The organism is Nonomuraea sp. NPDC049504, from assembly GCF_040676845.1.
Taxonomy (GTDB): domain Bacteria; phylum Actinomycetota; class Actinomycetes; order Streptosporangiales; family Streptosporangiaceae; genus Nonomuraea; species Nonomuraea salmonea.
Genome location: NZ_JBFAPT010000020.1, coordinates 174717 through 228042 on the forward strand (window position 1 = coordinate 174717; position 53326 = coordinate 228042).

The following is a 53326-nucleotide window of genomic DNA, read 5'->3' on the forward strand; positions in this document are numbered from 1 at the left end:
GATCGGTGATGGAGATGCTGATCGCGGCGCTGCGCTCGCTGCTGCCTCACGACGCGGTGATCACCGATCCCGTACGCCTGCGCACGTACGAGTGCGACGGCCTGACCTACCACCGCGCCACCCCCGGCGTGGTGGTGCTGCCGGAGACCGCCGAGCAGGTCGCCGCCGTGGTGCGCCTGTGCAACGAGCACACCGTGCCCTTCGTGGCCCGCGGCTCGGGCACCGGCCTGTCGGGCGGCGCGCTCCCCCGCGAGGACGGCGTGCTCATCGTCACCTCGAAGATGCGGGCGATCCTGGAGATCGACCTGCGCAACCGCAGGGCCGTGGTGGAGCCGGGCGTGACGAACCTGGCCATCACCGAGGCCGTGCGCGCCCAGGGCTACTACTACGCCCCCGACCCCTCCAGCCAGCAGGTCTGCTCGATCGGCGGCAACGTGGCGGAGAACTCGGGCGGCGCCCACTGCCTCAAGTACGGCTTCACGGTCAACCACGTCGAGGCGTGCGAGATCGTCACCCCCGACGGCGACCTGGTGACGCTCGACCGCATGGACCCCGGCTACGACCTGCTGGGCGCGTTCATCGGCTCGGAGGGCACGCTGGGCATCGCCACCAAGATCACCGTACGGCTGAGCCGCGCGCCGGAGGCGGTGACCACGGTGCTGGCCGCGTTCGAGAGCATCGAGCAGGGCGGCAGGGCGGTGTCGGCGATCATCGGCGCGGGTATCGTGCCCGCCGCGATCGAGATGATGGACGCGCTCGCCATCGAGGCGGCCGAGGCCGCAGTGGCCTGCTCCTATCCCGAGGGCGCGGGCGCGGTGCTCATCGTCGAGCTGGACGGCCCGGCCGCCGAGGTCGAGCGGCAGTTCGCGCGGCTGCGGGAGATCTGCTCCGAGGCGTTCGAGCTGCGGGTCGCGGCCGACCCGGCGGAGCGCGCGGCGATCTGGAAGGGCCGCAAGTCGGCGTTCGCCGCCGTGGGGCGGATCAGCCCGGCGTACATCGTGCAGGACGGCGTGGTGCCGCGCACGTCGCTGCCGGCCGTGCTGGCGGCCATCGACCGGCTGTCGGAGGAGCACGACATCAGGGTGGCCAACGTCTTCCACGCCGGCGACGGCAACCTGCATCCGCTGGTGCTGTTCGACGACGGCGACCCCGGCGCGGGCGAGCGGGCCGAGGTGGTGTCGGGGGCGATCCTCGACCTGTGCATCGAGCACGGCGGCTCGATCACCGGCGAGCACGGGGTGGGGGTGGACAAGTCGCGGTACATGCCGAAGATGTTCAGCGCCGACGACCTCGACACCATGCAGCTGGTCCGCTGCGCGTTCGACCCCGAAGGGCTGGCGAACCCGGGCAAGGTGTTCCCCACCCCGCGCCTGTGCGGCGAGGTGCCGGGCAAGCGCAAGGGCGTGCACCCGCTGGTCGAGTCGGGGAAGGCGGAGCAGTTTTGAGCGACACGATCGGCGGCGTCACGACCCGGCAAGCCGGGCCGGACGACGCGGTGGCCGGGGTGCGGCCCCGCTGGGTGGTGCTGCCGGAGAGCGTCGAGGAGATCGCGGCCACGCTGCGGGCCTGCGCGGAGCGGGACCTCGCGGTGGTGCCCGCCGGCGGCGGCACGAAGCTGCACTGGGCGCCGCCGCCCGAGCGCTGCGACGTGCTGCTCGACCTGTGCTGCATGAACGAGGTGCTGGAGCACGCGGCAGGCGACCTGGTGGTGCGCGCGCAGGCCGGGGTGACGATGGGCGCGCTGGCCGGCGTGCTCGCGAGCGAGGGTCAGGAGCTGGCGCTCGACGTGCCGTTCGCCGAGGACGCCACGGTCGGCGGCACGCTCGCCACCGGAGGGCCGGCGGGCCCGCGCGCGTTCCGCTACGGCACCGCCCGTGACCTGCTCATCGGCATCACGGTCGTGCTGCCCGACGGCACGATCGCCCGCTCGGGCGGCAAGGTCGTCAAGAACGTCGCGGGCTACGACCTGGGCAAGCTGTTCACCGGCTCGTACGGCACGCTCGGCGTCATCGCCGAGGCCACGTTCCGCCTCCACCCGCTGCCGCCCGGCCGCCGCTGGGTGGTCGCCCGCCTGGACGATCCCGCGAAGGCGGCCGGCCTCGCGGCCTCGCAGGCCGAGCCGAGCGCGGTCGAGATCGACAGGCCCGCCCCTGACGCGCCGATCACGCTCGCCGCGCTGGTCGAGGGCACGGCGGCGGCCGGCAGGGCGGCGGCGCTGCGCGATGTGATCGGCGCGGGCGAGGTCACCGAGGAGCCGCCGCCGTGGTGGGGGCGCATCCTCGCCGACGAGGTGCTGATCGAGCTGCGGTTCCCGCCGGCGGCGACGGCGGCCGTGCTGGACGCGGCCGGCCCTACCGGCATGGCGCTGCGCGGCTCGCCGGTGCGCGGGCGGCTGCTGCTGGAGTCGGCGCGGGCGATGGAGGAGGGCGAGCTGGCCGCCGCCGTGGCCCGGCTGCGGGCCGGGGTCGAAGCGGCCGGCGGGCGGGTGCAGGTGCTGGCGGCGCCGTACGCGAAGGTCGACAGGTGGGGGCAGGTGGGTTCGCTGCCGTTGATGCGGCGGGTCAAGGAACGGTTCGATCCCGGTCGCAGGATGTCCCCGGGCCGGTACGTGGGAGGCGTGTGACGTGGACCCGGAGCTGATCAACGACTGCGTGCACTGCGGGTTCTGCCTGCCGACGTGCCCGACGTACGCGCTGTGGGGCGAGGAGATGGACTCGCCGCGCGGCCGCATCCACCTGATGAAGCAGCACGTCGAGGGCACCCCCGTCACGCCCGAGATGGCCGGGCACTTCGACGCCTGCCTGGGCTGCATGGCCTGCGTGACGGCGTGCCCCTCGGGGGTGCGCTACGACCGGCTGATCGAGCAGACCAGGGTGGAGGTGGAGCGGGAGCATGTCCGCGAGCCGCAGGAGCGCGCCGTGCGCGGCATCGTCTTCAACCTGTTCCCCTATCCGCGCAGGCTGCGCATGCTGCGCCCGACGATGGGGCTGGCCAGGCGGATGGCGCCGTTCCTCGAGCGGGCGAACCCGAGCCTGGGCGCCATGGCGGGGCTGGCGCCCCGCGTCGAGCGGCGGCAGCGCCTGCCGCGCCTGGTGAGGGCCAGGGGCGAGCGCCGCGCCACGGTGGGAATGCTCACCGGGTGTGTGCAGCGGGAGTTCTTCCCGCAGGTCAACGCGGCCACCGCGCGGGTGCTCGCGCTGGAGGGCTGCGACGTGGTGGTGCCGCCGGAGCAGGGCTGCTGCGGGGCGCTCAGCGTGCACTCGGGGCTCGACCGGCAGGCGGGGCGGCTGGCGCGCAGGACGGTGGAGGTGTTCGAGCGGGCCGGCGTGGACACGGTCGTGGTCAACGCGGCGGGCTGCGGCTCCACCATGAAGGAGTACGCCGAGCTGCTCGGCCGCGAGCCTGGCTTCCGGGTCATGGACCTGTCGGAATATCTGGCCGAGCTGGGCCCGGTGGCCAAGCGGCACCCGCTGCCGCTCACGGTGGCCTACCACGACGCCTGCCACCTGGCCCACGCCCAGGGCGTGCGGGCGCAGCCGCGCGAGCTGCTGGCCGGCATTCCCGACCTGGAGGTGCGCGAGATCCCCGAGTCGGCGATCTGCTGCGGCTCGGCTGGCACGTACAACCTGCTGCAGCCGCAGGCCGCGCGCGACCTCGGCGACAGGAAGGCGGCCTCGGTCCGCACGACGGGGGCCGAGCTGCTGGTGTCGGCCAACCCGGGGTGCACGATGCAGATCGCCGCGGCGATGAAGCGGGCGGGCGCCGACATCAGGGTCGCCCACACCGCGGAAGTGCTCGACGCCTCCCTGCGCGGGGTCACGCTGTGAGCGTCCAGTCCGTGGAGCGGGCGCTCGACGTGCTGGAGGCGCTGGCCGAGCACGGGGGCGAGGCGGGGCTGTCGGAGATCGCGGCGCGTACGGGCCTGCCGTACGGCACGATCCACCGGCTGCTGCAGACGCTGCTGTCGCGTGGCTACGTCCGGCAGGAGTCCGACCGCCGGTACGCGCTCGGCGGCGGGCTGGTCCGGCTGGGCGGCATCGCGGAGAGCATGGTCGGGGTGTGGGCGCAGCCGTACCTGACGAAGATGGTCGAGCTGTCCGGCGAGACCGCGAACCTGGCCGTGCTGGAAGGCGACTTCGTCGTCTACGTCGCGCAGGTGCCCTCGCCGCGCAGGCTCCGGATGTTCGCCGAGGTGGGCAGGCGGGTGCTGCCGCACAGCACGGCGGTGGGCAAGGTGCTGCTGGCCGGGCGGCCGGCGGCGGAGGCGCTGGCGGTGTTCGAGCGCACCGGCATGCCGCGCCGCACGCCCAACACGATCACCGAGCTGCCCGCGATGCAGGCCGAGCTGGAGGTCGTCAGCAGCCGGGGCTACGCGCTCGACCTGGGCGAGGAGGAGCTGGGCGTGCACTGTCTGGCCGTGCCGGTGCGGGACGGGAGCCGGGTGGTCGCGGCCATGTCCGTCTCGGGCCCCGCCGAGCGGATCGACGCCCTCGACCGCGACGAGCTGGCCGCCGGCATGCGGGAGATCGCATCGCAGTTCGGTGACGAGCTGGGACCGATCGCCGACTGAACGATATTCTGTTGCGCTATGAGCAACAGCACGTCGGTCCAGTCGGTCGATCGTGCCATCGCGATCTTGGAGATCCTCGCCCGCGACGGCGCCAGCCGGGTCACGGACCTGGCGACCGAGCTGGACGTACACAAATCCACCGCCTTCCGCCTGCTATCGGCCCTCGAACAGGGCGGGCTCGTCGAACAGAGCGGCGATCGCGGACGCTACCGGCTCGGGTTCGGCGTCGTGCGGCTGGCCGGCGCGGCCACCGCCCGCCTCGACCTGTCGGGCGAGAGCCGCCCCGTCTGCCTGCGCCTGGCCGAGGAGATCGGCGAGACCGTCAGCGTGGCGGTGCCGCGCAACGGCGACGCGGTCAACATCACGCAGGTGCGCGGCCCCGCCGCCATCAGCGGCCACAACTGGGTCGGCCAGCGCACCCCCTCCCACGCGACCTCCAGCGGCAAGGTGCTGCTCGCCTTCGGCGCGCTGCGGCCGCCCGCCGAGCTGGAACGCTACACGCCCAACACCATCACCTCGGCCGACGAGCTGGGGCTGGAGGAGATCAAGGAGCGCGGCTGGGCCACCGCCGTCGAAGAGCTGGAGGTGGGGCTCAACGCCGTCGCCGCGCCGATCAGGGGCTCCGACGAGTCGGTGGTGGCGGCCGTCAGCGCGTCGGGCCCGTCGTACCGGCTGACGCAGGAACGGCTGCCCGAGGTGGGGGCGACCCTGGTGGCGGGCGCGAACGAGATCAGCCAGCGCATCGGCTATTACGGTTGAGACATGTGTAGAAGCATCAAGACCCTCCGCCCGCCGTACACCGAGAGCGTGACAGAGGAGGACGTGCGGGCGGCCGCGCTGCAGTACGTCAGGAAGATCTCCGGCTTCCGCGCACCCGCGGCGCACAACGCGGAGGCGTTCGACCACGCGGTCGAGGCGATCACCAGGGCGTCGGAGGAGCTGCTCGGCGCGCTGCAGGTCCGCGGGAGCCGTTGACAGGTCCTGCGCACGGGATCAGTGTCCCGGTATGACCCCTTAGCGATCCCAGGAGCTCCCATGATCAGCGGGTTGTACGAGGGACAGGACGGCGACTCGCGGCTGGCGCTCCGCGTCGACGTCGACGGGCCGCGGCCGACCGGGCGGGTGAGCGGTGACCTGTTCACCGTGGCGGGCGCGACCACCTCCTACGCGGGCTCGTTCGTGGTGCACGCCCCCGACGTGCGCGACGGGCTCATCCACGGGCGCGGCGACTTCACCTTCGACGTGCCCGACCGTGACGTGCGGGTCGAGCTCGCCGACGGGGCGGGCAGCGCGGTGGTGGCGGGGCGGGCGTACCCGGTGGTGTTCGCCTCCCCCTACTTCCGCAGCGTGCTGCTCGAACAGGACTCCGTGGTCGGGTCCGTGCCGTTCGCGTCGTACCGGACCGGCACGCTGCCGGGGCCGGCCGCTTCGCCCGACAGGGAGCTGACGGTGGCGGCGGCGTACGCGGAGGCCGGCGTCGAGCTGCGGGTGGCCGGGCCCGAGGTGATCCCGGTCGAGGGGTCGGGCGCCGACCTGGCGTGGGACGACGCCGAGCTGCACCACGCGATGACCCGGCACTTCGGCGCGTTCGGCGACGCGCCCGCCTGGCGGGTGTGGCTGCTGGTCGCCGGCAAGCACGTCGGCGGTTACCGGGGCATCATGTTCGACTATGACGACGCCCACCAGCGGCAGGGCTCCGCGGTCTTCTACGACGCGATCAAGGGGGACACGCCGGAGTCGCGGCGGGCGCAGCTGCGCACGTACGTGCACGAGCTCGGCCACGCCTTCAACCTGCTGCACTCCTGGGAGAAGAACCTCGCCGGCCCGCCCCAGCCGCTCGGCCCCGAAGGCGGCTTCGGCGACCTGTCGTGGATGAACTACGCGTGGAACTACCGTCCCGGCGGCGAGCCGGCGTACTGGGCGGCCTTCCCGTTCCAGTTCACCGACGCCGAACTGGTCCACCTGCGGCACGGCTTCTACCGCGACGTCGCCATGGGCGCGAACGCCTTCGGCCGGGGCGCCGCCGAGATCGACCCCTTCGAACGGCCGGTCGAGGACCACTCCGGGTTACGGCTGGAGCTGCGCGCCAAGGAGTCGTTCGAGCTGGGCGAGCCCGTCGTGGTCGAGCTGAAGCTGTCGTGCGCGGGCGAGCCGGTGACCACGCACGGCCACCTGCACCCCGACACCGAGTTCACCCAGGTCTCGATCACCCGGCCGGACGGCTCGACCGTGCTGTACCGGCCGATGATGCGGCACTGCGTGGACGGCTCGACGGACGTCAGGCTCGATGCGGGCAACCCGGCGATGTACCGCAGCGCGTACGTCGGGCACGGCCGCGACGGGCATTACTTCCAGCAGCCAGGCGAGTACCAGGTGCGGGCCCGGTACATCGCCGCCGACGGCTCCCGCATCGTCTCCCCCGCCTGCCCGGTCAGGGTGCGCCTCCCGGTGAGCCGCGCCGACCACGAGGTGGCCGAGCTGATGCTGGGCGAGCAGCAGGGCAAGCTGTTCTCGCTGCTCGGCTCCGACGCGCCCGAGCTGCGCGCCGGCAACCTGGCGCTGGACGAGCTCATCAACCGGCACGGCGGCCATCCGCTGGCCGTCTACGCCCGGCTGGTCAAGGGGCTCAACGCCGAGCGCGAGTTCAAGGAGCTGACGCCGGGCGGGCTGCGGGTCCGGCCGCCCGACCCCAAGCAGGGCATCGAGCACCTCGGCCAGGTCGTCCGCGCGGGCGGCATCGACAACATCACGCTCAACCTGGCGATGCGCCGCCTGGCCAGGGCCGAGGCGCGGCAGGGCGACCTCGTCAGGGCGAACGCCGTCATGGACGCGATGGTCGCCACGTTCCAGGCGAAGGGCGTCAACCCCATCGTCATGGGACAGATCCGCCGCCAGGCCGAGCTGACGAAGTCGGCGCTCAGCGCCGAGGCGCCCTGACACCGGCGGTCAAGCCGCCCGCAAGGTGATCTCCCTACCGTGGCCGTGTTCCCCGGCTTCTGACCATGGGAGGACCGAGTGATTTCACCTCAGCGGCGTGCCGCCCTCAACGTGCTGCTGCCGTGGCTCTTCGCAAGACAGGTGTTCAAACCCCAGGTCGGCACGGGGAAGAAGGACCGGCTGCTGGACCGGCTCGCGTTCTGGCGGTCGGCGACCGGCCTGGTGATGATCGTGATCGCGACGTCGAACTACCAGCACATCATGTTCGTCTCGGGCAGCCTCGGGCTGAAGGTCGTGCAGAGCGGCGTGGTCGCGCTGCTCCTGCCGCCGCTGGCGTTCGTCGTCCTGCTGCTCGTGACCCGGCCCGGCCTGCGCGGCACGCTCATGCCGGGCGCGCGGCGGCTGCTCGCCCGCGCGGGGCTCGCGGTGGCGGTCGTCGTGCTGCCGTTCGTCACCTGGTCCTTGCTGGTGGCGGCCGGCGACGGCACCGTCGCGATCTCGCTCCCGGACGCCGGGGTGGGGACGTTGTTCCTCATCCTGCTGTCCCCGCTGCTCTTCCTCTGGTTCTGGTGCTTCTGGGGCTGCACGCTCTACTGGGCGGCGCGCACCGGGCTGTGGAGCGCCGAGCTGCACCCGCTGCTCGCGCCGGTCGGCACGACGGCCGTCATGCTGCTGGTCACCGGTCTGGAGCTGAGCGAGGGCGACCCGAAGGGCGTGCCGTTCTGGCTGTGGCTGACACTCAACCTGTGCGGGGTCGCCTCGTCCCTGACGCTGGCCGTGCTGGAGTACCGGCACCTGCGCACGTCCGGTCACCGCTGGCGCGAGGGGCCTGGTCAGTGCTCGCGTACGACGGGGGCGCCGCCCGAGCAGACGATGGTCAGCTCGACCTCCTCGCCCTCGTCCGGCTCGAACTCCACCTTCGCCTCACCCGCAGGCCCCGGCTCGACGCCGTCCACCTTGTAGTCCTGGGCCGGGCTCCACGAGCGCAGCGTGACCAGGCCGCCGTCGCAGGAGGCGATCACCGTGCCGCCCGCGCTGCGGATCAGCCGGCTCTGCCCGGTCTGCGTCGCCGCGGGGGCCGGGGTGGCGGCGCCGCGGGTGGTGGCCGTGGCCAGCTCCGCGCGCACCTCCTCGGGGCCGAGCACGTGGCTGTCGGAGCCGGTCAGTCCGTTGCCGAGCAGGCCGAGCACCGCCACGGCCGCGCCGGTGGCGGCGATCGCGGTGGCGGCCCAGGCCGCGACTAGTCTCTTCATCCTGCTCAGGTTCTCCCCTGTCCGGCTAACGCCAGGTTAAGGCGACGCTAAGGCTGCTCAAGGCAGGGCAGGAAAGCGTCTACGTTCTTCGTATGGCAGACATCCTGCTCATCGAGGACGACGTGGCGATCCGTACGGCGCTGAGCCGGGGGCTGCGGGAGCTCGGCCATGCCGTCTCCTCCTCCCCCACCGCCATGGACGGGCTGCGGCTGGCCGTCCAGGACCGGCCCGACCTGATCGTGCTCGACCTCGGGCTGCCCGACCTCGACGGCGTGGAGCTGCTGCGCATGCTGCGGGCGGTCAGCCGGGTGCCGGTCATCGTGGCCACCGCCCGCGACGGCGACGCCGAGATGGTGCCCGTGCTCGACGCGGGCGCCGACGACTACGTGGTCAAGCCGTACAGCGCGGCGCAGCTCGACGCCCGGGTGCGGGCCGTGCTGCGGCGCGCGGGCGGCTCCGCCCCCGAACCGCTGGCGGTGGGCGCGCTGCGGGTGGATCCGCGAGCCCGTACGGCGACGCTCGACGGCACGCCGCTCGACCTGACGCCGCGCGAGTTCGACGTGCTGCACTACCTCGCGGCCCGGCCCGGCGAGGTGGTCACCAAGCGGGAGCTGCTGACCGAGGTGTGGCAGCTGCCGTACGGGGGCGCCGACAAGACCGTGGACGTGCACCTGTCGTGGCTGCGCAGGAAGCTGGGCGAGACCGCGGCCGAGCCGCGCTTCCTGCACACCGTGCGCGGCGTCGGCGTCAAGCTGGTCGAGCCGTCGTGAGGCGCTGGCTGGCGCTGCTCGTCGCGGCCACCACCTCGCTCGTGCTCATCGCGCTGCTGGTGCCGATGGCGCTGCTGATCCGCGCCGTGGCCGAGAACGGCGCGATGAGCAGGGCCACCGCCGCCGCCGAGTCGGTCGCCGTCGCGGTCGGCGCGCCCGACCTGCCGCTGACGGTCGAGCAGGTGTCGCGTCCCGTGACCGTGTTCCTGCCCGACGGCACCACCGTCGGCTCGCCGGCCCGCCGCTCCGACGCGGTCCGCCTGGCCGCGACCGGCCGCAGCGTCACCGCCGCCGCGCCAGGCGGCAGGGAGGTGCTGGTCTCGGCGCAGTCGCCCGGCGGGACCGCGGTGATCAGGGTGTTCGTGCCCGATGACGAGCTGGGGCGCGGCGTGCGGGAGGCGTGGCTGGCGCTGCTGCTGATCGGGCTCGGTCTGGTGGTGCTCGGCATCGTGCTGGCCGACCGGCTGGCGCTGGCCGTCACCCGGCCCGTGGACGGCCTGGCCGGGGTCTCCCACCGGCTCGCCGGCGGCGACCTGACGGCGCGGGCCGAGCCGGGCGGGCCGCCCGAGGTGCGCTCGGTCGCGCTCGCGCTCAACCACCTCGCAGGACGCATCGACGAGCTGCTGGCCGCCGAGCGGGAGTCCGTCGCCGACCTGTCGCACCGGCTCCGCACGCCCCTGACCGGCCTGCGGCTGGACGCCGAGTCGCTGCGCGACCCGGAGGAGGCGGCCCGCGTCCAGGCCCGCGTGGACGCGCTGGAGCGCGCGGTGAGCGCCGTCATCACCGAGGCCCGCCGCCGCACCGCCGGCCGCGAGTCGTGCGACGCGGCGGCCGTGGTGGGCGAGCGGGTGCGCTTCTGGTCGGTGCTGGCCGAGGACCAGGGACGCGAGGTCACGGTCACGTTGCCGGACGGCCCGCTGCCGGTGGCGGTGGGCGCCGAGGAGTTGGCCGCGTGCGTGGACGCCCTGCTCGGCAACGTCTTCGCCCACACCCCTGAGGGCGTCGCGATGTCCGTACGCCTGCGCCCGCACCCGCCCGGCGCCCTGCTCACCGTCGAGGACACGGGCCCCGGCTTCGAACCGGCCCTCCTTGAGCGCGGCACCAGCGGCGCCGGCTCGACCGGCCTGGGCCTCGACATCGCCCGCCGCACCGCGGAGTCGACGGGCGGCGGCCTGACCGTCGCCACCGGAGATCGCGGCGGCGCCCGCGTCGAGCTGCTCCTCGCCGCCCCCTGAAGTGTCTTCTCGCCGCCTTAACCACCGTTTAGCGCGCGATTACCGGGGGTCGCGGTTTGGTAGGGGCATGCGAATCACAAAGAAGCTTCTCGTGGCCGGTGCCGGTGTCGTCTCCCTGATCGCGTGCGGTGGCGCGGCGTACGCCACCGCCGCGACCGCGGCCGAGGCCGCCGCACCCGCCGCACCCAAGGTCACCGCCGAGCAGGCCATCGAGATCGCGCACCAGCAGGTGCCGGGCGCCTGGGTCAGCGAGCTCGACTTCGACCGCAACGACACCGCCGCCGACGTCTGGGAGCTGGAGCTGGTCAAGGGCTCCCAGCGGCACGAGGTGAAGGTGGACGCCGCCTCGGGCAAGGTCACCAAGTCCCAGGTGGACGACAACGACGACCAGGACGACCAGGACGACAACGACGACGACTGATCCTCCGCACCTTCCTGTGGCGCCGGCTCACCCCCACGGTGGGCCGGCGCGCTCATGCGGTCAGCAGGAGTCCAGGATGCCCTTCATGGCGTCCTTCTCCGCCGAGGTCACCCAGACCCCGTATTTCGCTTTCACGTCGATCTGGCGGGCGATGTAGGCGCACCGGTACGCCTTGCGCGGCGGCAGCCAGGTGGCCGCGTCGGAGTCGCTCTTCTGGCCGTTCAGCGGGCCGTCCACGGCGAGCAGGTTCAGCGGGTCGTTGGCGAACTCCTTGCGCTTGGTCGCCGACCACTGCTGGGCGCCCTTCTGCCAGGCGTCCGACAACGGCACCAGGTGGTCGATCTGGACCATGCTGCTGGTTTTCTGGCCGCGCTCGAACTCGATGGTCTTGCCGCTGTACGGGTCGTTCAGGGTGCCGGTCAGCACGATGCAGTCGTGGGTGCCCGACTTGAACGTCTCGTCCTCCATGTCGCGCTTGAGGATGTCGTTACGGGTGTCGCAGCCGTTGCGGTCGACGTCGGACCAGGCCGGGCCGAACTTGTCGCGGTCGAAGCCGGTCTTGGGCGCGCGGCCCTTGACCTCCAGCTCGCCGAGCTTCTTCTTCGCGTCGGCGACCGCGGCGGAGTCGGGCTTCGCGTCCGAGACCCCGCCGCTCGACCGGGCCTCCAGTCCGCCGCACCCGGCCAGCATCGTCACCGTGGCCAGGCCGGCCATGAACGCCCGTACGCGCACGCTTGCTCCCCAGACTTCGCTCAAAAACCTCGTAAAGTCTAGGTAATTCCCCGGTATGTCGTTATAACGCCTCTACGGCATCGACCAGCCACTCCGCCAGATAGCTGGCGAAAGACGATCTCACGTAGATCCGGTACGTATCGGGCGCCCGCCGTTCCAGGATCACCGGCGCCTTGCCCAGCAGGGTCTGGGCATGCCCGGCGAAGGCCGACGGGTGCAGGTCGATCGGGCAGCCGGTGATCAGCACCTCATCGGCCGCCGGGCCCGCCAGCTCCAGCACCGTACGCTGCCCCGACACCTCCACCCAGGCAGGCCCCGGCGTCGCGTCCCCCGCCACGAGCCACCAGGACGGCCCCAGCCGCAGCCCCGCCCCCGGATCCGCGCCCCTGACCTCCCACATCGGCTCGAACGCCACCTCGCGCAGCCGCACCCGCTCCCCGCTCGCCGCCGCGAAGCGCGCGGCGAAGGCGGCGGCCGGGCTCTCCGCCTGCGCCCCGGTGAGCGGCGTGACCGTCCCGGCCGGCAGCGGCTCGCCGTCGCGGCGGGCGTTGCCGGGGTCGTAGAAGACCGGCTCCACGACCGTCACGGGCAGCGCCGCGCCCCCTGACACCGCGGTCAGCCGGTCGCCCGGCGCCGCCTCCCTGGCCAGCGCCAGGCAGAAGGTACGGCCCAGCGCCTCGCTGTGATAGCTGGAGGTGACGTGACCGAGCATCGGCACCACGCCGTCCGGCGATCGCCCGGCCGCCACGAGCTGCGCGCCCTCGTCCACCCGCGCGGCGGGGTCGTCGGGCAGCAGGCCGACCAGGCGCTTGCGGTCCTGCCGCGCGGTGTCGGGCCTGGCGTGCGAGCGCTTGCCGACGAAGTCGGGCTTGCGCTTGGAGACGATCCACGACATGCCGAGGTCCTGCGGGGTGACCGTGCCGTCGGTCTCCTGGCCGACGATCGCGAAGCCCTTCTCGGCACGCAGCACGTGCATGGTCTCGGTCCCGTACGGCACCGCGCCCAGCTCCAGCACCGCCTCCCACAGCGCCCGCCCGTACGCCCACGGCACGTTCACCTCGTACGCCAGCTCGCCCGAGAAGCTGATCCTGAACACCCGCCCCGGCACGCCCAGCACGTCGACGGCCGCGTACCGCATGAACGCCAGATCCACCGCCCCCGGCGCGACGGCCGCGAGCACCCGCCCGGCGTGCGGCCCGACCACCGCGACCGTCGCCCAGTGGTCGGTGACCGAGGTGAACGACACGTCCAGGTCAGGCCACTCCGTCTGGCGCCACTCCTCCAGCCAGTCGAACACCGCGGCGGCGTTGCCCGTCGTCGTGGTCATCAGGTAGTGGTCGTCGGCGAGCCTGGTCGTGGTGCCGTCGTCGAACACCATGCCGTCCGCCCGGCACATCAGGCCGTAGCGGCAGGCGCCGACCGGGAGGGTCGAGTACATGTTGGTGTAGACGCGGTCGAGGAACGTCCCGGCGTCCGCGCCCCTGATGTCGATCTTGCCGAGCGTGGAGGCGTCCATGGCGGCCACGTCCGTGCGGGCCGCGCGGCACTCGCGCCGCACGGCGTCCTCCATCGACTCGCCGTCGTGGGGGAAGTACCAGGGGCGCTTCCACTGGCCGACGTCCTCGAACACGGCGCCGCGCGCCACGTGCGCGTCGTGCATGGCGGTGGTCCTGACCGGGTCGGACAGCTCGCCCCTGTCGCGTCCCGCGAGCGTGGCGAACGACACCGGCGTGTACGGCGGGCGGAACGTGGTCGTGCCCACCTGGCCCGGCGCGGCGCCGAGCAGCGCCGACATGACGCCCACCACGACCGCGCCCGACGTCTTGCCCTGGTCGGCGCCGGTGCCCGCGGTGGTGTAGCGCTTGACGTGCTCGACCGAGCGCATGCCGGTGCCGGTGGCCCTGGCGAGGTCGGCCACGGTCACGTCGCGGTGCAGGTCCGCGAACGCCGGCTCGCCGCCGTCGCCCTCGACCAGCCACAGAGCGGCCGGCGGCGCGATCGGCCGCTCGTCGCACTCAGGAACCCGCAACTCCTCACGGCCGCCGCCCCGCCTGCCCGCGCCAAGCCTGCCCGCGCGGAGCCCGCCAGCGCCGAGCCCGCCAGCGTCCTGCCCGCGCGCCTCGGTCCGGCTCGCGCCGAACCCGCTCGCGCCGTCGGCGCGGCTGCCGGCGAGTGCCAGTTCCGCCGCTTCCGTGCCCGCCGCGTGGCCGTCGGCGATGGCGTCGCGGGTGCCGTACAGGCCCCTGCACGCCCCCGCCGACCGCTCGGCCTGCGCGGACGTGCCCGGCACGAACGCCTGCAGCTCCTCGTCGAACCTGACCCGCCCCTGCGACTGGCTGAACAGGTGCACGGCCGGGTTCCAGCCGCCGGCCACGGCCAGCAGGTCCGCCTCGACGTGCCGGGAGCCGATCAGCACACCCTTGAGCACGCCTTCCGCGTCGCCGGTCGTGCCGGTCACCACCTGCCCGTCGCGGCGGGGATCGACGACCTCGACGACCTCCACCCCGGCCGCCGCCAGGTCGGCCGCCGCCTCGTGGCCGGAGTCTGCGCAGGCGAAGACGACCGCCCGCCGCCAGGGCGCGACCCCGTACCGGTTGGCGTAGGCGCGGGCCGCCGAGGCGAGCATCACCCCGGGACGGTCGTTGCCGGGGAAGGCGACCGAGCGCTCGTGCGCGCCCGTGGCCAGCACCACCCGGCGGGCCCTGATGTGCCACAGCCGCTCGCCGCGCGCCCGCCGCTCCACCGCCACCACGTAGTTGTGGTCGTAGTAGCCGACGGCGGTCGTCCGCGTGAGCACCCGGCCCGGCAGGTCGAGCCCGGCCACCCAGTCGAGCGCGGGCGCGCCGTCGAGCAGCAGCCGCCCGTTGAGCAGGTCGCCGCCGAGGCGCGGCTGGTCGTCCACCAGGATCACCCGCGCGCCCAGCCGTCCCGCGGCGCTCGCGGCGGCGAGCCCGGCGGGACCGCCGCCCACCACGAGCACGTCGCAGTGCAGGTAGCCCTTGTCGCAGCGGCGTTCGTCCACGGCGTGCGGGTCCACCCGGCCCTTGCCGCGCAGGCTCCACGCCTCCAGGCCGTCGTACAGCTCGACCGTGGTGGCGGCCAGCATCGGGTCGGGGCCGACGCGGACGAGCGCGTTCGGCTCCTCGGGGCCCGCGGTGAAGACGCCGCGCGGCCGGCCGAGGGTCACGCTGCGGCCCACCACGCGTACGCCGTTGCGCAGCAGGGCGGCGGCCAGCGTGTCACCCGGCTCGCCCCGCAGCGGGCGGCCGTCGAACGTGAACCTCATATGGGTTTCCTGATCTCGTGGGTGACGGTGTGCCGCTCGACGTCGAACCAGGTCCGGCAGCCGTGCACGTGGAACCAGCGCTCCCGGAACCAGCCCTTGGGGTTGTCGCGGAAGAAGACGTAGTCGGCCCACTCGGCGTCGGACGTCTCGCCGGCCGGGTGGGCGACGCCGGCCTGGCCGCCGTAGTGGAACTCGGTCTCGTCGCGGGGGCCGCAGTGCGGGCAGTCGATGAGCAGCATCAGTGCGCCACCGCCGCCGCGCCGTGCTCGTCGATGAGCGCCCCCGTCGTGAACCTGTCCAGCGCGAACGGCTCCGCCAGCGGGTGCGGGCGGTCGTTGGCGAGCGTGTCGGCGTAGACCCAGCCGGAGCCGGGGGTGGCCTTGAAGCCGCCGGTGCCCCAGCCGGCGTTGACGTACAGGCCCTCGACGGGCGTGCGGCCGATGATCGGGGAGGCGTCGGGCGAGACGTCCACGATGCCGGCCCAGGTGCGCAGCACGCGCACCCGGCTGAAGATGGGGAACAGCTCCAGGGCCGCCGCCATCTGCGCCTCGATCACATGGACGCCGCCGCGCTGCCCGTACGAGGTGTACGCGTCGATCCCCGCCCCCATGACCAGTTCGCCCTTGTGGGCCTGGCTGACGTACACGTGCACCGCGTTCGACATCACCACGCAGTCGAGCACCGGCTCCAGCAGCTCCGACACGAGCGCCTGGAGCGGATGCGACTGCAGCGGCAGCCGCAGCCCGGCCCGCGCGGCGAGCACCGAGGTGTGCCCGGCGGCGGCCAGCGCGACCTTGCCCGCGGCGATCCTGCCGCGCGAGGTCTCGACGCCGACGACCCGGCCGCCGGTGATCTCGAACCCGGTGACCTCGCAGCCCTGGATCAGGTCCACGCCGTACGCGTCCGCCTTGCGGGCCAGCGCCCATGCCACGTGGTCGTGCTTGGCGATGCCGCCGCGCCGCTGCAGCGTGGCCCCCATGACGGGGTAGCGGGCCCGCTGGGAGACGTTGATGACCGGGCAGAACTTCTTGACCTCGTCGGGGTCGAGCCATTCGGCGTCCACGCCGTTGAGCCGGTTGGCGTTGACCCGGCGCCGGCCCTCGCGCACGTCGCCCTGGTTGTGCGCGAGGTTGAGCACGCCGCGCTGGCTGAACTGCAGGTCGTAGTCCAGCTCCGCGCTCAGCCCCTCCCACAGCTTGAGCGAGTGCTCGTAGATGGCGGCGCTCTCGTCCCACAGGTAGTTGGAGCGGATGATCGTGGTGTTGCGCGCCATGTTGCCGCCGGCCAGCCAGCCGCGCTCCAGGACGGCGACGTTCGTCAGGCCGTGGTTCCTGGCCAGGTAGTACGCGGTGGCCAGGCCGTGGCCGCCGCCGCCGACGATGACGACGTCGTAGGCGGGCTTGGGGTCGGGGTTGCGCCAGAGGAAGTCGGGGTGGGTCAACGTCGGATCTTCTCCATCCCGGGGTCGTACAGGGGCTCGGCGGCGACCTCCGCGGGGACGCGGCGGCCGAAGTAGGAAATTTCCACCTGTGTCCCGGGTTGGGCCAGCTCCGCGGGCAGCCAGGCGTAGGCGATGGGACGCTCGATCGTGTGGCCGTAGGCGGCGCTGGTGACGTAGCCGACCGTGCGGCCGCCGTGCCTGACCGGCTCCTTGCCCATGACGACCTCGGCGCTGAGCAGCGGCACCAGCTTGCGGGTGACGTCGGCGTCGAGCGCGTCGCGGCCGATGAAGTCCTTGTCCTGCTTGACCGCGAAGCCCAGCCCCGCCTCGTACGGGGTGTGCTCGCTCGTCATGTCCACGCCCCACAGCCGGTAGCCCTTCTCCAGCCGCAGGCTGTTGAACGCGGCCCGGCCCCCCGCCACCGCGAGGCCCGGCGCCCACAGCGTGTCCCAGAGCTTCAGCCCCATGTCGGCGCTGGTGTAGAGCTCCCAGCCCAGCTCCCCCACGTACGACACGCGCAGCGCCAGCACCGGCACGTGCCCGATGTGGCCCTGCCGGCAGCCGAAGTAGCGCAGGCCCTCGTGCGAGAGGTCCATGTCGGTCAGCGGCTGCACCAGCTCCCTGGCGCGCGGCCCCCACACGCCGACGCAGCAGGTGCCCGGCGTCAGGTCGCGCACGCGTACACCGCCCGGCGCGTGCCTGGTCAGCCATTCGAGATCGAGGTTGCCGTTGGCGCCGACCTGGAAGGTGTGCTCGTCGAGCCTGGCCACGGTGAGGTCGGAGCGCATGCCGCCCTTGGCGTCGAGCAGCAGCGTGTACGTGACGGAGCCGGGCTTCCTGTCCACGTTGTTCGTGGTCATGCGCTGCAGGAACGCCGCCGAGCCAGGACCGCTGACCTCGATGCGCTTGAGCGGCGTCATGTCGTACAGCGCGACGCCCTCCCTGGTGGCCAGCGACTCGCCCGCCGCGATCGGCGACCAGTAGCGGCTCGCCCACGCGTCCCGCAGCTCGGCGCCGGTGGCCGCCCTGGGCAGGCCCTCGTTGGCCGCGTACCAGTGCGGCCGCTCCCACCCCGCCGCCTCCAGGAAGAACCCGCCCAGCTCCCGCTGCCGCACGTGGAACGGGCTCGTCCGCAGCGGGCGCGGCGACTCCATCGGCTGGAGGGGGTGGATGACGTCGTACACCTCGACGAAGTTCTGCTTGCCGCGCTCCTCGACGAACGCCGGCGACAGCTGCGCCTGCTCGAACCTGCCCAGCTCGCACTCGTGCAGATCGATCTCGGAGCGCCCGTCCACCAGCACCTCGGCCACCGCCCGCGCGACGCCGGCCGAGTGGGTCACCCAGACGGCCTCGGCCAGCCAGAACCCGTCGAGGTGCGGCGCCTCGCCGATCAGCGGGAAGCCGTCGGGGGTGAAGGAGAAGACGCCGTTGATGCCGTCCTCGTACTTGGACTCGGCCAGGGCGGGCAGCAGCTCCACCGCGTCGCGCCAGGCGGGGTCGAAGTCCTCCTCGGTGAACGCCTGCACCGACGGCATCGTGGTGCCTCGCGGGCCGATCTCGTCCTGGGTGACCGGCATCGGGCGGTGGGAGTAGGAGCCGATGCCGATGCGGTCGCCGTGCTGCCGGAAGTAGAGGTCGCGGTCCTGGTGGCGGAGGATCGGGCCAGGTCGCAGGGCGCCGAGGGGGCCCGACTTCGCGTACTGGTGGGCCAGCGGCAGCAGCGGCACGCTCAGCCCGGCCATCGCGCCGACCGTCGGCCCCCAGAAGCCGGCCGCGCACACCACCACGTCGGCGGGGATCGTCCGGTGCTCGCCCTCCACCACGACGGCGACGCCGGTCACCCGGCCGCCGCGCTGGTCGATGCCCACGACCGTGTGCCCGCCCAGGAACCTGGCGCCGCGCTCGGTGGCCCGCGCCGCCTGCCGCTCGCCGCACGCGACCGCCGTCGCGAGCCCGTCGGAGGGCACGTGGAAGCCGCCGAGCACCTTGTCCTCGTCGAGCAGCGGCCACAGCTGCGCGCACTCGCCGGGGTCGAGCAGCCGCGCCTCGACGCCCCACGACTCGGCCCAGCCGAGCTTGCGGTGCAGGTCGGTCCAGCGTTCTGGGGTGGTGGCCAGCTCCAGGCCGCCGACCTGGCGGAAGCAGTCCGCGCCGAGCGCGGTGTACTTCCTGACCGTGTAGGCGGCGAACTCGGTCATCGTCTTCGACGGGTTGGTCTGGAAGACCAGGCCGGGGGCGTGGGAGCTGGAGCCGCCCGCGGCGAAGAGCGGGCCCTGGTCGACCACGGTGACGTCCGTCCACCCCCGCTCGGTGAGCTCGTCGGCGAGGGCGCAGCCGACGATGCCCGCTCCCACGATCACCGTACGCGGTCGGCTCATGGTGCCTCCGGTTGTTCCTTATGACGCAACACGCACCGCACTACGCAACGACCATAGATTCCAGGGACCGCCGGAACAAGAGCCACTTCGGTGCACAACGGCCGCATCCGGACTGTGCCCGCACGGGGAGATCGAGCGGGGCGGCGTACCAGTACGCTGACCTCGGATCATCGCATGGGAGGGGGCGTCACGGCACCATGGCGCAGCGGCGCTTACTGGACGGGCTCGGTGTCACGGCGGCCGAGGAGACGGCCTACCGCGCCCTGCTGCGGCACGGCCCCGCCACGCTGAGCGAGCTGGCCACCGAGACCGGCTCGTCCGCCGCCGCCATCCGCCGCATGCTGCCCAGGCTGGAGGACCTCGGCCTCATCTCGCGCGTCGCCGGCCGCCCGCTCCGCCTCGTCGCGACGCCGCCGACCATCGCCATCGACATCCTCGTCGCGCGCCGCCAGGAGGAGCTGACCCACAGCAGGGCCGCCGCCGCGCTGCTCGCCACCGAGGTCGCCGAGCGCGGCGGGCCGCATCCCGAGGAGGTGCTCGAGGTGGTGACGGGGCGCGACGCCGTCGCCCGGCGCTACCTCCAGCTCGAACGCAACGCCACCAGGGAGCTGCTGGTGCTGGTGCATCCGCCGTACGCGGTGGACGTCAGCGACGACCAGGAGAACCTCCGCCGCGCCGCCCGCGGCGGCGCCCCCGTGACGCGCGGCATCTACAGCCCGCTCGCCTTCGAGCAGCCCGGCATGCTCGACCACACCCGCCGCGCCGTCGCGGACGGCGAGCAGGCCAGGCTCGGCTCGGTGCCCGTCAAGCTCGCCGTCGCCGACGCCCGCACCGCCATCCTCCCGCTGGTCTCCGACACGGACAAAGCCGTAGAAAGCGCCCTGGTCGTCCACCCCTCCGCCCTGCTGGACGCCCTGGTGGGCCTCTTCGAAACCCTGTGGCGCGCGGCCGTCCCGCTCCGTCTCTCAGCCGACAACCTCGAACCAGAATCCTGGCCCTCACCCCCGGACACGGAGGTGCTGGCTCTGCTGGCGGCCGGCCTGAAGGACGACGCCATAGCCCGCCAGCTGGGCCTCAGCCCCCGCACGGTGCAACGCCGCGTCCAAATGCTCGCCGAACGCCTGGGCGCCCGCACCCGCTTCCACGCCGGCTACCTGGCCGCCCAACACAACCTCCTCCCCAAGGACCCGTGATGACCAAGCCGGTCACGTACGTCCTCACCTAGGAGAACGAGCGCTGGGTCCCGCGCTGCCCCACCGGCGAGACCTTCGTCTTCGGCCGCTAGGTGATGAGGAGGCCGCCGTCCACGGCGAGGGTTACCCCGGTGATGTACGACGAGGCGTCGCCGGCCAGGAAGACGGCTGCAGCCACGAGTTCGGCGGGGTCGCCGGGGCGGCCCATGATGACGCGGGACTCCGTCATGCGTTCCAGGTAGCCCGGTTTGTACTGCTCGGTCATCTCCGAGGCGAAGAAGCCGGGCTCCAGGCAGTTGACCCGGATGCCGCGGCGGCCGGTCCACTGCTGGGCCAGGTCGCGGGTCAGGCCCACGACGCCGGCCTTCGAAGCGCTGTAGGCGGCCTGGGGCAGGCCGGCGGTGGTCTCGCCGAGGACGCTGCCGATGTTGACGATCGACGAGCCCGGCCGCATCACCCGCGCGCACGCCTGCGCCATCCAGTAGGTGCCGTGCAGGTTGATGTCGATGACCTGGCGGAACTCCTCGGGCGTCTCACGCAGCGCGGGCACGGCGGTGCCGACCCCCGCGTTGTTGATGAGCACGTCGACCGCGCCCATGCCCTCGACGGCGGCGGCCACCAGCGCGTCGCAGTCGTCCGGTTTGGACACGTCGGTCGGGACCGCCAGGCACCGGCGGCCGGTCTCCTCGACCAGCCGCCGGGTCTCGGCGAGACGATCGGCGCGGCGCGCGGCGATCACCACGTCGGCGCCGGCCTCCGCGAGGCCGCGGGCGAAGGCGACGCCGAGGCCCGCGGACGCGCCCGTGACGATCGCCACCTTGCCGTCGAGCCGGAACCGCTCCAGCACCGTTGACCGCCCTCCACCAGATCCGGAGCCCGGTTGAAAGCCCGGCCTAGAGCCCGTATTCCTTGACGATGCGCTCGTGCCGCTCGACCTCGACGTCGATCTCGCGCGCCAGGTCGAGCCAGGCCAGCGGGTGCACCCAGCGCTCGGTGGCGTCGTCGAGCAGCGCGTCGACCTCGGAGGGCGAGACGTTGGGCGGCACCGCGACCCAGCCGAAGACGCCCGGCAGCGACTCGCCGGTGGAGGGGTGGGTGATGGTGTAGTTCTCGTCGCTGTAGACCCACATCGGCCAGCCGCGCTCGGCCATGACCTCGGTGAACTCCGCCCAGTCCTCCTCGCTCGGCGCGGCGCCGTCGAAGAAGTAGCTGGTGTAGCCGCCGGGCCGCAGGATGCGCACCGCGGCGAAGGGCGGCACGAAGTTCTGCTGCTCCTGGGGGTCTTCGGGCACCGGCTCCAGCAGCTGCGGGTCGAAGACGACGAGGTCGCCGGCGTTGTAGTCCATGCCGCGCGGCTGCGGCAGGGCGAGCCTGGCGGTGGCCGGGCCGGTGCGGATGGACAGCACCTGGCGCTGGCCGCCGTCGGGGGCGGGCAGGATGAGCCTGATGAGGCCCATCTCCTCCTCGATCGGCCCCTCGGCGGACTTGATCGGCATGCCGATCTTGGCCGCGCCCTTGCGCACGGTCTCCCAGTCCTCGGCCGAGGTGGCCATGACGATCATGCGCCAGGTGTCCTCCTCGGTGAGCTCGTCGAGCACTTCGAGCAGCACCTGGGCGCCCCTGGCGTTCTGGTCGATCTGCTGGGCGGCGCCGGACAGCAGGCGGCGGGCGTCGATGCCGGCCCCGGCCGCGATGGCATGCTCGCCCGTCTCGACCGCCTCGGGCCAGCGCTCGCGGGCGCTGTGGAGGCGGGTGAGCGCGAGGTATTGGGCCGCGTGGGGCAGCATGGCGGCCATCTGCTCGAGCCGCTCGTCCTGGCGGGCCTCGATGAGCAGCGTGGTGAGGTAGGCGACGTCGTCACCGTCGGCGGTGGCGATCTCGCCGGTGTCGACCAGCTTCTTCCAGTAGATGTCGGCGCCGGTGGCGGGGTAGCCGAGGAAGCCGAGCGTGGTGGTGTGGCGGCGGGTGGCCTCGAGGTCGTCGCCGGACAGCGGGGCCAGCCAGCCCACCCACTTCTCGGGGTCGGCGTTGAAGCCGTCGGCGGCGTCGAACAGCCCGACGCGCTCCTCCAGCGGGCCGGGAGCGGCCGGCTCCTGCGCGCCGTCGGCGGCGGCGCGCAGCGCGGCGATGCGCTCGGCGAGCTCGCCGCTCTCGCGCAGCTCGGCGGTGCCGGACTCGGCGAGGTCGGCGAGCAGCCTGGCCTGCCACACGCCCTGCCGGCCGAGCGCCAGGTCGCCGGCGACCAGCGCCAGCTCGACGCGGGCGCGGTAGCCGCCCATCATGCCGAAGTAGTCGATCCACTGGCGCACGACGCGGCCGAGCTGCCAGGTGTTGGTGATCTGGGCGGAGCCGGCCAGCTTGCTGACCGCCTCGGTCCACTCGACCCACACGCGCGGGTGGTCGCCCACGACGTCGAGGTCGGGCAGCGCGTCGACGGACTCGGCGATGCGGCCGAGCGTGGCGAGGATGAGCGCCCTGCGCACGCCGTCGCGGTGCTCCTTGGCGACCGGGTCGTCGGGCTTGAACTCGGACGCGGCCTGCAGCGCGGTGAGCGCGTCTTCGGCGCGGCCCGCGGCCAGCAGCGCGCGGGCGCTCTCGGCGCCCAGCTCCCAGCTCGCCTCGCGGCCCGCCGTGCGCAGCCGCTCGACGGCGGACTCCGCGTAGGTGACGGCCTCGCCCGCCTTGCCGGCGTCGATGAGGGCCGCGACGTATTGCGTCGTGAGGCCGGAGAAGGCCGGGTTTTCCGGGCTCATGTCCTCGAGGAAGGCGCCCACGGTCTCGAGCCGCTCGGTGGCGTGGCCGGGGCCGTCGGCGTTGGCCCACGCGATGGCCATCGCCTCGGCCGCCGCCGGAGTCGCCGGGCACTCGCGCACGTCTTCGCGCTGAGCGAACGCCAGCAACTGCTTGGCGTCGTCGACCGCGACCGCGCCCTGGGCGCGGTCGCCGATGCGGCCGATCAGGTGCCAGTAGCGGGCGTAGAACTCGAGCCAGGGCAGCTCCAGAGCCTCCGCCTGCTGCGCGATGGCCGGAGCCATGACGTCGAGCTGCGGGTATCGGCCCTCGTAAGCCTGTGCGGGGAGGTCTCCCAGCGCCATGGCGAGGCCAACGTTGCCCGCCTCGGAAAGCTGCTGCTGGGTTTCGCCGACCCAGGCCCAGATGTCCACGTCCATGGGCAGTCAGTCTGCCAGGTCAACGAGCGTCCCCAAAACGCAGAAGCTCGATCAGCTCGTCCGATTCGGCGTCGGTGAGAACCGAGAACACCTCAGCCATGAGATCGTCGGTGTTCTCTTCCACCGCCGCGCGCCGCTTCACGACCTCCGGGCCCGGCCTCTCGTACGGCTCGGGCCAGGTGAAGAAGCGCGCGACGTCCTCGCCCGACGAGCGTCCCAGCGGCAGCGCGTCGTGCTCGGCGGCCAGGGTCGCCTCCAGGGGGTGCAGGCCGGCCGCGATCACGGCGTTGGCGTGCAGGCCGCCGCGCAGCTCGCGGACGACGTGCATGAGCTGGACGGCCCGGGCGGGCGGGTCGCCGGGCAGAGGCACGGCCCGCCAGCCCGCGAACAGCGGCGCCCCCACGGGCGAGGCCTGCTCGACGACCGGCTCCAGCAGCTCGGCGATCCTGGCGCAGCCCTCGTAGCCGCCGAGCTTGCGCCGCCCCCACTCCTGGCAGGCGGCGGCGTACAGCTCGACGGCGCGGTCCGCGGCCAGCTCGCGCCCGCCGTTCCAGCTCGCCTCGACGTGCTCGGGCGGGAAGAAGACGGCGACCGACGTGACGACGTCGGCCGCGCACTCGCCGAGCACGCCGCAGCGGCCCCGGAAGTACGCCTCGCGCGGGCCGAGCCCGTACTCGTCGCAGATGGCCTTGACCTCGCGCGAGATCATCCATCCGCCGCCGAACTGCCCGATGGGCGTCTTGACCCTGGCCGCCGTGGTGCGTGGGTGCGCCATGTCCACCTCTCAGTTCAGGAAGTGGACCCAGCATCCCCTAGCAGAACATCATTCTGCAATAGTCAGTTCGCCGCTCGCGATGATCACCGCCGGTCCCGACAGGTAGCTGGTGTCCTCGTCGAGGATCACCCTCAGCGTGCCGCCCAGCACCTCGATCGTCCACGTGCCCGTGGTGTCGCCGGTCAGCGCCGCCGCCGCGACCGCCGTGGCCACCGCGCCCGTGCCGCAGGCCCTGGTCTCACCCGAGCCGCGCTCGTAGACGCGCATGACCGCCCGGCTCGTGCCCACCGGGTTGAACAGCTCGATGTTGACCCCTGCGGGAAAGACGCCCGTGTCGAAACCGGGCTGGTGGTTGAGGTCGAGCTGCGCGACCGGGTCGCCGATCGAGCAGGCCAGGTGCGGGTTGCCCATGTCGACGTGGAGGCCGGTGTACTCCTGGTTACCCACCGACGCCGTGCTCTCGCCGTGGACGGAGGGCTTGCCCATGTCCACCGTGATGTCACCGTTCGGCTCGACGCGCACCCTGCGTACGCCGCCCCTCGTCGCCACGCCGAACTCCGTGCCGTGCACGAGCCCGGCGTCCACCAGGTAGCGGGCGAACACCCGCACGCCGTTGCCGCACATCTCGGCCATGCTGCCGTCGGAGTTGCGATAGTCCATGAACCACTCGGCCGCGGCCGCCTGGTCGGCCACCTCCGGGCTCTGCTTCGTGGGCGCCACGCGGAGCACGCCGTCGGCGCCGATGCCGGCCCTCCTGTCACAGATCTTCGCGACGAGCGAAGCCGACAGATCGACCTCACCGCCGGGATCAGGCAGGATGACGAAATCGTTCTCGGTGCCGTGCCCCTTGAGAAAGCGCATCTTAGGAGTTTATTCGTACGGGTGTCCGGCTATGAGAGCGAGGGATCGCTCAAGCAGGTCCGGGGCGTCGTACGCCAGCCACCGCACCCGCGGATCGCGGCGGAACCACGACTCCTGCCGGCGGGCGAAGCGCCTGGTCAGCCTGACCGTCTCGGCCTTCGCCTGCTCCTCGCTCCACTCCCCTTCGAGAAACTTGACGACCTGGGCGTAACCCAGCGCCCTGCTCGCCGTGCGGCCCTCGGCCAGGCCCTGGCCCAGCAGCGTGCGCACCTCGTCGACCAGCCCGGCCGCCCACATGCGCTCGACCCGCAGCTCGATCCGCTCGTCGAGCACCGGCCGTGGCACCTCGACGCCGATCTGCACGCTCGGATAGACCGCGTCGTACGACGGCATGGTCGCCGAGAACGGCCGGCCGGACAGCTCGATCACCTCCAGCGCCCGCACGACGCGGCGGCCGTTGGTCGGCAGGATCGCGGCGGCGGCGGCCGGGTCCTGCTCGCGCAGCCGCTCGTAGAGCGGCGCGGGGCCGCGCTCGGCCAGCTCCGCCTCCAGCCTGGCCCTGATCTCCGGCTCGGTGCCGGGGAACTCCAGGTCGTCGATGGCCGCCCGCACGTAGAGGCCGCTGCCGCCGACCAGCACGGGCACCTCGACGGCATCGAAGACGGCCCTGGCCAGCTTCTGGTACTCGGCCACGCTGGCGGTGACCGTGACGTCCCAGATGTCCAGCAGGTGGTGGGGCACCCCGCGGCGCTCGGCCGGGGTGAGCTTGGCCGTGCCGATGTCCATGCCGCGGTAGAGCTGCATGGAGTCGGCGTTGACGCACTCACCCCCCAGCCGGAGGGCGAGGTCGACGGCGAGATCGGACTTTCCTGCCGCCGTGGGACCCACGACGGCGATCACTGGCTGCTGGCGCACGGCGACAAGTCTGCTAGAGATCCAGCAGGGTCGGCTGCAGGTAGCCCTCGTGGGTCAGCAGCCACCGCTTGGTCTCGACGCCCTCGCCGCCGCTGAACCCGCCCAGCCCGTTGCCCGCCGCCACCACCCGGTGGCAGGGGATCACGATCGGGATCGGGTTGGAACCCATGATCGAGCCGATGCCTCTCGCGGGCACGCTGGAGCCCGCGAGCGCGGCCAGCTCGCCGTAGGTGACGGCGGTGCCGTACGGGACCTTGTGCAGCGCCTGGAGGACCCGCAGCCGCGAGCCCGACATCAGCCGCCAGTCGATCGGCGTCCCGAACGTCTTCAGCTCGCCCGCGAAATAAGCCTTCAGCTCGGCGACGGCGGAGGCCGTACGATCCGGGTCATGGACTTCAGCCAGATCGAGCCGGCCTGTCACCCTGGCGCGGGACCTCCAGCCCGACGCCACGAGGCCGTTCTCGGTCAGGGCCAGGACGAACGTGCCCACCGGCGTGGGCACCTCGGCGATGGCGACCGTCTCCTCGCTAGGGGTCATCGTGTCCTCACGTGAGCTCGTGGTGCTGGGAACGTCCAGCGCGGTTCCTACCCGACACCGTAACCACAACGGCTACCTCCTGCGCTGGGACGGCCAGGGCTTCCTGTTCGACCCTGGAGAGGGCACGCAGCGCCAGATGACGTACGCGGGCGTGAGCGCCAACGACGTCCACTGGATCTGCCTGACCCACTTCCACGGCGACCACTGCCTCGGCGTGCCGGGGATCGTGCAGCGGATCGCCCGCGACAAAGTACGCCATCCCGTCCGCGCCGTCTTCCCCGCCTCCGGCGAGACGTACTGGCGCAGGCTCCGCCACGCCGCCGCCTTCGCCGACACCGCGGTCATCTCCGAACATCCCGTCTCCGGCGACGTGTCCTCGGTCGGGCCGGTCATCGCGCGCCGGCTGTCCCATCCCGTCGAGTCGTACGGCTACCGCGTCCAGGAGCCCCTCGGCCGCCGCATGCTGCCGGAGAAGCTGGCCGCCCACGGCATCCGCGGGCCCGAGGTGGGCGAACTGCAGCGCACCGGGTCCGTACGCGGGGTCACGCTCGCCGAGTGCAGCGAGCCGAAACCGGGTCAGAGCGTGGCGTTCGTGATGGACACCCGGCTCTGCGACTCCGTCTTCGAGCTGGCCAACGGGGTCGACCTGCTGGTCATCGAGGCCACGTTCCTGTCATCAGAGGCGGCGCTGGCCAAGGAGTACGGGCACCTGACGGCGCTGGAGGCGGGGCTCGTGGCGGCCGACGCGGGGGTGCGGCGACTGGTGCTCACCCACTTCTCCGAGCGGTACGGATTCGACGACGAGCCGGCGTTCGTCGCGGAGGTGCGCAGGCACTTCGACGGCGAGGTGGTGCCGGCCCGCGACCTGACGCGCGTCCCCGTCCCCAAGCGCCGGCCCACCGCCTCCCAGGTCCTTCCAGGTCAGGCGAGCCAGGATCCGGCGAAGTAGCCGACGCCGTAGGGGGCGGTGGCCATGAGCAGCCGGCCCTCGTATGCGTGCGCCCCCGCCACCCCGGCCAGCACCTGGAGCGCGGCCCTGCCGCTCACCCACAGCCGGTCGGCCGACGCGGGGTCGAGGGTGGCCAGCGGCGCGGGGTCTCCGGTGGCGATGGCGTCGGCGATCCGGTCGTTGAGCGGGCCGGCCGCCTCGTCGTACCGGCCTGGTGCGCGCGGGCTCAGGCACGCCGAGCCGTCGGCCATCACCAGCAGCGCAACCCGGTCGCCGCCACCGGCCAGCTTCTCCCCCAGCGCCAGGCACTCCTCCGGCGCCGCGTCGAACGCCACCGACCGCAGGGCGTCCGGCGTCCGGTCGCCGAGCAGCAGCCGGGCGACGGTCAGCGACAGCGGCAGCACCGGCTCGCCGCCGCCCGGGGTCGCCAGCTCCACGCCCCAGGGGCGCAGGGTGCCCGCGGCGGTGCCGTCGTAGGAGGCCGTGGTCTCGGCCCCGCCCACCACGATCAGCGTGTCAGGACGGGCCTCGGCCAGCCCGGCGACGGCGGCGTGGCAGGCGGAGCGGAGGTCGGGCATATCGAGCACGACCAGCGGGGTTGGCGGGCAGACGGCCGCGGCGACAAGCACGCCGCAAGAGTACTCACGCCCCCCACCACCGCGCCCGGTGGGCCGATCTCGTCCCCGCCACGCCCTCAGTACGGACCTCGAGTGACGCGGGAGCCGAGAGCCACGCCCTCAGTACAGGCCACGAGTGACGCGGGGGCCGAGAGCCACGCCCTCAGTACAGGCCGCGGCCCTCAACCACCGCCTCCAGCAGCCCCTTCGTGTACGCCTGGGTCGCCTGGTGCAGCCCGCTGCCGAAGCTCACCCGCGCCACGCCCAGCTCCGCGAGCCGCCCGAGCGGCGGGACCCCGGGGGCGGACAGCACGTTGACCGGTCCGCCCACCTCGCTCACCAGCGCCCTGACCTCGTCCTCGCCGGTCGCGCCGATGGGGTACACGCAGTCGGCCCCCGCTTCCAGGTACCGCCGGCCCCGCCGCACGGCCTCCTCGCGTGACGGCCGTCCGGCGAGGTAGACGTCCACCCTGGCGTTGATCACCAGCCCAGGGCCCGCCGCCGCGCGCACCTCGGCGAGGAAGTCCGCCTGCTCCCCCGGATCGACCAGCTCGCCGGTGTCCGGCAGGGAGTCCTCCAGGTTGCAGCCGACGGCCCCGGTGGCGAGCAGCCGTTCGGCCAGCTCGGCGGGCTTGAGCCGGTAGCCGCGCTCGAAGTCGGCCGTCACGGGGACGTCCACGGCCGCCGCCACCCGGGCAACAGCGGCCAGCATCTCCGCTACGGGCGTCCGCTCGCCGTCCTCGTGACCGAGCGTGCGGGCCACCGCGGCGCTGCTGGTGGCCACCGCGGGAAACCCCGCCTGCCGTACGGCCCGCGCGGAGGCGGCGTCCCAGACGTTGGGCAGCACCAGCGGGCGTCCCGGCACGTGCAGCGCCCGCAGCACGGACGCTCTGTCAGTCGTCATACGCCGACCCTAGGCACCCGCCCGCCAGGAGCCGAAGGTCCAGTACGCCCCGGAATCGCCGAACCACTTTCGCCGGCCTCAACGGCCGCCCTCAAGGGTGAACGGTCCAAGGGCGGGTCAGCGCACGGCTGGAGGCCGAAGGAGGGTCAGCGGCCGCTCACATGGTGAGCCCCGGCCAGGCGGGGCTACGGGCGGGTCAGCGACCGCTCACAAGGCGAGCCGCCGCCGGGCGGGCCACGAGCCGGCCAGCGTCGCGCCTGGGGCCGGGGGAAGGGTCAGCAGCCGCTCTTGGAGCACTGGCCCGCGACCGTGCCCGCGGGGCCGTCGGCCGGGCTGTCGGAGGTGCCGCCGTTGCCCGAGGACTGCGGGGACTTCGCGGGGGACGAGACCGGCTTCTTGCCGTTGGTCGTCTTCTCGCCGGAGTCGCCGCGCGCGGCGTTGACGCCCTTCGAGCCGCTCTTGTCGGTGCCGGCCGGGTCGCCGCCACCGGTGCCGGGGTCGGCCACGTCGCCCACGCCGCCGTCGTCCACGGGAGCGTCGGCGGCCTGGTCCTTGGCGCCGTCGCCGGGCTCGTCGGTGGTGACGTCGCCCATGGTCGCGTCGTCGTCGCCCTGGAGATCGTCTCCCGGGCTCTGGGACGTCTGCGGCCCGGCGCCGCTCTGGGCGGCCTCACCGTCGTTCCCCGCCAGCAGGTAGCCGGCGCCACCGGCCGCGAGCAACGCGACGAGCGCCGAAGCGGCGAGGATCGTCGCCTTCTTGTTGTTCTTGGTCGATCTGTTTCTCTGCGGTCTATTTCGCGGATCGAGCCGGGCGTCTCCCGGCCCGGACAGGATCTCCTGGCGATCCGCCTGGTTCGGATCTTGCATGGCGCTACAGCTCCCTGCGGTCGTATCGGGGAAAGCTCACCGGCTTCCGCGGGTGATGGACCACACTAGCCGCAACAGCCTAATGCTCGCACAACAATCACAAAGGAATCACGACTTGTCCCCCCTTAGATCCATTTCCCCAGGTGGCCGCGCCCACCTCGCGCCCATGGCCGGAGTCTTCGGGGTACTGGTCACCGCGATGCTAGGGATTTTCCTAGCATTCACCGACTCGCGGGAACCATCTTCGCAAAGACCGCAGGGATTCGATCGGGAAACCCCGCTTTCCGTAAGATCGAATTCGTCTGAATCGCCACTCTCGGCGTCGATCACACCACAAACAGCCACACCCGCAGCGAGGCGGTCGAATGGAGCGATCCACTCATCGTCGCCCCGCCCGGCGTCGATCATGTTCGGCCCGCTGTCCCCACCCTGGATAGAACCGGTGCCGCCTTGGGACCCGGCCGCCGACCTTCTCCCGCCCTGGGAGACCCCGGCCGGGCGGCCCCTCCCGCCCCTCCCCTCGGCGGGCCCGCTGACGTCCCCGGTCCCCCCGACGTCCCCGGTCCCCCCGACGTCCGCGGTCCCCCCGACGTACAAGAAGCCGATCCTGCCCACCCCAGAAGCGCGCCCCCTCGTCCCACCTCAGAAGGCCCGCCCGCACGGCTCACCGGCCCCACAGGCGCCGCCCCAGCCACCCCCACCAGCAGAGCCGGCCCAGAACCCCGAACCGGCCCAGAAGCCCGGCATGCCCGACCCCTGCGCCACGTTCCACGACTTCCGCCGCGGCCCCTGCTACGACGTGCTCAACCGCCTCACCCGCTGACGGCCCAGGACACGGCAGAGGACACGGCAGAGGGCGGCACCGGAGAACCGGTACCGCCCTCGACGAAACGGATCAGTGCGCCGAGCAGCCCCCCGTGGCGGCGGGCAGCGGAGCGGGACGGCCGATGGTCGGCATGCCGAGCAGCACCCCCGGCGACGGGGCCCCGCCGCCCTGGCGAGCCTCCCAGGCGTCGCCGGCGCGGGTGCGCCGCACTCCGAGCACTGCCCCGTCGGCGACCAGGTGGTGCGGCGCCGCGTACGTCACCTCGACCGTCACCATGTCACCGGGCCGCGGCGTCTCGTCACCGACGGCGAAGTGCACGAGCCGGTTGTCCGCCGCGCGCCCGGACAGCCGCCTGGTGGCTTCGTCCTTGCGCCCCTCGCCCTCGGCGACCAGCACTTCGAGCGTGCGCCCGACCTGCTTCTTGTTCTCCTCCCACGAGATCTCCTCCTGCAGCGCGACGAGCCGCTCGTAGCGCTCCTGGACGACCTCCTTCGGCACCTGGTCGGCCATGGTGGCCGCCGGAGTGCCGGGGCGGATGGAGTATTGGAAGGTGAAGGCGTTGGCGAAGCGGCTCTGGCGTACGACGTCGAGGGTGGCCTGGAAGTCCTCCTCGGTCTCGCCGGGGAAGCCGACGATGATGTCGGTGGAGATGGCCGCGTCGGGCATGGCGGCGCGCACGCGCTCGATGATGCCGAGGTAGCGCTCGGCGCGGTAGGAGCGCCGCATGGCCCGCAGCACCCGGTCGGAACCCGACTGCAGCGGCATGTGGAGCTGGTGCATCACGTTGGGCGTCTCGGCCATCGCGGCGATGACGTCGTCGGTGAAGGCGGCCGGGTGGGGCGAGGTGAAGCGCACCCGCTCAAGACCCTCGATGCCGCCGCAGGAGCGCAGCAGCTTGCCGAAGGCCAGCCGGTCGCCGAACTCCACGCCGTAGGTGTTGACGTTCTGGCCCAGCAGCGTGACCTCGAGCACGCCCTGGTCGACCAGCGCCTGCACCTCGGCGAGGACGTCGCCGGGGCGGCGGTCCTTCTCCTTGCCGCGCAGCGACGGCACGATGCAGAACGTGCAGGTGTTGTTGCAGCCGACGGAGACGGACACCCAGGCGGCGTAGGCCGACTCGCGCTTGGTGGGCAGCGTCGAGGGGAAGACCTCGAGCGACTCCTTCAGCTCGACCTGCGACTCGCCCTCGATGCGCGCCCGCTCCAGCAGCACCGGCAGCGAGCCGATGTTGTGGGTGCCGAACACGACGTCGACCCACGGCGCCCGGCGGACGATCTCGCCCTGGTCCTTCTGTGCCAGGCAGCCCCCGACGGCGATCTGCATGCGGGGGTTGCCGGCCTTGGCCGGGCGGAGGTGGCCGAGGTTGCCGTAGAGGCGGTTGTCGGCGTTCTCCCGCACGGCGCACGTGTTGAACACGACCACGTCGGCCGTCTCGCCGTCGGGAGCGGGCACGTAGCCGGCCTCTTCCAGCAGACCGGACAGCCGCTCGGAGTCGTGGACGTTCATCTGGCACCCGTATGTGCGCACTTCGTATGTGCGGGCGCCCTCCTGGGTCACAGTCATGGCAGGTTCAAGGGTAGTCGCAGTCAGCCTTGACAAGGGCCGTACGGTTCTAAAAGGCCAGCTTGACGGCATGATGTGATCGGATCGGTACCGCTCGGTTAGTGCACAGCGTTCTAATGCCCTCTACGTTTTACTCCATGACGGAGAACGGCGACGCCACTCCACTGGTCCAGTTGGAGAACGTCAACAAGCACTTCGGGGCGTTGCACGTCCTGAAGAACATCAACTTGACCGTCTCTCGTGGCGAGGTCCTGGTCGTCATCGGCCCATCGGGCGGCGGTAAGTCCACTTTGTGCCGCACGATGAACCGGCTGGAGACGATCAGCGACGGAAAGATCATTTTCGACGGTCAGGTCCTGCCCGAGGAGGGCAAGGGGCTGGCGCGGCTGCGTTCCGAAGTCGGCATGGTCTTCCAGTCGTTCAACTTGTTCGCGCACAAGACCATCAGGGAGAACGTCACTCTCGGCCCGGTCAAGGTGCGCGGAGTCGCCAAGGACGCCGCGAACAAGCGCGCGATGGAGCTGCTCGAACGGGTGGGCATCGCCGCGCAGGCGGACAAATATCCGGCCCAGCTTTCCGGCGGCCAGCAGCAGCGGGTCGCCATCGCCAGGGCGCTGGCCATGGACCCGAAGATGATCCTGTTCGACGAGCCGACCTCCGCCCTCGACCCCGAGATGGTGCAAGAGGTGCTCGACGTCATGGTCGGGCTGGCCCGTGACGGGATGACCATGGTGGTCGTCACGCACGAGATGGGATTCGCCCGGAGGGCGGCCAACCGGGTGGTGTTCATGGCCGACGGGCAGATCGTGGAGGAGAACACCCCCGACGAGTTCTTCACCAACGCGCAGACGGACCGGGCGCGTGACTTCCTTTCGAAGATTCTCACGCACTGACAACCAAGGCAGGGAACACATGCACATGCGTCGAATGGGAGCAGTGCTCTCGGTGCTGGCGATGGCCGCCGGCCTCGCGGCCTGCGGCGGCGAGAGCGGCGGCGGTGGCGGCGACTACGCCACCGTGGCCGACAAGATCGCCGGGGGCGGCACCATTGTGGTCGGCACCAAGTGGGACCAGCCGAGCCTGGGCCTCAAGACGGGCAGCGAGCCCGAGGGTTTCGACGTCGACGTGGCCAAGGCCGTACTGAAGGAAGTGGCCGGCGGCAAGGACGTGAAGATCGAATGGAAGGAGTCCGCCTCCTCCAACCGTGAGCCGTTCCTGCAGAACGGCACGGTCGACATCATCTTCGCCACCTACTCCATCACCGAGGAGCGCAAGGGCAAGGTCACCTTCGGCGGCCCCTACGTCGTGGCGCACCAGGACGTGATGGTCCGCAAGGACGACACCTCCATCAACGCCCCGCAGGACCTCAAGGGCAAGAAGATCTGCAAGGCCGCGGGCTCCAACTCGTACAAGCGGATCACCGACCCGCCGCCGGACGGTGAGCTCGACATCGACGCCACCACCGTCGACGCCGCCAACTACTCCGAGTGCGTGCAGAAGCTGAGCGGCAGCAACCTCGACGCGGTCACCACCGACGACCTGATCCTGGCGGGCTTCGCCAAGCAGGCCGGCGGCAACTTCAAGGTGCTCGGCCAGGGCTTCACCGACGAGAAGTACGGCGTCGGCCTGAAGAAGGGCGACACCAAGACGTGCGAGGCCGTGAACACGGCGGTCAAGAAGCTGTGGGACGACGGCACCATGAAGCAGCTGCTGGACAAGTGGTTCGGCGGCATCCAGGGCCTCAACCTCTCGACGCAGGCGCCGCCGGCCGAGGGCTGCGCCTGATCTCACCAATAGCGGCGGCCGGATGACCGGCCGCCGCTGCCTATGCGGTGGAGCACAATGGACGAACTCATCAAGTACGCCCCCGACCTCGGGCTGGGATTCCTGGAGAACGTCAAGCTCTCCCTCGTGTCCGCGGTCGCCTCCCTGATCCTCGGCACGATTCTGGTGGCGATGCGGGTCTCCCCCACCCCGGTCCTGCGTGCGGCCGGGACGATCTACGTCAACGTGGTGCGCAACACCCCGCTGACGCTGGTGCTGGCGTTCTCCGCGCTGGGCCTGAGCGACCAGCTCGGCCTGGTGTTCTCCGAGACGCCGACGACCAACTCGTTCTGGATCGTGTCGATGGGGCTGTCGGTCTACACCGCGGCCTTCGTCTGCGAGGCGCTGCGCGCCGGCGTGAACACGGTGCCGATGGGCCAGGCGGAGGCGGCCAGGGCGATCGGGCTGACGTTCATGCAGTCGCTGACGATGATCATCCTGCCTCAGGCGTTCCGCGCGGTCATCGCGCCGCTGGGCAGCGTGATGATCGCCATGATCAAGAACACCACGGTCGCGACGGCCGGTGGTTTCCTCCTCGACTCTGCGGCGGTCATGAAGATCACCTTTGACACGACCGGCGCGTCGATCCCGATCTTCCTCGGCATCATCGTCGCGTTCATGGCACTGACCATGCCGATCGGCTTCTTCACCGGTTGGCTGTCGCGGCGGCTGGCGGTGGTCCGATGAGCACCTCCGTACTCTTCGACGCCCCCGGGCCGCGCGGGCGGTTGCGCAACCACGGGCTGACCGTGATCAGCGTCATCGCGGTGCTCGCCGTCCTGTACGGCGTCTACCGCGGCTTCGACGCCAAGGGCCAGTTCGAGGGCAAGATCTGGCAGCCGTTCCTGGAGTGGAACACCTGGCAGGTCTTCATCATCCCGGGTCTGATCGGCACACTGCGCGCGGCGGCCGTGGCCGCGGTGCTGGCACTGGCGTTCGGCGCGATCTTCGGTCTGGCCCGGCTCTCCGACCACGCCTGGATCCGCATCCCGGCGGGCGTCGTGGTCGAGGTCTTCCGGGCGATCCCGCTGCTGCTGCTGATCTTCTTCATCTTCTACCTGGCGCCCACGCTGTTCGGCGGCGGCGACTACGCGTTCGCGGCCGTCGTGCTCGGCCTCACGCTCTACAACGGATCGGTGCTCGCCGAGGTCGTCAGGGCCGGCGTGCACGCGGTGCCCAAGGGGCAGTCTGAGGCGGCGTACGCGGTCGGCATGCGCAAGAACCAGGTGCTGCGGCTGGTGCTGCTGCCGCAGGCCATCACGGCGATGATGCCGGCGATCGTCAGCCAGCTCGTGGTGCTGCTGAAGGACACCGCGCTCGGCTACATCATCGCCTACGTCGACCTGCTCAACACCGGCTTCAAGATCCTGCCTGCCGCGTTCTTCGGCTCGCTGATCCCGGCGGCGATCGTGATCGGCATCATCTACGTGGCGCTCAACCTGGTGCTCAGCTATCTGGCCACCTGGCTGGAGCGGCGCAGCCGGCGCAGCAAGAAGACGGCGGCGCGGCCCGTCGCGGCGCCCGGCTCCGCCGAGGTGGGCGTGGCCGCGGGCCAGGGCACCGAAGGTGGTGGCCTGGCGCCCGACCGTCCCGTGGAATGACCCCTGTCGACGGAGCCCCGGCGAATCCCTCGCCGGGGCTTCGTCGCTTTACCCAGAGATGTCCCACGCCGGGTTACCGCTGCGCCCTTCTGGTTAGCCGTAGACCATGCGTGGGGTGGTGCTCGCGGCAGCGGCCGTGACGCTGGGCCTGGCCGCGTGCGGCGGCGTGGGGCGGCCCGCGACCGTCGTCGACAAGATCAAGGACACCGGCACGGTCGTCGTCGGCACCAAATGGGACCAGCCTGGCCTCGCCCTGCGCACCGGCAGCGGCGACCCGCAGGGCTTCGACGTGGACGTCGCCCGCTACCTCGTCCGCCACCTGTCCGGCGGCGCCGAGGTCGCCATCACCTGGCGCGAGTCGCCGTCGTCCACCCGCGAGTCGCTGCTGCAGAACGGCACCGTGGACCTGATCGTGGCCTCGTACTCGATCACCGAGTCCCGCAAGCCCAAGGTGACGTTCGGCGGGCCGTACGTGATCGTCAGCCAGGACACCATGGTCCGCGCCGGCGACACCCGCATCCGCCACGTGAGCGACCTGCGCGGCAAGCGGATCTGCCTGGCCGAGGGGTCGAACTCGTACCGGCGGATCGTGGACCCGCCGCCCGACGGCAAGCTCGACCTGCCCGCGCAGCTCGTGCCCGCCGTCAACTACTCCGCCTGCGTGCGCAAGCTCGCCGCCAACCTGCTCGACGCCGTCAGCACCGAGAACCTCGCCCTGGCCGGGTACGTCGAGCGCGAACCAGGCCGGTTCCGGCTGCTCAACGAGCCGATCAGCGACGAGCAGTGGGGGGTGGGGCTGAAGCAGGGCGACGTCGAGACCTGCGCGGCCGTCAACCGGGCCATCACCGCCATGTGGCGGGACGGGACGGCCGACCGGCTGCTGCGCAAATGGTTCGGCCACTCCCACCTGACGCTCCCGCAAGGCCCACCCCGCTCCGCCGGCTGCCCCTGATCCACCTGAGGCCCCCGCCTCTATGAGTCCCCCAGACCCGCACCCCCGTGAGGTCGCCGCCTCGCCCCTGACCCGCACCCACGAGGCCGTCCCCTCGCCCCTGACCCGCACCCCACGAGGCCGTCCCCTCGCCCCTGACCCGCACCCCACGAGGTCATCCCCTCGCCCCTGACCCGCGCGTCCATGCGCGCGTGCCGGGGGCTCTCACCTTGGGCTCCCGGTCCGGGTGATCTCGGGGAACGGGCGCTGAACTGTGAGGACCGGCCCGCACTCCCGGCGATCTTCCGGCAGGATGCGGGTATGCCTTTCTGGCCCTCCCCCATTTCGACCAGAGACGTGGCCGCTTCGGGCGTCCGTCCCGGCTGGCCCACGGCCCGCGACGGCCGGGTGTGGTGGACCGAGGACCGCCCCGACGAGGGCGGGCGCACCACGATCGTGCGCCGCGACGCCGACGGCACCCGCCGTGACCTGCTGCCCGCGCCGTGGTGCGCGCGCACCCGGGTCCACGAGTACGGCGGCCGCCCCTATGCGCTGACCCCGTCGGGCGACGTCGTGTTCGCCAACCTCAAGGACCAGCGCCTCTACGTTCTGGGCGAAAACGGCGAACCGAAACCCCTCACGGAGGAGGACGGCCGCTACGCCGACCTGGTGGCGCGCGACGGCCAGGTGTGGTGCGTACGCGAGCGGCACGCCGAGGACGGCAAGGTCACCAGGGCCGTCGTCGCGATCCCGCTCGACGGCGGCGATGTGCGCGAATGGGCCATCGGCAGCGACTTCTACGCATCCCCCACCTTGTCCCCCGACGGGCGGCATCTCGCCTACGTCTGCTGGAACCACCCCCGCATGCCCTGGGACGGCACCGAACTACGCGTCACCCGCCTCTCCGACGGCGAGACGTGGACCGTGCGCGGCGGCGCCGACGAATCCGTGCTGTCGCCCTGCTGGAAGGACGACTCCCGGCTCTACCTCGTCTCCGACGCCTCCGGCTGGTGGAACCTCTACGAGATCGGCCTGCGCGGCGAAGGGGCGCGGGCGTTGTGCCCGGCCGACGAGGAGTTCACGCTGCCGCCGTGGCGGCTGGGCGGCATGCCGTACGCCGTGCTCGGCGACGGCCGGCTCGCGGTCCTGCACGGGCGCGGCGACCTGCGGCTCGGCCTGCTCGACCCGGCGCGCGGCACACTCACCGACCTGGAGACGCCCTGCACCGGCTGGGACGCGGCCCTGACCGCCGACGGCTCCGAAGTGACCGGCATCGGCTACGCCGCCACGACGCCCCGCTCGGTCGTCACCGTCGACACCGCGACGGGCGCTCACGAGCGGCTCACCGGCGACTCCGCCGCCCTGCCCGACCCCGCCTACCTGCCGGCGCCCCGGGCCGTGCGCGTGGGAGGCGACGTCCACGCCTACCTCTACCCGCCGCACGCCGAGGCCGCGGGCGACGGCCCGTCCCCCTACGTGATCTTCGTGCACGGCGGCCCGACCGCCCACGCCGACACCGGGCTCGACCTGGAGAAGGCGTTCCTGACCTCGCGCGGCATCGGCGTCCTCGACGTCAACTACGGCGGCTCGACCGGCTACGGCAGGGCCTACCGCGACCGGCTCAAGGGCCAGTGGGGGCTGGTCGACGTCGCCGACACGGTCGCCGCCGCCGAATGGCTGGCCGCCGAGGGCCTGGCCGACCCGGGCAAGATCGCCGTACGCGGCGGCAGCGCGGGCGGCTGGACCGTGATGGCCGCGTGCTGCCGGTCGGACGTGTTCGCGGGCGGGGTGTCGTACTACGGGGTCAGCGCGCTCGGCCCGCTCAACGCCCACACGCACGACTTCGAGTCACGGTACGTGGAGTGGCTGGTCGGCCCGGAGGACCCCGAGGTCTACGCCGGCCGCGAACCCCTCGCCCTCGTCGACGGCGTCACCTGCCCCATGCTGCTCCTCCAGGGCCTCGACGACCCCGTCGTGCCGCCCCAGCAGTCGACGGCCTTCTCCGACGCCCTGTCCGAGCGTGGGGTGCCGTGCACGTACCTCGCGTTCGAGGGCGAGTCGCACGGCTTCCGCCGCACCGAGACCCGCGTCGCCGCGCTCGCCGCCGAGCTGGCCTTCTACCAGCAGCTCTTCGCCTGAGGGGTCAGCGCGCGAACTCGGTCGCGCGCGACTCCCGCACCACGGTGATGCGGATCTGCCCCGGGTACGTCAGCTCCTCCTCCACCTGCTTGGCCACGTCGCGGGCGATCACCTGGGCCTGGATGTCGTCGATGGCGTCGGGCTTGACCATGACCCGGATCTCCCGCCCGGCCTGCATGGCGAACACCTTCTCCACGCCCTCGTACGACTGCGCGATCTCCTCCAGCCGCTCCAGCCGCTTCACATACGCCTCCAGCGACTCCCGCCTGGCGCCGGGGCGGCTGCCGCTGATCGCGTCGGCGGCCTGGGTGAGCACCGCCTCGACCGTACGGACCTCGACCTCGTTGTGGTGCGCCTCGATGGCGTGCACCACGTCCTCCTCCTCGCCGTAACGGCGGGCGATCTCGGCCCCGATCAGCGCGTGGCTGCCCTCGACCTCGTGGGTGAGCGCCTTGCCGATGTCGTGGAGCAGGGCGCAGCGCTTCATCAGCGTCTGGTTCATCTTCAGCTCGGCCGCCATGATGCCGGCGATGTGGGCCGACTCGATGAGGTGCTTGAGCACGTTCTGGCCGTAGGAGGTGCGGTAGCGCAGCTGCCCGAGCAGCAGCGTCAGCTCCGGGTGCATGTCGGTGATGCCCAGCTCGACCAGGGCGTCCTCACCGGCCCGCGCGCACAGGTCCTGGACCTCCTGGCGGCTGCGGTCGTGCGCCTCCTCGATGCGCTGCGGGTGGATGCGGCCGTCGAGCACCAGCTTCTCCAGCGTCAGCCGCGCCGTCTCCCGCCTGACCGGGTCGAAACACGACAGCAGCACCGCTTCTGGCGTGTCGTCGATGATCAGATTGACCCCGGTCGTGGACTCGAACGCGCGGATGTTACGCCCCTCACGCCCGATGATCCGGCCCTTCATCTCGTCGCCCGGCAGGTGCAGCACGCTCACGACCGACTCGGCCGTCTGCTCCGCCGCCAGCCGCTGCACGGCCAGCGTGACGATCTTCGTGGCCCGCTTCTCGCCCTCTTTGCGGGCCTCGCCCTCGATCTCCCTGACGATCAGCGCCGCCTCGCGCTTGGCCTGGTTCTCGATCTCCTTGACCAGCTCGGCCTTGGCCTGCTCCCCGGTCAGCCCGGCCACCCGCTCCAGGATGACCCGGCGTTCGTCCTCGACCCGCAGCAGTTCCTCACGGCGGTCGGCCAGCTCGATCTCCGTCTCGGCCAGCTTCCTGTCGCGCTCGGCCTGCCGCCTGGCCTCCTCGTCCAGCCGCTGCTCCCGCTCGGCCAGCCGGGCCTCCCTGCGCTCGAGGTCGGCGCGCAGCTCCTTGAGCTCGGACTTGAGTATCCGGCTCTCCTCCTCGACCTCGCGCCGCATCTGCGCGGCGCTCTCGGCCGCCGCCTCCGACCTGCGCAGGATGTCCTCGGCGTCGCTCTCCGCCTTGGTGCGGATCTCCCGCGCCTCCTCGCGCGCCTGCTCCAGCTCCTCGTGCACGGTCTCCAGCTGCTCGGGATCCGGCTTACCGGCGCGCGGCACACCGCCGGACGTGCGCCGTACGACGACGAGGAGCGCCCCTATCATGCCGAACGCGAGCACGAGCACCGCCACCATCAGCACCACGACCAGCGGCCCCATGTGCGCCCCGCCCTCCTCGCGTCGTCAAGAACTCATAACGCGGCCACAATGTAGGAGGGGTCACAGGCGCGCCGCGGATCGCCGGGTCGGCATGATCGGGATGATCGCCACGATCGAGATCAAGCCACGATCGACCGGGCGTCGACCGCCAAAGCCGACACCTCGCCTGCCTCGATCAACCAAGCCCATTCGTCCGTCGTTCACCGGTATGGCAATCCGCGCTGCGCGGAGTAACTCCTCACTGCCGTCGAGGTTATGCGTCGAACAGGTCACGAGCAAGCAAACGAGGCATCAAGCGTGTCTTACGTGCGCGCATCTCCCCACCCAACCCCATATCCGCCATTGCCACTGAATTGCCCACCTCACGCCCCCCAGCCGCTTTTGGGCCCCCACCCCGCCACCCCAACACACAAGCCCTGCCGCAGCGGCACAGAAGCCGGCACGGAGCCAGCACGGGGGCGCGGCACGGGGGCGCGGCACGGGGGCGCGGCACGGAGGCGCGGCACGGAGGCGCGGCACGGAGGCGCGGCATAGAAGCCGCACGGAGCCAGCACGGGGCCAGCGCAGAGGCAGCACGGAGGCAGCACGGAGGCGGTGAACCTCAAGCGCGGGGATCCTCCCACCGCGCCAGTGCGTGGGAAGCGCCCGGGGTGCGGGACGGCCGGGGTGTGGGACGGCCGGGGTGTGGGACGGCCGGAGTGCGGGACGCGCCGGGACGCGCCGGGGCTCGGGACGCGATACAGGTTCCTACGAGAAGTCTTCGTCCATCTCGATGCCCTCCTGTTCGAGGGCCTCGCGGATGACGCGGAAGGCGAGGCCGGAGGGGTAGCCCTTGCGGGCCAGCATGCCGGCCAGCCGGCGGGTGCGCTTCTGCGGGTCGAGGGAGCGGGTGGCGGCGAGCTTGCGTTCGACGAGCCGCCGGGCCGTCTCCTCCTCCTGGTCGGGGTCGAGCCGCTCCACGGCCTCACTGACCGTCTCACTGTCCACACCCCGATGGCGCAACTCGGCCGCCAGCGCCCGCTTGGCCAGTCCGCGACCGTGATGACGTGAGTCGACCCAGGCCGCCGCGAACGCCTCGTCATTGATCAGCCCCAGCTCCGAGAACCGGCTGAGCACCGCCTCCGCAGCCTCCTCCGGCACGTCCCGCTTACGCAGGGCCTCCGCGAGCTGAGCGCGGGTCTTGGGCGCCATGGTGAGCAGACGCAGGCAGATGGCCCGAGCCACCGACTCCGGATCCGCCTGGGGTGCAGCGCCGGCCGGGCTGTCGCCATCGGGCCCGTCAGGCAGCCATCCCCGGCCCTGAGCGCCACCCTTACGCGACTTCTTCCCGTACCGGCCCCCCTTGCGCCCCCGCCGCGCAGTCCCCTCACCGAACGCCTCTCCCTCCCCGCTGGAACCCCCGGCTCCCCCGCCGAACGCCCCGCTCTCCCCCTTAGAGCCCCCGGCTCCCGCACCGATCGCCCCACTCTCACCACCGAACGACCCGGCACCCTCACCACCGAACGGCCCCGCACCGTCACCGGCCGCCCCGGTCCCCTCATCACTGAACGGCCCGGCACCCTCATCGGCCGCCCCGGTCCCTCCGCCGAACACTCCAGCGCCGTCGCCGGACGGCCCGGCTTCCGCACCAAACGGCTCCGCGCCTTCATCAGAGGGCCCTGTTGCCGCACCGAAACCGGCGCCACGTTTCCCCCGCGAGGAGCCGCGGCCGCCAAGTGAGTCTCGTCCTCCCCCGTACGCCCCACGCCCCTCATCCGACGAGTCCGGCCTTCCGGTGAGCCAGTCGGGTGCGTCATCGAAGGCGTCTTGTCCGGCACCGGTCGGCCCGGTGTCGGGGGATGGTTGGCTGCGACCCTTGCGGGATCGGCTTCCCGCTGAGGCCCCTGCGGACGGCGTACCGGATCGGTTTCCCGCTGAAGCGCCTGCGGACGGCGTACCGGATCGGCTTGAGCGTGAAGCGCCGCTGCGGCGTGATCGGCCCGGTCGGCCGGAGTCACTCTCTTCTGGAGCGGGGGCGAACCAGCTGGGGCCGGGGAGGACCTCCGCGTGCCATTCGTCACCCGGGCGGCGCTGCGGCGAAGCACCTGGACGGGTGTCGTCGCCGTCCTGCGCCGCTACGGAGCCCTCTTTGTCCTCACGCGCGAAGAAGGGGTGTTGAGCACCGCGAGGCGGCTCTGGTGGGGTGCCGTCATCGGCCGGTGAGAATCCCGCAGTCGGCGGGAGCCCGACGGTCGGCGAGGTGACAACGGCCGGTGGGGTCCAGCTGGTCTCGGAGCCCCACCAGGCGCCGTTTCCACTGACCTCAGCCCGCTCCGCCGCCGAGCCGGCCTCCGCACGCTCGGGGTCGTCGTGGTCCAGGGGCTGCCCGGCAACTCGCGCGGAGCCGGGCCCCGGGGACTGTACGGCAGCTCGCGCGGAGCCGGGCTCCGGGGACTGTACGGCAGCTCGCGCGGAGCCGGGCTCCGGGGGCTGCACGGAAGCTTGCGCGGAGCCGGCCGCAGGTGTCTCGGCGGCGTCCCGGTCAGCCGCCGCTGCCTGAGGCCACGTCTGCCGTGGTGCCACGTCGGGCACGGGTGCATCAGCGATGGGTCGGCCAGACCCTGGCACTGCGGCTTCGGATGGCTCCCCTGCGCGGTCTTCTGTCGTGGCAGTCCCTGGGATGAGGGAAGAGGGAGTGCCTTCCGCTGCCGCCGGTGCAGGTGCAGGTGCGCTTTCGGCCTGCTCCCCTGCCGCTGTGGCCTCAGCAGTGATGCCTTCCGCCGCGACCGGCGCAGGAGCGCCTTCAAGGTGGCCCCCTGCCGTCGTGGTCTCAGGGGTGGCGTCTTTCGCCGCGGTCGGTGCGGAGGTGCCTTTGGGGTGGGCCCCTGCCGCTGTGGTTTCAGGGGTGGTGTCTTCTGCTGGGGTCTTTTTCTCTTCGTCTTCCGCGAGGCTTGCTGTTGGTGTCTCAGGAGAGCCTTCGGCGGGGGGTTCCTGGGCGGCGCGTTCGCGGGTACGTTGGGCGCGCCACTCGGACACCGACGGCCAGCCGTCCGTGGCTGAGCGGGCCAGGTCGCGGCGGCGGGTGGAGGGGTCGGGCCAGGCGCCCCGCTCCGGTGTACGGGGCACCTGTGGCCGGTCGGTGTTGCTCATGCGGCCGACGCTCAGACGTCACCCGGCTTGGGGGTGGACTTGGAGCCGCGGCCCGAGGAGGTGGCGGCCGGAGCAGGGGCAGCGGCGGCGGCCTCGACGGGAGCGTCGAGACGCGGGCCCACGCCCAGCTTGTCCTTGATCTTCTTCTCGATCTCGTTGGCCATGTCGGGGTGGTTGCGCAGGAAGTTACGCGCGTTTTCCTTGCCCTGGCCGAGCTGGTCGCCCTCGTACGTGTACCAGGCGCCGGACTTGCGGACGAAGCCGTGCTCCACACCCATGTCGATGAGGCCGCCCTCGCGGGAGATGCCCACGCCGTAGAGGATGTCGAAGTCGGCGACCCGGAAGGGCGGAGCCATCTTGTTCTTGACGATCTTGACCCGGGTGCGGTTGCCGACCGCCTCCGTGCCGTCCTTGAGGGTCTCGATGCGCCGGATGTCCATGCGGACCGAGGCGTAGAACTTCAGCGCCTTACCACCGGTCGTGGTCTCGGGGCTGCCGAACATGACGCCGATCTTCTCGCGGAGCTGGTTGATGAAGATGGCGGTGGTGCCGGTGCTGCTGAGGGCGCCGGCGATCTTGCGCAGCGCCTGGGACATGAGGCGGGCCTGGAGGCCGACGTGGCTGTCGCCCATCTCGCCCTCGATCTCGGCCTTGGGCACCAGGGCCGCCACCGAGTCGATGACGATGATGTCGACGGCGCCCGACCTGATCAGCATGTCGGCGATCTCGAGCGCCTGCTCACCCGTGTCGGGCTGGGAGACCAGCAGGGCGTCGGTGTCGACCCCGAGCTTCTTGGCGTATTCGGGGTCGAGGGCGTGCTCGGCGTCGATGAACGCGGCGATGCCGCCGGCGCGCTGGGCGTTGGCCACCGCGTGCAGGGCGATCGTCGTCTTACCCGAGGACTCGGGGCCGTAGATCTCCACGATGCGCCCGCGCGGCAGGCCGCCGATGCCAAGGGCGACGTCCAGGGAGATGGACCCGGTGGGGATCACCTCGATGGGAGCTCGGGCGTCGTCGCCCAGCCTCATGACGGAGCCCTTGCCGAACTGCCGCTCGATCTGAGCGAGGGCGGTCTCGAGGGCCTTCTCGCGGTCGTTGATAGCCATGGGAACTCCCCCTGGAGGGTCGTGGTCCGATCAGTCGAGTGAAAGCTACGGCCTGCCACCGACAATTTCTGCCGCAGTCGGGGAAGACGTGGCCCGGCTTGGTCCATCGTAGCCGAACGGCTGTTCGATCACAGCAGGAACACGCAGGTAGCCATTGATCATCGCCATCCCGCGTGCCACAGGGACGCCCGGTGCTCCCCCGTCCCGGGTCGGAGCGAGGCGGGCGTCCTGAAAAGGCCGGCCGGTTCAGCGGTCGGTGACGTCGCGATCACGCGCCGCCGACCGTTCCCCATCACCCTCGCGCGGCGTGTTGGCCGAGGTCTGAGCTGGGGAGACTCACTGCAACGGCGACGCTTGGAGGCGCACGTGGTGAGCGGCTACACCGGGGAACGGCGCGCCCGTCTCGAGGCACTCGCCGCGTTGCTGCCCGCGCACGGCCTCGTCAGCAGGACGGTCGGGGGCGACGATCCTGTGTTGTGGGTGTGGCATCCGCGTACGAGCCGCCAGACCCTCGTCTTCGCCACCCCGGCGAACGACGGATGGCGGTTCCTGTGGTCGCCGCGCGGGCAGGGAACGGCCGACGACCTGGAGGGCACGTGCGCGGCGCTGCGCCGTACGCTCGACGCGCCCAGCGTGGAGTGAGCGTGAAGTGAGCGTGAAGTGAGCGTGAAGTGAGCGCGGTCAGCGGAGCTTCGGCGAGACGTCCTCCACCTGGCAGACCGCCCGCCACACCGTCTTGGCGCTCTCGCCGTCGGCCAGCGCCTGGACGACGGTGCGACCGCCCAGCGGGGCGAGGACATAGTCGCGGGCCCACGACTCGGCGTAGGTCTCGCCGAAATGGGCGTTCATCCGTCTCCAGAACTCGGTCAGGCGCATCACTCAAGTATGGAAGCGCCCCGGGGGTGGGTAGGACAACCGCATGCCAAAGACCCCCAAGTCTTCACCCCCGAAGACCGCCGAGACGAAGGCCAACAGGGCCAGACGCCGTCACCTCTTAGCCCTGCTGCGGCAGGCCGTGAAGAAGGAGAAGGCCGAGCGCGCCGAGCGGCACGCCGGCATCAGGCAGGCGCCGCGGGCGGGCAAGCCGCGCACGCGCAGGGCGTCGCGGCGCTAGTCACATCACCCGCGCGCCGTACATCTCACCGAGATGGTCGGCGAGCAGCTCCAGCCGGGCGCCGTCGGGGTCCCTGAAGTAAATGGAGGCGCCGCTCTCTATCTGGTGCGGCACGCCGGCCATCTCCAGCTTCCCGCGCAGCCGTTCCCACGTGGCGGGGTCGACGGAGATCGCGACGTGGTGCAGCCCGCCGAGCACTTCCTGGTACGGCCCCAGGTCGAGCCCGGGGAAGTCGAAGAAGGCCAGCAGGTTGCCGTTGCCGATGTCGAAGAAGAAGTGGTTGGAGCCCTTGTAGTCGCGATTCTCGAAGATCTCGGTGAGCGGGAACTCCAGGAGCTCCTGGTAGAACTTGATGGTCCGTTCGACGTCGGACGAGAGCAGCGCCATGTGGTGCAGTCCTCGTGCGCTGCTGGAGGGCCGGTGCGCTAACACGTAGCGCTCACGTATTTCCGCACGGCGGGCTTCGATGGCCGCGTAGTCGATGGTCACGGTCGCTGTATGTCCGCCAGGGCGCCCGCTCAACCGTCCCGCCCCGGGGGCGAATGCGTTTTCTGTCGGTGGCGCGAGGCAGTATGTGCTGGTGAGCTCGCTAGCCCAGTTCAGCCAGGTGACCAGGGAATGGTTCGCCGGAGCCTTCCAGGCCCCCACCGCCGCTCAGGAGGGGGCGTGGGAGTCGATCTCGCGTGGCGACAACACGCTGGTCGTGGCGCCGACGGGGTCGGGCAAGACGCTGGCGGCGTTCCTGTGGTCGCTCGACAGGCTGGCGGCCCGCGACCTTGGAGAGCCGCCCGCCATGGAAGACGCGCCGAAGGGCGCGAAAGTGGCGGCGGCGCGAGGGCGCGCGAAAACGACGGAGCACGCGAAGGCGACGCAGCGGGCGAAGGCGACAGAGCAGGCCAAGCCGACAGAGCGGCCGAGGGGCACGCGGGTCGTGTACGTGTCGCCGCTCAAGGCCCTGGCCGTCGACGTCGAGCGCAATCTGCGCGCCCCGCTGGCCGGCCTGAAGCAGACGGCGAGGCGGCTGGGCCTGCCGGTGCCGGACATCTCGGTGGCGATCCGCTCGGGCGACACCCCGGCGGAAGACCGCAGGCGGTTCGCGTCGCGGCCGTCCGACATCCTCATCACCACGCCCGAGTCGCTGTTCCTGCTGCTGACGAGCCAGGCGCGCGAGGCGCTGCGCGGCGTCGAGACGGTGATCGTCGACGAGGTGCACGCGGTCGCGGCCACCAAGCGCGGCGCCCACCTCGCGCTGACGCTCGAGCGGCTCGACGCGCTGCTCGACAAACCGGCGCAGCGGGTGGGGCTGTCGGCGACCGTACGCCCGGTGAGCGAGGTCGCGGCGTTCCTGGGCGGCACGCGCCCCGCCACGGTGGTGCAGCCGCCGTCGGACAAGCGCATCGAGGTCGAGGTCGTCGTCCCCGTCGAGGACATGACGGAGATGGAGGGCCGGCCGAGCCAGGGGGGCGAGGAGGGCGAGGAGTTCGCGCCGGAGCCGGGCAACCGGTCGATCTGGCCCCACGTGGAGGACCGGTTGTTCGACCTGATCGGGTCCCACAGCTCCACGATCGTGTTCGCCAACTCGCGCCGGCTGGCCGAGCGGCTGTGCACCAGGCTCAACGAGCTGGCCTACGAGCGCGAGCACGGCGCCGAGACCATCGACCTGTCGATCTGGGAGACACCCCCCGCGGGCTCCGAGCCGCCCACGCGCATGCCTGCCGACCTGATGGCGCAGGCGGGGGCGAGCAAGGGGGCGGTGACGGAGATCGTCCGCGCCCACCACGGCTCGGTCTCCAAGGAGGAGCGCGCGCAGATCGAGGAGGCGCTGAAGTCGGGCCGGCTGCCCGCCGTGGTCGCCACGTCCAGTCTCGAACTGGGCATCGACATGGGCTCGGTCGACCTGGTCGCGTGCGTGGAGGCGCCGCCGAGCGTGGCCAGCGGCCTGCAGCGCATCGGCCGGGCAGGCCACCAGGTGGGCGCGGTGTCGAAGGGCGTCATCTTCCCCAAATACCGCGGCGATCTTGTACAGACGGCGGTGGTAGCGGAGCGGATGAAGAGCGGCCTCATCGAGGAGCTGCGCTATCCGCGTAATCCGCTCGACGTGCTGGCGCAGCAGATCGTGGCGATGACCGCGCTCGACGAATGGACCGTCGACGAGCTGGAGAGCGTGGTCAAGCGGGCCGCCCCCTACGCGACGCTGCCGCGCAGCGCGCTTGAGGCCACCCTCGACATGCTGGCCGGGCGCTATCCGAGCGAGGAGTTCGCCGAGCTGCGCCCCCGCATCGTCTGGGACCGCGTCACCGGCACCCTCCAGGGGCGGCCTGGCGCGCAGCGGCTGGCGGTCACCAACGGCGGCACGATCCCCGACCGCGGCCTGTTCGGCGTGTTCCTGGTGGGCGAGCGCGCCTCCCGGGTGGGCGAGCTCGACGAGGAGATGGTCTACGAGTCGCGCGTCGGCGACGTGTTCGTGCTGGGCGCGACCTCCTGGCGCATCGAGGACATCACCGCCGACCGGGTGCTGGTCTCGCCGGCGCCGGGGCAGCCGGGCAAGCTGCCGTTCTGGCACGGCGACGCGCCGGGGCGGCCGGCCGAGCTGGGCAAGGCGATCGGGCAGTTCCTGCGCGAACAGGCGAAACAGGACTCCACCGAACGCATGCAGGCGGCCGGGCTCGACGAATACGCCTCGGGCAACCTGCTGGCCTACCTGCGCGAGCAGCGCGAGGCCACCGGCTACGTCCCCGACGACCGCACCCTGCTGGTCGAGCGCTTCCACGACGAGCTGGGCGACTGGCGGGTGGTGATCCACTCCCCCTACGGCGCCCGCGTGCACGCCCCGTGGGCCCTGGCGATCAACCGGCGGCTGCGCGAGCGCTACGGCATCGACGTCCAGGCCGTGCACTCCGACGACGGCATCGTGCTGCGCATCCCCGACACGCTGGCCGAGCCGCCGAGCGACGTCGCGGCCTTCGACGCCGACGAGATCGAGCAGATCGTCACCGAGGAGCTGGGCGGTTCCGCCATGTTCGCCTCCCGGTTCAGGGAGTGCGCGGGCCGTGCGCTGCTGCTGCCGCGCCGCACGCCGGGCCGGCGCAGCCCGCTGTGGCAGCAGCGGCAGCGGGCCGCCCATCTGCTGGGCGTGGCCTCGCAATACGCCTCGTTCCCGATCGTGCTGGAGACCATGCGCGAGTGCCTCCAGGACGTCTTCGACGTGCCCGGGCTGGTGCAGCTCATGCGCGACATAGCCGCCCGCAGGGTGCGGGTGGTGGAGGTGGAGACCTCGCAGGCCTCGCCGTTCGCCGCGGCGCTGCTGTTCCACTACGTGGGCGCGTTCATGTACGAGGGCGACGCTCCGCTCGCCGAACGCCGCGCGCAGGCCCTGGCGCTCGACACCACGCTGCTCGCGGAGTTGCTCGGCCAGGCCGACCTGCGCGAGCTGCTAGACCCCGACGTCATCTCCGACACCGAACGCGAGCTGGCCAGGCTCGACCGGCCGCTGCGCGACGTGGAGGACCTCGCCGACCTGCTGCGCTCCCACGGGCCGCTGCTCGCGCCCGACGTGAGCGTGCGCGGCGGCGATCCGGCCTGGCTGGAGGAGCTCGAGCGGGCCAGGCGGGCGATCAGGGTGCGGGTGGCCGGCGAGGAGCAGTGGGCGGCCATCGAGGACGCCGGCCGCATGCGCGACGCGCTCGGCGTCCCGCCGCCCGTCGGGGTGCCGCACGCGTTCCTGGAGCCGGTGGCCGACCCGCTGGCCGACCTGGTGGCCAGGCACGCCCGCACGCGCGGGCCCTTCCACGCCGGTACGGCCGCCGCCAGGTTCGGGCTCGGCGTGGCCGTGGTGACCGACGCGCTGCGGCGGCTGGCCGCGTCGGGCCGGGTCGTGAACGGGGAGTTCCGGCCCGGCGGGCGGGGCGAGGAGTGGTGCGACGCGGGCGTGCTGCGGATGTTGCGCCGCAGGTCGCTGGCCCGGCTGCGTAAAGAGGTGGAGCCGGTCGCGCCCGAGACGCTCGCCAGGTTCCTGCCCGCCTGGCACGGCATCACCGCCGCCGAGGTCTCTCCTGGCGCGATCGGGTCGGCTCGTGCGATGGACGCGCTCGTACGCTCCATCGAACAACTCCAGGGCGCCGCCGTCCCGGCCTCCGCGCTGGAGACGCTGGTGCTGCCGTCGCGGGTGCCCGGCTACCATCCGGCGCTGCTCGACGAGCTGACCTCGTCGGGCGACCTGATGTGGGCCGGTCAGGGGTCGCTGCCCGGCGGCGACGGCTGGGTGTCCCTCTACTTCGCCGACACCGCGCCGCTGCTGATGCCCGAGCCCGCCGAGATCACCATGACGCCGATCCACGAGCGGATTCTCGAGCTGCTCGGCGGGGGCGGCGCGCTGTTCTTCCGCGGCATCTCCGACCAGCTCGGCTCGCTCGACGACGCCACGCTCGTGTCCGCTCTGTGGGATCTCGTGTGGGCCGGGCGCGTCTCGGGTGACACGCTGGCGCCGCTGCGGGCCACGCTCGGCACCGGGCGGCCCGCCCACCGGCCCGCCACCACGCGGCGGCGCCGGGCCGTGCTGCCGAGCCGCAGCGGGCCGCCGACCGTGGCAGGGCGGTGGTGGCTGCTGCCCGAGCCGGCCGCCGACGCCACGCAACGGGCGCACGCCCAGGCCGAGGTCCTGCTCGAGCGGCATGGTGTGGTGACGCGGGGGGCGGTGACCTCCGAACGGCTGCCCGGCGGGTTCACGCCCGTCTACCAGGTGTTGCGGGCGTACGAGGAGAGCGGGCGGTGCCGGCGCGGCTACTTCGTCGAGGGGCTCGGCGGCGCCCAGTTCGCGCTGCCCGGCGCGGTCGACCGCATGCGCGCCATGTCCCCCGGCGCCGCTCCGCCCCCTGACCCGGGCTTCAGCACCACGGCACCCGGCGACGTGCCCGGCTTCGGGGGGCGGTCGGCCAGGGGCGCGGATGGTGGTTCAGGAGGGTCGGGGCGGCGGGCCGTGGTGCTGGCGGCGGCCGACCCGGCCAGCCCGTACGGCGCCGCGCTGCCCTGGCCGCAGCATCCCGGCGAGGTCGGTCACAAGCCGGGCAGGAAGGCCGGTTCGCTGGTCGTGCTCGTGGACGGGCACCTGGTGCTCTATGTCGAGCGCGGCGGCAAGACGCTGCTGTCGTTCACCGACGGCGACCGGCTGCGGCCGGCGGTCGACGCGCTGGCTCTGGCCGTACGCGACGGCGTTCTGGGCAAGCTGACCGTCGAACGCGCCGACGGCGCCAGCATCGTCGACTCCCCGCTGGCGGCGGCCCTGGAAGCAGCCGGCTTCCACCCCACCCCCCGCGGCCTGCGCCTGCGCGCCTGACCACACCGCTCCGGGGGCGAGCGACCCTGCCACGCACGCCTGGCCCCCGCCGCTGACGTGTTCTGGGCACGGACAGAGCGGTTGCGAGAGGAACATCACGGATGGCCTGCGAGCGTGGTGCGGGCTCCCCGTCTTTATCGATTCTGCTGTCCCGATATGGGGCTGAAGTGATAAATGATGGGGATTCGATGATCACGGTTACGCGGCGTTGATCTGAGGGCAGCGATGACATCTCAAGAGCATTGGCGGTTGCTGGAGCAGCTCGTGAAGGAGGTCAATCAGCAGGCCGAGCAGCTCAAACAGGCGCAGGAGAAGATGCGCGACCTGACGGCGACCGCCAAGTCCCGTGACGGCATGGTCACCGTCACCGTCGGCCCTCGAGGCGATGTGCAGGCCATCGAGCTCGACCCGCGGGTCTACCGCAAGCTGTCACCGTCGGAGCTGTCCGACTCCATCATGGCCCAGATCAAGGACGCCACCCGGCAGGTGTCCGGCGAGCTGCGGGAGCTGATGGAGCCCTTCACCCCCACTCTCCCCTTCGAGGACCTGTTCGGGCCCGAGGCCGGCGCCGATCTGTTCTTCCCGGGTTCTGACCTGCCGCGGACGGAGAAGAAGTAGATGCCGCTCGATCCGAACCTGGTGCCCGACATCGTCAAGCCGCTGGCCAAGCCGCTGACGGGCGGGGCGGTCCCCGAGGCCGACGTGCCCACCCTGATCAGCGAGTCGAAAGCGCTGAACGCGCTGGCCGACGCGCTGGAGGAGATGAAGTCCGAGGACGCCGGCGCCATCATGCGGATGCTGCGCGAGGAGCTGTGGCAGGGGCCGGCCAAGGAGAACTTCCAGCAGGTCTTCAGCGCGCTCAGCGGCAAGGAGGACCTCGCCGACGGTGAGGGCACGCCCGAGGCGCTGGTGGATCTGCTGGTGGAGGCGCTGCGGGCCGAGGCCAGGTCGCTGCACGACCACGGCGTGCGCATGCAGCACACCGAATGGATGATCTACGCGGCGCTGGCCCTGCTCGCCGCGATGATCATCCGGCTGCTGGCCTGGATCTACGTCAACGGGCCCGCCGTGATGGCCGCGATCCAGACCCGCACGTTGATGACCAAGGTGCACATCGAGACACTCAAGCGGCTGGTGCTGAGCAACATGCTCAAGTTCGGCGCCCTGATGGGCGGGCTGGACCTGAGCGTGCAGCTGGCCCAGCACATCGACGCCATCGGAGGGGTACGCGAGACGGGCGAGTTCGACCTGGCCTCGCTGGCCATGTCGACCGGCAGCGGCGCGCTGACCGGCGCCCTGTTCGGCGCCGGGAACGCGGCCCTGTCGCGGCTGCTCAGCCGCGAGATGGTCTACGTCGCCTCCGCCGCCGAGCTGGGCGTGCGCGACAAGCTGGCGGCCCTGGGACAGGGCATCTACGGCCAGGCCCTGATGGGCGGCCTGGCCGGCACCGCCGGCTCCGTACCCGGCCTGGCCCTCAGCGGCCAGCTCGACGCCGACCACCTGAAGTACACCTTCCTGTCCGGCGTCGCCGGCGGCCTGGACATCCCCGCCGGCGCCCGCGTCAGCTACCTCCCCCGCTTCGACACCGCCGGCGAACTCACCACCGGTCCCTCACCCGCTCCCCCCTCAGCCCCCAACCCCGGCCCGACCCCCTCCCCCGCCACCGGCCTCACCAGCGGACCCTCCGCAAGCAGCTCGGCCTCTCCCGGGGGCGGGGCGCATCAGCCGGCCGCAACCCACGCAGGCGCCGGCAGCGCGACCGGCGTCCGTGACGGCGGCACCAGCCTCGCCGGCCACACCCCCGCCGACGCCGGCGGCGTTCACACCGCGAGCAACAGCGCGGGCACGACCGCGACCGGCGGCGGCCACGTCGTGATCCACCAAGCCGCCGAACCGACCCTCGCCACACCACCACCCCACCGCGGCGACACCATCGTGGGCGAGGTCGTCGCCCGCCGCGACACCCTCCTGCCCGCCAGCACGAACACGGCCGCGACCCCCACCACCTCGAACGCAGCCGGAACCGCAACCCCCGCCGTCCGGCCCCCAGCCCACACCCCAGCCCCAGTCCACACCCCAGCCCCAGTCCACACCCCGGGCCCGGCCCACCCCCTCGCCGACCCCGCGCCCCTCAACCGCGCCCTCCCGGCCGAGCGCCCCGCCTCCCCCGCCGCCGTGCCCGCCGAGCGGGGAGCGTCGCACGCCATCGCGCCCGCGGGCCAAGGCCCGGCGAACGCGGTCGCCAGCACGCGCGACACCGCCGCCACCCCCGGCGCCCTGCCCGCCAGTTCGGCGCTGCCCGCCACCGTCCCGGCCGTCGCCGCGGCCG

The 53326-nt window shown here is 72.3% G+C and carries 44 protein-coding genes and 1 pseudogene; 25 read left to right on the top strand and 20 right to left on the bottom strand.

The window, feature by feature from the left end:
• Positions 1 to 8 precede the first annotated feature (8 nt).
• The 11 genes from AB0K28_RS33320 (at position 9) to AB0K28_RS33370 (ending at position 11186) form a co-directional block, all read left to right on the top strand.
• The gene (locus tag AB0K28_RS33320) at positions 9 to 1445 is read left to right on the top strand and encodes an FAD-linked oxidase C-terminal domain-containing protein (protein ID WP_364377776.1); all 1437 of its coding nucleotides are present in this window, start codon (positions 9 to 11) and stop codon (positions 1443 to 1445) included.
• Positions 1442 to 2623: an FAD-binding oxidoreductase gene (locus AB0K28_RS33325; protein ID WP_364377778.1), complete on the top strand. Its 1182-nt coding sequence runs from the start codon at positions 1442 to 1444 to the stop codon at positions 2621 to 2623. Before AB0K28_RS33320 ends, AB0K28_RS33325 begins: the two co-directional genes overlap by 4 nt.
• Position 2624: 1 nt before the next feature.
• Positions 2625 to 3827, top strand: coding sequence for a heterodisulfide reductase-related iron-sulfur binding cluster (locus AB0K28_RS33330; protein ID WP_364377780.1), 1203 nt, complete (start codon positions 2625 to 2627; stop codon positions 3825 to 3827).
• Positions 3824 to 4570 (top strand): IclR family transcriptional regulator, encoded by a 747-nt coding sequence (locus tag AB0K28_RS33335; RefSeq protein WP_364377782.1) that lies wholly within the window; start codon positions 3824 to 3826, stop codon positions 4568 to 4570. Before AB0K28_RS33330 ends, AB0K28_RS33335 begins: the two co-directional genes overlap by 4 nt.
• 18 nt (positions 4571 to 4588) lie before the next feature.
• Positions 4589 to 5329, top strand: a complete 741-nt coding sequence (locus AB0K28_RS33340) for an IclR family transcriptional regulator (protein ID WP_364377784.1) — start codon at positions 4589 to 4591, stop codon at positions 5327 to 5329.
• 3 nt (positions 5330 to 5332) lie between these two features.
• Complete coding sequence (locus AB0K28_RS33345) at positions 5333 to 5545, top strand: DUF2277 domain-containing protein (protein ID WP_364377786.1); 213 nt, start codon at positions 5333 to 5335, stop codon at positions 5543 to 5545.
• Positions 5546 to 5605: 60 nt separating this feature from the next.
• Complete coding sequence (locus AB0K28_RS33350; RefSeq protein ID WP_364377788.1) at positions 5606 to 7507, top strand: hypothetical protein; 1902 nt, start codon at positions 5606 to 5608, stop codon at positions 7505 to 7507.
• 78 nt (positions 7508 to 7585) lie between these two features.
• Positions 7586 to 8470, top strand: coding sequence for a hypothetical protein (locus AB0K28_RS33355; RefSeq protein WP_364377790.1), 885 nt, complete (start codon positions 7586 to 7588; stop codon positions 8468 to 8470).
• A 382-nt stretch (positions 8471 to 8852) separates the two neighbouring features.
• The gene (locus tag AB0K28_RS33360) at positions 8853 to 9530 is read left to right on the top strand and encodes a response regulator transcription factor (protein ID WP_345398985.1); all 678 of its coding nucleotides are present in this window, start codon (positions 8853 to 8855) and stop codon (positions 9528 to 9530) included.
• Positions 9527 to 10765, top strand: coding sequence for a HAMP domain-containing sensor histidine kinase (locus tag AB0K28_RS33365; RefSeq protein ID WP_364377792.1), 1239 nt, complete (start codon positions 9527 to 9529; stop codon positions 10763 to 10765). The genes AB0K28_RS33360 and AB0K28_RS33365 overlap by 4 nt, the downstream gene beginning before the upstream one ends.
• Positions 10766 to 10832: 67 nt before the next feature.
• Positions 10833 to 11186, top strand: coding sequence for a PepSY domain-containing protein (locus AB0K28_RS33370; protein WP_364377794.1), 354 nt, complete (start codon positions 10833 to 10835; stop codon positions 11184 to 11186).
• Positions 11187 to 11246: 60 nt separating this feature from the next.
• On the opposite strand, the gene AB0K28_RS33375 is transcribed toward AB0K28_RS33370, so the two are convergent.
• The 5 genes from AB0K28_RS33375 to AB0K28_RS33395 all read right to left on the bottom strand — a co-directional run bounded on the left by AB0K28_RS33375 (position 11247) and on the right by AB0K28_RS33395 (position 19023).
• Positions 11247 to 11918 carry an HNH endonuclease family protein gene (locus AB0K28_RS33375; protein WP_345398976.1) on the bottom strand — a complete coding sequence of 224 codons (672 nt, stop codon included), beginning with the start codon at positions 11916 to 11918 and terminating at the stop codon, positions 11247 to 11249.
• A gap of 61 nt (positions 11919 to 11979) precedes the next feature.
• Positions 11980 to 15204, bottom strand: a complete 3225-nt coding sequence (locus AB0K28_RS33380) for a 2Fe-2S iron-sulfur cluster-binding protein (RefSeq protein WP_364377796.1) — start codon at positions 15202 to 15204, stop codon at positions 11980 to 11982.
• Entirely contained in the window at positions 15201 to 15443 is a 243-nt protein-coding gene (locus tag AB0K28_RS33385) for a sarcosine oxidase subunit delta (protein WP_345398961.1), read from the bottom strand. The genes AB0K28_RS33380 and AB0K28_RS33385 overlap by 4 nt, the downstream gene beginning before the upstream one ends.
• On the bottom strand, positions 15443 to 16645 hold the full coding sequence (locus tag AB0K28_RS33390; protein ID WP_364377798.1) for a sarcosine oxidase subunit beta family protein: 1203 nt from the start codon (positions 16643 to 16645) through the stop codon (positions 15443 to 15445). The genes AB0K28_RS33385 and AB0K28_RS33390 overlap by 1 nt, the downstream gene beginning before the upstream one ends.
• Entirely contained in the window at positions 16642 to 19023 is a 2382-nt protein-coding gene (locus AB0K28_RS33395) for an FAD-dependent oxidoreductase (protein ID WP_364377800.1), read from the bottom strand. Before AB0K28_RS33395 ends, AB0K28_RS33390 begins: the two co-directional genes overlap by 4 nt.
• A 197-nt stretch (positions 19024 to 19220) precedes the next feature.
• Here AB0K28_RS33395 and AB0K28_RS33400 point away from each other — a divergent pair, with 197 nt between their 5' ends.
• Positions 19221 to 20216, top strand: a complete 996-nt coding sequence (locus AB0K28_RS33400; protein WP_364377802.1) for a helix-turn-helix domain-containing protein — start codon at positions 19221 to 19223, stop codon at positions 20214 to 20216.
• An 88-nt stretch (positions 20217 to 20304) separates the two neighbouring features.
• Here AB0K28_RS33400 and AB0K28_RS33405 read toward each other — a convergent pair whose 3' ends face one another.
• From AB0K28_RS33405 to AB0K28_RS33430, 6 genes are read right to left on the bottom strand one after another with little or no spacing between them, the layout of a single operon-like run.
• The gene (locus tag AB0K28_RS33405) at positions 20305 to 21063 is read right to left on the bottom strand and encodes an SDR family oxidoreductase (RefSeq protein WP_345398949.1); all 759 of its coding nucleotides are present in this window, start codon (positions 21061 to 21063) and stop codon (positions 20305 to 20307) included.
• Between the two features lie 46 nt (positions 21064 to 21109).
• Positions 21110 to 23386, bottom strand: a complete 2277-nt coding sequence (locus tag AB0K28_RS33410) for a tetratricopeptide repeat protein (protein ID WP_364377805.1) — start codon at positions 23384 to 23386, stop codon at positions 21110 to 21112.
• A 19-nt stretch (positions 23387 to 23405) separates the two neighbouring features.
• Complete coding sequence (locus AB0K28_RS33415) at positions 23406 to 24161, bottom strand: hypothetical protein (protein WP_364377807.1); 756 nt, start codon at positions 24159 to 24161, stop codon at positions 23406 to 23408.
• A 48-nt stretch (positions 24162 to 24209) separates the two neighbouring features.
• Positions 24210 to 25022 carry a diaminopimelate epimerase gene (gene dapF, locus AB0K28_RS33420; RefSeq protein ID WP_364377809.1) on the bottom strand — a complete coding sequence of 271 codons (813 nt, stop codon included), beginning with the start codon at positions 25020 to 25022 and terminating at the stop codon, positions 24210 to 24212.
• A gap of 9 nt (positions 25023 to 25031) precedes the next feature.
• Positions 25032 to 25937 carry a tRNA (adenosine(37)-N6)-dimethylallyltransferase MiaA gene (gene miaA, locus AB0K28_RS33425; RefSeq protein WP_364377811.1) on the bottom strand — a complete coding sequence of 302 codons (906 nt, stop codon included), beginning with the start codon at positions 25935 to 25937 and terminating at the stop codon, positions 25032 to 25034.
• 13 nt (positions 25938 to 25950) lie between these two features.
• Positions 25951 to 26475, bottom strand: a complete 525-nt coding sequence (locus AB0K28_RS33430) for a methylated-DNA--[protein]-cysteine S-methyltransferase (protein WP_345398937.1) — start codon at positions 26473 to 26475, stop codon at positions 25951 to 25953.
• A gap of 1 nt (position 26476) precedes the next feature.
• Here AB0K28_RS33430 and AB0K28_RS33435 point away from each other — a divergent pair, with 1 nt between their 5' ends.
• Complete coding sequence (locus AB0K28_RS33435; RefSeq protein ID WP_364377814.1) at positions 26477 to 27424, top strand: ribonuclease Z; 948 nt, start codon at positions 26477 to 26479, stop codon at positions 27422 to 27424.
• Here the strand turns inward: AB0K28_RS33435 and AB0K28_RS33440 are convergent.
• The 4 genes from AB0K28_RS33440 to miaB form a co-directional block, all read right to left on the bottom strand.
• On the bottom strand, positions 27397 to 28053 hold the full coding sequence (locus tag AB0K28_RS33440; RefSeq protein ID WP_364377816.1) for a hypothetical protein: 657 nt from the start codon (positions 28051 to 28053) through the stop codon (positions 27397 to 27399). The genes AB0K28_RS33435 and AB0K28_RS33440 overlap by 28 nt on opposite strands.
• A gap of 151 nt (positions 28054 to 28204) precedes the next feature.
• Positions 28205 to 28945: an isocitrate lyase/phosphoenolpyruvate mutase family protein gene (locus AB0K28_RS33445; protein WP_364377818.1), complete on the bottom strand. Its 741-nt coding sequence runs from the start codon at positions 28943 to 28945 to the stop codon at positions 28205 to 28207.
• A gap of 275 nt (positions 28946 to 29220) precedes the next feature.
• Positions 29221 to 29811, bottom strand: coding sequence for a hypothetical protein (locus AB0K28_RS33450; protein ID WP_364377820.1), 591 nt, complete (start codon positions 29809 to 29811; stop codon positions 29221 to 29223).
• 895 nt (positions 29812 to 30706) lie between these two features.
• Positions 30707 to 32200: a tRNA (N6-isopentenyl adenosine(37)-C2)-methylthiotransferase MiaB gene (gene miaB / locus AB0K28_RS33455; RefSeq protein ID WP_364377822.1), complete on the bottom strand. Its 1494-nt coding sequence runs from the start codon at positions 32198 to 32200 to the stop codon at positions 30707 to 30709.
• A 137-nt stretch (positions 32201 to 32337) separates the two neighbouring features.
• Between miaB and AB0K28_RS33460 the strand changes: the two genes are divergently transcribed.
• The 6 genes from AB0K28_RS33460 (at position 32338) to AB0K28_RS33485 (ending at position 38695) form a co-directional block, all read left to right on the top strand.
• Positions 32338 to 33093 (top strand): amino acid ABC transporter ATP-binding protein, encoded by a 756-nt coding sequence (locus AB0K28_RS33460; RefSeq protein WP_355431948.1) that lies wholly within the window; start codon positions 32338 to 32340, stop codon positions 33091 to 33093.
• Positions 33094 to 33127: 34 nt separating this feature from the next.
• Complete coding sequence (locus AB0K28_RS33465) at positions 33128 to 33985, top strand: glutamate ABC transporter substrate-binding protein (RefSeq protein WP_364377825.1); 858 nt, start codon at positions 33128 to 33130, stop codon at positions 33983 to 33985.
• Between the two features lie 57 nt (positions 33986 to 34042).
• Positions 34043 to 34711, top strand: coding sequence for an amino acid ABC transporter permease (locus AB0K28_RS33470; protein WP_364377827.1), 669 nt, complete (start codon positions 34043 to 34045; stop codon positions 34709 to 34711).
• Entirely contained in the window at positions 34708 to 35625 is a 918-nt protein-coding gene (locus AB0K28_RS33475) for an amino acid ABC transporter permease (protein ID WP_345398910.1), read from the top strand. Before AB0K28_RS33470 ends, AB0K28_RS33475 begins: the two co-directional genes overlap by 4 nt.
• Positions 35626 to 35731: 106 nt before the next feature.
• Entirely contained in the window at positions 35732 to 36577 is an 846-nt protein-coding gene (locus AB0K28_RS33480) for a glutamate ABC transporter substrate-binding protein (protein ID WP_364377829.1), read from the top strand.
• Positions 36578 to 36877: 300 nt separating this feature from the next.
• Positions 36878 to 38695 carry a prolyl oligopeptidase family serine peptidase gene (locus AB0K28_RS33485; RefSeq protein WP_364377831.1) on the top strand — a complete coding sequence of 606 codons (1818 nt, stop codon included), beginning with the start codon at positions 36878 to 36880 and terminating at the stop codon, positions 38693 to 38695.
• A 4-nt stretch (positions 38696 to 38699) separates the two neighbouring features.
• Here the strand turns inward: AB0K28_RS33485 and rny are convergent, their stop codons facing one another.
• Positions 38700 to 40316 carry a ribonuclease Y gene (gene rny, locus AB0K28_RS33490; RefSeq protein WP_345398901.1) on the bottom strand — a complete coding sequence of 539 codons (1617 nt, stop codon included), beginning with the start codon at positions 40314 to 40316 and terminating at the stop codon, positions 38700 to 38702.
• 747 nt (positions 40317 to 41063) lie between these two features.
• Positions 41064 to 41909 (bottom strand): recombination regulator RecX, encoded by an 846-nt coding sequence (gene recX, locus AB0K28_RS33495; protein WP_364377833.1) that lies wholly within the window; start codon positions 41907 to 41909, stop codon positions 41064 to 41066.
• A 453-nt stretch (positions 41910 to 42362) separates the two neighbouring features.
• Between recX and AB0K28_RS33500 the strand changes: the two genes are divergently transcribed.
• On the top strand, positions 42363 to 42518 hold the full coding sequence (locus tag AB0K28_RS33500) for a hypothetical protein (RefSeq protein ID WP_364377835.1): 156 nt from the start codon (positions 42363 to 42365) through the stop codon (positions 42516 to 42518).
• A 938-nt stretch (positions 42519 to 43456) separates the two neighbouring features.
• Here the strand turns inward: AB0K28_RS33500 and recA are convergent.
• Positions 43457 to 44551 carry a recombinase RecA gene (recA, locus tag AB0K28_RS33505; protein WP_345398898.1) on the bottom strand — a complete coding sequence of 365 codons (1095 nt, stop codon included), beginning with the start codon at positions 44549 to 44551 and terminating at the stop codon, positions 43457 to 43459.
• Positions 44552 to 44920: 369 nt separating this feature from the next.
• Here recA and AB0K28_RS33510 point away from each other — a divergent pair, with 369 nt between their 5' ends.
• A complete protein-coding gene (locus tag AB0K28_RS33510; RefSeq protein WP_364377837.1) occupies positions 44921 to 45193 on the top strand; it encodes a hypothetical protein in 273 nt (90 codons plus the stop codon).
• 39 nt (positions 45194 to 45232) lie between these two features.
• Here the strand turns inward: AB0K28_RS33510 and AB0K28_RS33515 are convergent, their stop codons facing one another.
• The gene (locus tag AB0K28_RS33515; protein ID WP_111184544.1) at positions 45233 to 45427 is read right to left on the bottom strand and encodes a DUF3046 domain-containing protein; all 195 of its coding nucleotides are present in this window, start codon (positions 45425 to 45427) and stop codon (positions 45233 to 45235) included.
• A 43-nt stretch (positions 45428 to 45470) separates the two neighbouring features.
• Here AB0K28_RS33515 and AB0K28_RS33520 point away from each other — a divergent pair, with 43 nt between their 5' ends.
• Entirely contained in the window at positions 45471 to 45665 is a 195-nt protein-coding gene (locus AB0K28_RS33520) for a hypothetical protein (RefSeq protein WP_364377840.1), read from the top strand.
• Here the strand turns inward: AB0K28_RS33520 and AB0K28_RS33525 are convergent, their stop codons facing one another.
• The gene (locus AB0K28_RS33525; protein WP_345398886.1) at positions 45666 to 46154 is read right to left on the bottom strand and encodes a VOC family protein; all 489 of its coding nucleotides are present in this window, start codon (positions 46152 to 46154) and stop codon (positions 45666 to 45668) included.
• 91 nt (positions 46155 to 46245) lie between these two features.
• Here AB0K28_RS33525 and AB0K28_RS33530 point away from each other — a divergent pair, with 91 nt between their 5' ends.
• The 3 genes and pseudogenes from AB0K28_RS33530 to AB0K28_RS33540 all read left to right on the top strand — a co-directional run.
• Positions 46246 to 50997: an ATP-dependent helicase gene (locus tag AB0K28_RS33530; RefSeq protein ID WP_364377842.1), complete on the top strand. Its 4752-nt coding sequence runs from the start codon at positions 46246 to 46248 to the stop codon at positions 50995 to 50997.
• A gap of 249 nt (positions 50998 to 51246) precedes the next feature.
• Complete coding sequence (locus tag AB0K28_RS33535) at positions 51247 to 51615, top strand: YbaB/EbfC family nucleoid-associated protein (protein ID WP_364377844.1); 369 nt, start codon at positions 51247 to 51249, stop codon at positions 51613 to 51615.
• Positions 51616 to 53326: pseudogene (locus AB0K28_RS33540) on the top strand (hypothetical protein); the annotation flags it as partial.

Bases quoted from the DNA above. Each gene is read 5' to 3' on its own strand.
- AB0K28_RS33320 (WP_364377776.1), top strand. From the start codon at position 9: ATGGAGATGCTGATCGCGGCGCTGCGCTCGCTGCTGCCTCACGACGCG.
- AB0K28_RS33340 (WP_364377784.1), top strand. From the start codon at position 4,589: ATGAGCAACAGCACGTCGGTCCAGTCGGTCGATCGTGCCATCGCGATC.
- AB0K28_RS33345 (WP_364377786.1), top strand. From the start codon at position 5,333: ATGTGTAGAAGCATCAAGACCCTCCGCCCGCCGTACACCGAGAGCGTG.
- AB0K28_RS33350 (WP_364377788.1), top strand. From the start codon at position 5,606: ATGATCAGCGGGTTGTACGAGGGACAGGACGGCGACTCGCGGCTGGCG.
- AB0K28_RS33360 (WP_345398985.1), top strand. From the start codon at position 8,853: ATGGCAGACATCCTGCTCATCGAGGACGACGTGGCGATCCGTACGGCG.
- AB0K28_RS33370 (WP_364377794.1), top strand. From the start codon at position 10,833: ATGCGAATCACAAAGAAGCTTCTCGTGGCCGGTGCCGGTGTCGTCTCC.
- AB0K28_RS33380 (WP_364377796.1), bottom strand. From the start codon at position 15,204: ATGAGGTTCACGTTCGACGGCCGCCCGCTGCGGGGCGAGCCGGGTGAC.
- AB0K28_RS33385 (WP_345398961.1), bottom strand. From the start codon at position 15,443: ATGCTGCTCATCGACTGCCCGCACTGCGGCCCCCGCGACGAGACCGAG.
- AB0K28_RS33395 (WP_364377800.1), bottom strand. From the start codon at position 19,023: ATGAGCCGACCGCGTACGGTGATCGTGGGAGCGGGCATCGTCGGCTGC.
- AB0K28_RS33400 (WP_364377802.1), top strand. From the start codon at position 19,221: ATGGCGCAGCGGCGCTTACTGGACGGGCTCGGTGTCACGGCGGCCGAG.
- AB0K28_RS33410 (WP_364377805.1), bottom strand. From the start codon at position 23,386: ATGGACGTGGACATCTGGGCCTGGGTCGGCGAAACCCAGCAGCAGCTT.
- AB0K28_RS33415 (WP_364377807.1), bottom strand. From the start codon at position 24,161: ATGGCGCACCCACGCACCACGGCGGCCAGGGTCAAGACGCCCATCGGG.
- dapF (WP_364377809.1), bottom strand. From the start codon at position 25,022: ATGCGCTTTCTCAAGGGGCACGGCACCGAGAACGATTTCGTCATCCTG.
- AB0K28_RS33430 (WP_345398937.1), bottom strand. From the start codon at position 26,475: ATGACCCCTAGCGAGGAGACGGTCGCCATCGCCGAGGTGCCCACGCCG.
- AB0K28_RS33445 (WP_364377818.1), bottom strand. From the start codon at position 28,945: ATGACGACTGACAGAGCGTCCGTGCTGCGGGCGCTGCACGTGCCGGGA.
- AB0K28_RS33450 (WP_364377820.1), bottom strand. From the start codon at position 29,811: ATGCAAGATCCGAACCAGGCGGATCGCCAGGAGATCCTGTCCGGGCCG.
- miaB (WP_364377822.1), bottom strand. From the start codon at position 32,200: ATGACTGTGACCCAGGAGGGCGCCCGCACATACGAAGTGCGCACATAC.
- AB0K28_RS33460 (WP_355431948.1), top strand. From the start codon at position 32,338: ATGACGGAGAACGGCGACGCCACTCCACTGGTCCAGTTGGAGAACGTC.
- AB0K28_RS33465 (WP_364377825.1), top strand. From the start codon at position 33,128: ATGGGAGCAGTGCTCTCGGTGCTGGCGATGGCCGCCGGCCTCGCGGCC.
- AB0K28_RS33470 (WP_364377827.1), top strand. From the start codon at position 34,043: ATGGACGAACTCATCAAGTACGCCCCCGACCTCGGGCTGGGATTCCTG.
- AB0K28_RS33475 (WP_345398910.1), top strand. From the start codon at position 34,708: ATGAGCACCTCCGTACTCTTCGACGCCCCCGGGCCGCGCGGGCGGTTG.
- AB0K28_RS33480 (WP_364377829.1), top strand. From the start codon at position 35,732: ATGCGTGGGGTGGTGCTCGCGGCAGCGGCCGTGACGCTGGGCCTGGCC.
- AB0K28_RS33485 (WP_364377831.1), top strand. From the start codon at position 36,878: ATGCCTTTCTGGCCCTCCCCCATTTCGACCAGAGACGTGGCCGCTTCG.
- rny (WP_345398901.1), bottom strand. From the start codon at position 40,316: ATGGGGCCGCTGGTCGTGGTGCTGATGGTGGCGGTGCTCGTGCTCGCG.
- recA (WP_345398898.1), bottom strand. From the start codon at position 44,551: ATGGCTATCAACGACCGCGAGAAGGCCCTCGAGACCGCCCTCGCTCAG.
- AB0K28_RS33515 (WP_111184544.1), bottom strand. From the start codon at position 45,427: ATGCGCCTGACCGAGTTCTGGAGACGGATGAACGCCCATTTCGGCGAG.
- AB0K28_RS33520 (WP_364377840.1), top strand. From the start codon at position 45,471: ATGCCAAAGACCCCCAAGTCTTCACCCCCGAAGACCGCCGAGACGAAG.